65 protein-coding genes, 2 tRNA genes and 1 pseudogene (1 of these 68 only partly in view) are annotated in these 54,521 nt (G+C 64.2%); 36 read left to right on the top strand and 32 right to left on the bottom strand.

Going from position 1 to position 54,521, the window contains the following annotated elements:
• The 3 genes from GPA10_RS22625 to GPA10_RS22615 all read left to right on the top strand — a co-directional run.
• Positions 1-1,046, top strand: partial view of a GuaB1 family IMP dehydrogenase-related protein gene (locus tag GPA10_RS22625; protein WP_343041222.1) — the 3' portion only. 397 nt of this gene lie to the left of the window's left edge; the window shows 1,046 of its 1,443 coding nt (coding positions 398-1,443); the start codon falls outside the window, past its left edge; it ends in the stop codon at positions 1,044-1,046.
• Between the two features lie 334 nt (positions 1,047-1,380).
• Positions 1,381-2,871: an amino acid permease gene (locus GPA10_RS22620; RefSeq protein ID WP_058851915.1), complete on the top strand. Its 1,491-nt coding sequence runs from the start codon at positions 1,381-1,383 to the stop codon at positions 2,869-2,871.
• 25 nt (positions 2,872-2,896) lie between these two features.
• The gene (locus tag GPA10_RS22615; RefSeq protein WP_030360443.1) at positions 2,897-3,352 is read left to right on the top strand and encodes an Lrp/AsnC family transcriptional regulator; all 456 of its coding nucleotides are present in this window, start codon (positions 2,897-2,899) and stop codon (positions 3,350-3,352) included.
• 75 nt (positions 3,353-3,427) lie between these two features.
• Here the strand turns inward: GPA10_RS22615 and GPA10_RS22610 are convergent, their stop codons facing one another.
• Positions 3,428-4,075 (bottom strand): Repetin, encoded by a 648-nt coding sequence (locus GPA10_RS22610; protein ID WP_157167094.1) that lies wholly within the window; start codon positions 4,073-4,075, stop codon positions 3,428-3,430.
• 359 nt (positions 4,076-4,434) lie between these two features.
• Between GPA10_RS22610 and GPA10_RS22605 the strand changes: the two genes are divergently transcribed.
• Together GPA10_RS22605 and GPA10_RS22600 are read left to right on the top strand one after the other, a co-directional pair.
• Positions 4,435-5,229 carry a carbon-nitrogen hydrolase family protein gene (locus tag GPA10_RS22605; protein ID WP_157167172.1) on the top strand — a complete coding sequence of 265 codons (795 nt, stop codon included), beginning with the start codon at positions 4,435-4,437 and terminating at the stop codon, positions 5,227-5,229.
• A gap of 80 nt (positions 5,230-5,309) precedes the next feature.
• On the top strand, positions 5,310-7,004 hold the full coding sequence (locus GPA10_RS22600; protein ID WP_157167093.1) for a flavin monoamine oxidase family protein: 1,695 nt from the start codon (positions 5,310-5,312) through the stop codon (positions 7,002-7,004).
• 11 nt (positions 7,005-7,015) lie between these two features.
• Here the strand turns inward: GPA10_RS22600 and GPA10_RS22595 are convergent, their stop codons facing one another.
• The 4 genes and pseudogenes from GPA10_RS22595 to GPA10_RS22580 form a co-directional block, all read right to left on the bottom strand.
• Positions 7,016-7,945, bottom strand: coding sequence for an LLM class F420-dependent oxidoreductase (locus GPA10_RS22595; RefSeq protein ID WP_157167092.1), 930 nt, complete (start codon positions 7,943-7,945; stop codon positions 7,016-7,018).
• Positions 7,946-8,079: 134 nt separating this feature from the next.
• Positions 8,080-8,796 (bottom strand): DUF5995 family protein, encoded by a 717-nt coding sequence (locus GPA10_RS22590; RefSeq protein WP_425505804.1) that lies wholly within the window; start codon positions 8,794-8,796, stop codon positions 8,080-8,082.
• Between the two features lie 178 nt (positions 8,797-8,974).
• A pseudogene (locus GPA10_RS22585) lies at positions 8,975-10,222 on the bottom strand (uracil-xanthine permease family protein); the annotation flags it as partial.
• Positions 10,198-10,572 carry a hypothetical protein gene (locus GPA10_RS22580; protein ID WP_157167091.1) on the bottom strand — a complete coding sequence of 125 codons (375 nt, stop codon included), beginning with the start codon at positions 10,570-10,572 and terminating at the stop codon, positions 10,198-10,200. The pseudogene GPA10_RS22585 and the gene GPA10_RS22580, both read right to left, overlap by 25 nt.
• Before the next feature lie 135 nt (positions 10,573-10,707).
• Between GPA10_RS22580 and GPA10_RS22575 the strand changes: the two genes are divergently transcribed.
• The 3 genes from GPA10_RS22575 to GPA10_RS22565 all read left to right on the top strand — a co-directional run bounded on the left by GPA10_RS22575 (position 10,708) and on the right by GPA10_RS22565 (position 14,055).
• A complete protein-coding gene (locus GPA10_RS22575) occupies positions 10,708-12,081 on the top strand; it encodes a uracil-xanthine permease family protein (RefSeq protein ID WP_157167090.1) in 1,374 nt (457 codons plus the stop codon).
• Positions 12,082-12,446: 365 nt separating this feature from the next.
• Complete coding sequence (locus GPA10_RS22570; protein ID WP_157167089.1) at positions 12,447-13,205, top strand: hypothetical protein; 759 nt, start codon at positions 12,447-12,449, stop codon at positions 13,203-13,205.
• Positions 13,206-13,269: 64 nt separating this feature from the next.
• The gene (locus GPA10_RS22565) at positions 13,270-14,055 is read left to right on the top strand and encodes a helix-turn-helix domain-containing protein (protein WP_157167088.1); all 786 of its coding nucleotides are present in this window, start codon (positions 13,270-13,272) and stop codon (positions 14,053-14,055) included.
• Positions 14,056-14,329: 274 nt separating this feature from the next.
• Here GPA10_RS22565 and GPA10_RS22560 read toward each other — a convergent pair whose 3' ends face one another.
• On the bottom strand, positions 14,330-14,671 hold the full coding sequence (locus tag GPA10_RS22560) for a hypothetical protein (protein ID WP_157167087.1): 342 nt from the start codon (positions 14,669-14,671) through the stop codon (positions 14,330-14,332).
• Between the two features lie 717 nt (positions 14,672-15,388).
• Positions 15,389-15,769 carry a hypothetical protein gene (locus GPA10_RS22555; protein WP_157167086.1) on the bottom strand — a complete coding sequence of 127 codons (381 nt, stop codon included), beginning with the start codon at positions 15,767-15,769 and terminating at the stop codon, positions 15,389-15,391.
• Positions 15,770-15,951: 182 nt separating this feature from the next.
• Between GPA10_RS22555 and GPA10_RS22550 the strand changes: the two genes are divergently transcribed.
• The 28 genes from GPA10_RS22550 to GPA10_RS22415 all read left to right on the top strand — a co-directional run bounded on the left by GPA10_RS22550 (position 15,952) and on the right by GPA10_RS22415 (position 32,010).
• A complete protein-coding gene (locus GPA10_RS22550; RefSeq protein WP_157167085.1) occupies positions 15,952-16,371 on the top strand; it encodes a hypothetical protein in 420 nt (139 codons plus the stop codon).
• Entirely contained in the window at positions 16,331-16,855 is a 525-nt protein-coding gene (locus GPA10_RS22545; protein WP_343041220.1) for a DUF6879 family protein, read from the top strand. The genes GPA10_RS22550 and GPA10_RS22545 overlap by 41 nt, the downstream gene beginning before the upstream one ends.
• A 7-nt stretch (positions 16,856-16,862) precedes the next feature.
• The gene (locus GPA10_RS22540; protein WP_343041219.1) at positions 16,863-17,723 is read left to right on the top strand and encodes a helix-turn-helix domain-containing protein; all 861 of its coding nucleotides are present in this window, start codon (positions 16,863-16,865) and stop codon (positions 17,721-17,723) included.
• 5 nt (positions 17,724-17,728) lie between these two features.
• On the top strand, positions 17,729-17,911 hold the full coding sequence (locus GPA10_RS22535) for a DUF397 domain-containing protein (RefSeq protein WP_157167083.1): 183 nt from the start codon (positions 17,729-17,731) through the stop codon (positions 17,909-17,911).
• Positions 17,912-19,248: 1,337 nt separating this feature from the next.
• Positions 19,249-19,929 (top strand): hypothetical protein, encoded by a 681-nt coding sequence (locus GPA10_RS22530; RefSeq protein WP_157167082.1) that lies wholly within the window; start codon positions 19,249-19,251, stop codon positions 19,927-19,929.
• 452 nt (positions 19,930-20,381) lie between these two features.
• The gene (locus tag GPA10_RS22525) at positions 20,382-20,531 is read left to right on the top strand and encodes a hypothetical protein (protein WP_157167081.1); all 150 of its coding nucleotides are present in this window, start codon (positions 20,382-20,384) and stop codon (positions 20,529-20,531) included.
• An 802-nt stretch (positions 20,532-21,333) separates the two neighbouring features.
• Positions 21,334-21,483, top strand: a complete 150-nt coding sequence (locus GPA10_RS22520; RefSeq protein ID WP_157167080.1) for a hypothetical protein — start codon at positions 21,334-21,336, stop codon at positions 21,481-21,483.
• Positions 21,483-21,722, top strand: a complete 240-nt coding sequence (locus GPA10_RS22515; protein ID WP_157167079.1) for a hypothetical protein — start codon at positions 21,483-21,485, stop codon at positions 21,720-21,722. Before GPA10_RS22520 ends, GPA10_RS22515 begins: the two co-directional genes overlap by 1 nt.
• The gene (locus GPA10_RS22510; protein ID WP_157167078.1) at positions 21,719-22,069 is read left to right on the top strand and encodes a hypothetical protein; all 351 of its coding nucleotides are present in this window, start codon (positions 21,719-21,721) and stop codon (positions 22,067-22,069) included. The genes GPA10_RS22515 and GPA10_RS22510 overlap by 4 nt, the downstream gene beginning before the upstream one ends.
• 9 nt (positions 22,070-22,078) lie before the next feature.
• Positions 22,079-22,378, top strand: a complete 300-nt coding sequence (locus GPA10_RS22505; RefSeq protein WP_157167077.1) for a hypothetical protein — start codon at positions 22,079-22,081, stop codon at positions 22,376-22,378.
• Between the two features lie 12 nt (positions 22,379-22,390).
• A complete protein-coding gene (locus tag GPA10_RS22500) occupies positions 22,391-22,624 on the top strand; it encodes a hypothetical protein (RefSeq protein ID WP_157167076.1) in 234 nt (77 codons plus the stop codon).
• 1 nt (position 22,625) lies between these two features.
• Complete coding sequence (locus GPA10_RS22495; RefSeq protein WP_157167075.1) at positions 22,626-23,126, top strand: hypothetical protein; 501 nt, start codon at positions 22,626-22,628, stop codon at positions 23,124-23,126.
• Between the two features lie 152 nt (positions 23,127-23,278).
• Complete coding sequence (locus GPA10_RS22490; protein ID WP_157167074.1) at positions 23,279-23,572, top strand: hypothetical protein; 294 nt, start codon at positions 23,279-23,281, stop codon at positions 23,570-23,572.
• Between the two features lie 129 nt (positions 23,573-23,701).
• Positions 23,702-24,205 carry a hypothetical protein gene (locus GPA10_RS22485; RefSeq protein WP_157167073.1) on the top strand — a complete coding sequence of 168 codons (504 nt, stop codon included), beginning with the start codon at positions 23,702-23,704 and terminating at the stop codon, positions 24,203-24,205.
• On the top strand, positions 24,202-24,609 hold the full coding sequence (locus GPA10_RS22480; RefSeq protein WP_157167072.1) for a hypothetical protein: 408 nt from the start codon (positions 24,202-24,204) through the stop codon (positions 24,607-24,609). The genes GPA10_RS22485 and GPA10_RS22480 overlap by 4 nt, the downstream gene beginning before the upstream one ends.
• Before the next feature lie 227 nt (positions 24,610-24,836).
• Positions 24,837-25,106 carry a hypothetical protein gene (locus GPA10_RS22475; RefSeq protein ID WP_157167071.1) on the top strand — a complete coding sequence of 90 codons (270 nt, stop codon included), beginning with the start codon at positions 24,837-24,839 and terminating at the stop codon, positions 25,104-25,106.
• A 1-nt stretch (position 25,107) separates the two neighbouring features.
• Complete coding sequence (locus GPA10_RS22470) at positions 25,108-25,542, top strand: hypothetical protein (protein WP_157167070.1); 435 nt, start codon at positions 25,108-25,110, stop codon at positions 25,540-25,542.
• Positions 25,539-25,916: an Lsr2 family DNA-binding protein gene (locus GPA10_RS22465; protein WP_157167069.1), complete on the top strand. Its 378-nt coding sequence runs from the start codon at positions 25,539-25,541 to the stop codon at positions 25,914-25,916. The genes GPA10_RS22470 and GPA10_RS22465 overlap by 4 nt, the downstream gene beginning before the upstream one ends.
• Positions 25,913-26,257: a hypothetical protein gene (locus GPA10_RS22460; protein WP_157167068.1), complete on the top strand. Its 345-nt coding sequence runs from the start codon at positions 25,913-25,915 to the stop codon at positions 26,255-26,257. Before GPA10_RS22465 ends, GPA10_RS22460 begins: the two co-directional genes overlap by 4 nt.
• Positions 26,254-26,511 (top strand): hypothetical protein, encoded by a 258-nt coding sequence (locus GPA10_RS22455; protein WP_157167067.1) that lies wholly within the window; start codon positions 26,254-26,256, stop codon positions 26,509-26,511. The genes GPA10_RS22460 and GPA10_RS22455 overlap by 4 nt, the downstream gene beginning before the upstream one ends.
• Before the next feature lie 419 nt (positions 26,512-26,930).
• Entirely contained in the window at positions 26,931-27,095 is a 165-nt protein-coding gene (locus tag GPA10_RS22450) for a hypothetical protein (protein WP_157167066.1), read from the top strand.
• Positions 27,096-27,117: 22 nt separating this feature from the next.
• Positions 27,118-28,431 carry a DUF3987 domain-containing protein gene (locus tag GPA10_RS22445; protein WP_157167065.1) on the top strand — a complete coding sequence of 438 codons (1,314 nt, stop codon included), beginning with the start codon at positions 27,118-27,120 and terminating at the stop codon, positions 28,429-28,431.
• A gap of 2 nt (positions 28,432-28,433) precedes the next feature.
• Positions 28,434-28,667, top strand: a complete 234-nt coding sequence (locus GPA10_RS22440; RefSeq protein WP_157167064.1) for a hypothetical protein — start codon at positions 28,434-28,436, stop codon at positions 28,665-28,667.
• Between the two features lie 12 nt (positions 28,668-28,679).
• Positions 28,680-30,284: a DUF6884 domain-containing protein gene (locus tag GPA10_RS22435; protein WP_157167063.1), complete on the top strand. Its 1,605-nt coding sequence runs from the start codon at positions 28,680-28,682 to the stop codon at positions 30,282-30,284.
• 138 nt (positions 30,285-30,422) lie between these two features.
• On the top strand, positions 30,423-30,614 hold the full coding sequence (locus GPA10_RS22430) for a hypothetical protein (RefSeq protein WP_157167062.1): 192 nt from the start codon (positions 30,423-30,425) through the stop codon (positions 30,612-30,614).
• A 7-nt stretch (positions 30,615-30,621) separates the two neighbouring features.
• Positions 30,622-31,374 (top strand): hypothetical protein, encoded by a 753-nt coding sequence (locus GPA10_RS22425; RefSeq protein ID WP_157167061.1) that lies wholly within the window; start codon positions 30,622-30,624, stop codon positions 31,372-31,374.
• A 67-nt stretch (positions 31,375-31,441) separates the two neighbouring features.
• Positions 31,442-31,789, top strand: a complete 348-nt coding sequence (locus tag GPA10_RS22420) for a histone-like nucleoid-structuring protein Lsr2 (protein WP_157167060.1) — start codon at positions 31,442-31,444, stop codon at positions 31,787-31,789.
• Positions 31,790-31,791: 2 nt separating this feature from the next.
• Positions 31,792-32,010, top strand: a complete 219-nt coding sequence (locus GPA10_RS22415; RefSeq protein ID WP_157167059.1) for a hypothetical protein — start codon at positions 31,792-31,794, stop codon at positions 32,008-32,010.
• Between the two features lie 99 nt (positions 32,011-32,109).
• Here GPA10_RS22415 and GPA10_RS22410 read toward each other — a convergent pair whose 3' ends face one another.
• The 25 genes from GPA10_RS22410 to GPA10_RS43420 all read right to left on the bottom strand — a co-directional run bounded on the left by GPA10_RS22410 (position 32,110) and on the right by GPA10_RS43420 (position 54,330).
• Positions 32,110-32,319, bottom strand: a complete 210-nt coding sequence (locus GPA10_RS22410; RefSeq protein WP_157167058.1) for a hypothetical protein — start codon at positions 32,317-32,319, stop codon at positions 32,110-32,112.
• 33 nt (positions 32,320-32,352) lie between these two features.
• Positions 32,353-33,228 carry a peptidoglycan-binding protein gene (locus GPA10_RS22405; protein WP_157167057.1) on the bottom strand — a complete coding sequence of 292 codons (876 nt, stop codon included), beginning with the start codon at positions 33,226-33,228 and terminating at the stop codon, positions 32,353-32,355.
• Positions 33,228-33,512, bottom strand: a complete 285-nt coding sequence (locus GPA10_RS22400; RefSeq protein WP_246259561.1) for a hypothetical protein — start codon at positions 33,510-33,512, stop codon at positions 33,228-33,230. Before GPA10_RS22400 ends, GPA10_RS22405 begins: the two co-directional genes overlap by 1 nt.
• A gap of 73 nt (positions 33,513-33,585) precedes the next feature.
• On the bottom strand, positions 33,586-35,157 hold the full coding sequence (locus tag GPA10_RS22395) for a C40 family peptidase (protein ID WP_157167056.1): 1,572 nt from the start codon (positions 35,155-35,157) through the stop codon (positions 33,586-33,588).
• Positions 35,157-35,897: a hypothetical protein gene (locus GPA10_RS22390; RefSeq protein ID WP_157167055.1), complete on the bottom strand. Its 741-nt coding sequence runs from the start codon at positions 35,895-35,897 to the stop codon at positions 35,157-35,159. The genes GPA10_RS22395 and GPA10_RS22390 overlap by 1 nt, the downstream gene beginning before the upstream one ends.
• A 14-nt stretch (positions 35,898-35,911) precedes the next feature.
• Entirely contained in the window at positions 35,912-36,988 is a 1,077-nt protein-coding gene (locus GPA10_RS22385) for a hypothetical protein (RefSeq protein ID WP_157167054.1), read from the bottom strand.
• 1 nt (position 36,989) lies between these two features.
• Positions 36,990-38,222: a siphovirus ReqiPepy6 Gp37-like family protein gene (locus GPA10_RS22380; RefSeq protein WP_157167053.1), complete on the bottom strand. Its 1,233-nt coding sequence runs from the start codon at positions 38,220-38,222 to the stop codon at positions 36,990-36,992.
• A 12-nt stretch (positions 38,223-38,234) separates the two neighbouring features.
• On the bottom strand, positions 38,235-39,218 hold the full coding sequence (locus GPA10_RS22375) for a phage tail family protein (RefSeq protein WP_157167052.1): 984 nt from the start codon (positions 39,216-39,218) through the stop codon (positions 38,235-38,237).
• Between the two features lie 17 nt (positions 39,219-39,235).
• A complete protein-coding gene (locus GPA10_RS42635) occupies positions 39,236-45,166 on the bottom strand; it encodes a transglycosylase SLT domain-containing protein (protein ID WP_246259559.1) in 5,931 nt (1,976 codons plus the stop codon).
• A 12-nt stretch (positions 45,167-45,178) separates the two neighbouring features.
• Positions 45,179-45,574 (bottom strand): hypothetical protein, encoded by a 396-nt coding sequence (locus GPA10_RS22365; RefSeq protein WP_157167051.1) that lies wholly within the window; start codon positions 45,572-45,574, stop codon positions 45,179-45,181.
• Between the two features lie 17 nt (positions 45,575-45,591).
• The gene (locus GPA10_RS22360) at positions 45,592-45,930 is read right to left on the bottom strand and encodes a hypothetical protein (RefSeq protein WP_246259556.1); all 339 of its coding nucleotides are present in this window, start codon (positions 45,928-45,930) and stop codon (positions 45,592-45,594) included.
• A 100-nt stretch (positions 45,931-46,030) separates the two neighbouring features.
• Complete coding sequence (locus GPA10_RS22355; protein WP_157167050.1) at positions 46,031-46,633, bottom strand: phage tail tube protein; 603 nt, start codon at positions 46,631-46,633, stop codon at positions 46,031-46,033.
• Positions 46,634-46,700: 67 nt separating this feature from the next.
• Entirely contained in the window at positions 46,701-47,090 is a 390-nt protein-coding gene (locus GPA10_RS22350; RefSeq protein ID WP_157167049.1) for a hypothetical protein, read from the bottom strand.
• Positions 47,087-47,476: a hypothetical protein gene (locus GPA10_RS22345; RefSeq protein ID WP_157167048.1), complete on the bottom strand. Its 390-nt coding sequence runs from the start codon at positions 47,474-47,476 to the stop codon at positions 47,087-47,089. Before GPA10_RS22345 ends, GPA10_RS22350 begins: the two co-directional genes overlap by 4 nt.
• Positions 47,476-47,805 carry a hypothetical protein gene (locus tag GPA10_RS22340; protein WP_157167047.1) on the bottom strand — a complete coding sequence of 110 codons (330 nt, stop codon included), beginning with the start codon at positions 47,803-47,805 and terminating at the stop codon, positions 47,476-47,478. Before GPA10_RS22340 ends, GPA10_RS22345 begins: the two co-directional genes overlap by 1 nt.
• A complete protein-coding gene (locus GPA10_RS22335; RefSeq protein WP_246259554.1) occupies positions 47,792-48,007 on the bottom strand; it encodes a hypothetical protein in 216 nt (71 codons plus the stop codon). The genes GPA10_RS22340 and GPA10_RS22335 overlap by 14 nt, the downstream gene beginning before the upstream one ends.
• A gap of 195 nt (positions 48,008-48,202) precedes the next feature.
• Complete coding sequence (locus GPA10_RS22330; protein WP_157167046.1) at positions 48,203-49,294, bottom strand: hypothetical protein; 1,092 nt, start codon at positions 49,292-49,294, stop codon at positions 48,203-48,205.
• A 111-nt stretch (positions 49,295-49,405) separates the two neighbouring features.
• Positions 49,406-49,936, bottom strand: a complete 531-nt coding sequence (locus tag GPA10_RS22325) for a hypothetical protein (protein WP_157167045.1) — start codon at positions 49,934-49,936, stop codon at positions 49,406-49,408.
• A 46-nt stretch (positions 49,937-49,982) separates the two neighbouring features.
• Positions 49,983-51,428, bottom strand: a complete 1,446-nt coding sequence (locus GPA10_RS22320; protein WP_157167044.1) for a phage portal protein — start codon at positions 51,426-51,428, stop codon at positions 49,983-49,985.
• Positions 51,429-51,442: 14 nt separating this feature from the next.
• A complete protein-coding gene (locus tag GPA10_RS22315; protein WP_246259552.1) occupies positions 51,443-52,456 on the bottom strand; it encodes a phage terminase family protein in 1,014 nt (337 codons plus the stop codon).
• Complete coding sequence (locus GPA10_RS22310; RefSeq protein ID WP_246259549.1) at positions 52,351-53,055, bottom strand: hypothetical protein; 705 nt, start codon at positions 53,053-53,055, stop codon at positions 52,351-52,353. Before GPA10_RS22310 ends, GPA10_RS22315 begins: the two co-directional genes overlap by 106 nt.
• Before the next feature lie 16 nt (positions 53,056-53,071).
• On the bottom strand, positions 53,072-53,494 hold the full coding sequence (locus GPA10_RS22305) for a phage terminase small subunit (RefSeq protein ID WP_246259547.1): 423 nt from the start codon (positions 53,492-53,494) through the stop codon (positions 53,072-53,074).
• Between the two features lie 262 nt (positions 53,495-53,756).
• A tRNA-OTHER gene (locus GPA10_RS22300) sits at positions 53,757-53,832 on the bottom strand.
• 55 nt (positions 53,833-53,887) lie between these two features.
• Positions 53,888-53,960 (bottom strand) — tRNA-Ser (locus GPA10_RS22295).
• Positions 53,961-54,006: 46 nt separating this feature from the next.
• Entirely contained in the window at positions 54,007-54,330 is a 324-nt protein-coding gene (locus tag GPA10_RS43420; protein WP_281364818.1) for an HNH endonuclease, read from the bottom strand.
• Positions 54,331-54,521: the final 191 nt, after the last annotated feature.

Raw genomic sequence — 54,521 nt, 5'->3', positions numbered from 1 at the left:
TCGGCGTGGTCACGGACGCCGACCTCACCGGTGTGGACCGCTTCACCCAGCTGTCCGAGGTGATGTCGAAGGACCTGGTGCTGCTCGACGCGGACATCGACCCGCGCGACGCGTTCAACAAGCTGGACGGCGCCAACCGCCGCTACGCCCCCGCCGTGGACAAGGACGGCCGCCTCGCCGGCATCCTCACCCGCACCGGCGCCCTGCGCGCCACGCTGTACACCCCGGCCGTCGACGCCCAGGGCAAGCTCCGTGTGGCCGCCGCCGTCGGCATCAACGGCGACGTCGCGGGCAAGGCCAAGCAGCTCCTCGCCGCGGGCGTCGACACGCTCGTCGTGGACACCGCGCACGGCCACCAGGAGTCGATGATCGCCGCGGTCAGGGCCGTGCGCGCGCTCGACCCGCAGGTGCCGGTCGTGGCGGGCAACATCGTGGCCGCCGAGGGCGTGCGCGACCTGATCGAGGCGGGCGCGGACATCATCAAGGTCGGCGTCGGCCCCGGCGCCATGTGCACCACGCGCATGATGACCGGTGTGGGCCGCCCGCAGTTCTCCGCGGTGCTCGAATGCGCCGCCGAGGCCGCGAAGTTCGGCAAGCACGTGTGGGCGGACGGCGGCGTCCGGCACCCCCGCGACGTCGCCATGGCCCTGGCCGCAGGCGCGTCGAATGTCATGATCGGCTCCTGGTTCGCGGGCACCTACGAGTCCCCGGGCGACCTCCAGCAGGACGCGAACGGCCGCCTGTACAAGGAGTCGTTCGGCATGGCGTCGGCCCGTGCCGTGCGCAACCGCACCAGCGAGGAGTCGGCCTACGACCGCGCCCGCAAGGCGCTGTTCGAGGAGGGCATCTCCACCTCCCGGATGTTCCTCGACCCGGCCCGTCCCGGCGTCGAGGACCTGATCGACTCGATCATCGCGGGCGTCCGCTCCTCCTGCACCTACGCGGGCGCCGCCTCGCTCGCGGAGTTCGCCGAGAAGGCCACCGTGGGCATCCAGAGCGCCGCCGGCTACGCCGAGGGCAAGCCTCTGCACGCCAGCTGGAGCTAGGCACCGAGCAGCTCCCCGCGCCCCCCTGAACGGCGGGCCGCACCCCCTTGCGGGGCGCGGCCCGCCGTTCGCGTTCCCCCTGCCGGAGCCTCCCGGACCCCGCAAGACGCAACGGACGAAACGGACGGCGCAACGATCACCCGCTCAGCGTCGACGTACGCAACGATCTTCCGCCGATGCGCAACGTTGCTGCATTACGGGCGGGAACCGGCCCTCATAGAGTCATGCGCTGTACGTGGCGTGGCGGGGACTGCCTGCTCGGTGGCTCCCGTTTCCTGCGTGGGCTGCCGTGGCTCCCTGCCACCTCTACCGGCAGCGATGAAGGAGCCAGCGCGTGCTCGATCAGGGCGCACCCCCGCAGACCCGCCCAAGCCCCCGGGCCCCGGGCGGCATCGGCAGTCGACTGATGCGGCGCAAGCCGGTGGAACGCCTGGTCGCGGAGGGCGGCCAGGGCGAGGGTGGCTCGCTTCGGCGCACCCTCGGCATGTGGCAGCTGACCATGATCAGCATCGGTGCGACGCTTGGAACCGGCATCTTCGTGGTGCTCGGCGAGAGCGTCCCCAAGGCCGGACCCGCCGTGACGGTGTCGTTCGTCATCGCCGGACTCACCGCGCTCTTCTCGGCCCTCTCGTACGCGGAGCTGGCCGGGTCCATACCGGTGGCCGGATCCTCGTACTCGTACGCATACGCAACCATGGGTGAACTTGTCGCCTGGGTGTGCGGCTGGTGCCTGGTCCTCGAGTACGGCGTGTCGGTCGCGGCTGTCGCCGTCGGTTGGGGCGAGTACCTGAACGAGCTGCTCGACGGCACCATCGGCGTCACCATCCCCGCGGTGCTCTCCTCCGCCCCCGGCGAGGGCGACGGCATCATCAACCTGCCGGGCCTGATCGTGGTGCTGCTCGCCATGGTCTTCCTGCTCGGCGGCGCCAAGGAGTCCGCCCGCGCCAACACGATCATGGTGATCGTGAAGATCGCGGCCCTCGTGCTGTTCTGCGCCGTCGGCTTCACCGGCTTCAAGTCCGGCAACTACTCCGACTTCATGCCGCTCGGCGTGGCCGGTGTCAGCGCCGCCGGAGCGAGCCTGTTCTTCTCCTACATCGGCTTCGACGCCGCCTCCACCGCCGGTGAGGAGGCCAAGAACCCGCAGCGCGACCTGCCCCGCGCGATCATGCTCTCGCTGATCATCGTCACCGCGCTGTACGTCCTGGTCGCCGCCGTCGCCGTCGGCGCGTGGAACTGGAAGGACTTCGAGGGCTCCACGGCATCCCTGACCGCGATCATGAACGATGTCGCCGGCGGCAGCGTCTGGGGCACCGTCCTCGCGGCCGGTGCCGTCGTCTCCATCGCCAGCGTCGTCCTGACCGTCCTCTACGGCCAGACCCGGGTCCTCTTCGCGATGTCCCGGGACGGCCTCGTGCCCAAGACCTTCGCCAAGGTCAGCGGCAAGACCCGCACGCCCCGCGTGAACACCGTCATCGTGTCGCTGTTCTGCGGCGCTCTCGCCTCCGTGATTCCGCTCGGCAAGCTCGTCGACGCCACCAGCATCGGCACCCTCTTCGCCTTCGGTCTGGTCAACATCGCCGTGATCGTGCTGCGCCGGACCCGGCCCGACATGCCGCGCACCTTCCGGGTGCCGCTCGGCTGGCTCTTCCCGGTGCTCGGCTTCGGCTTCTGCGCCTACAACATGTTCAACCTCGACTCCGTCACCTGGGTGGTCTTCGGTGTCTGGATGGCCGTCGGGCTCGTGTTCTACTTCCTGTACGGGATGCGCCGCTCCCGTCTGGAGACCGACCCGCCCGTCGCGGAGTTCTCCGCAGTGAAGTGACACGCAGAGAAGTGAACGACCCCCAGTGCGACTGAACGATCTCGACGAACGCATCGTGCACGCCCTCGCCGAGGACGCCCGCCGCTCCTACGCCGACATCGGCCAGCTCGTCGGCCTGTCCGCGCCCGCCGTGAAGCGCCGCGTGGACAGGCTGCGGGCCACCGGAGCCATCACCGGGTTCACCGTCCGCGTCGACCCGGCCGCGCTCGGCTGGGAGACCGAGGGGTTCATCGAGATCTACTGTCGCCGCAATACCTCGCCGGAGGCGATTCAGCGGGGTCTTGAGCGGTACCCCGAGATCGCGTCCGCCTCCACCGTCACCGGGGAGGCGGACGCGATCGTCCAGGTTTTCGCCGCTGACATGCGGCATTTCGAGCGGGTTCTTGAGCGGATCGCCGGGGAGCCGTTCGTCGAGCGGACCAAGTCCGTCCTTGTGCTTTCGCCGCTCATGCGGAGGTTTTCCTCCGGGTCGCCCGCCTAGTTTCTTCTGCCGCGGGTGCGTGGGGGCTTGTCGCGCAGTTCCCCGCGCCCCTTACGGGACGGGGCTCACGCCTCCCTACGGGGCTTCGGGGTACGGGGGGTTCCACGGCGTCACCCGGAAGTCGCCCGTGCCCTTCCTGACCTTCTCGAAGGGGGCCGCGCTGTTGCACTTGGTGAGCTTCTTGGTGCCGTCGGGGCCGCCCGTCGCGCCCCAGCTGTAGCCGAGGCGGTCGTTCCCGCCCTGGTCGTTGACGCTGAAGCCGACGCGGCTGCCCCGTATCTCCTTGATGTTGGTCTTGGTGATGACACCGGTCGCCGACGCCACCTTGCCGCCCGTCAGGAGGCAGTCGATGCGGCCCTTCGCCCAGCCGCCCTTGCCGCCCGGCTTGTCCAGGTGCACGAACGAGAAGGTGCCCGTCGCCTTGGCGGGGTCGGCGTTGTGCCGCGCGGCCAGGTGCGCGTCGAAGGTGAAGGTGACGTCCTCGGTCGTCTTGCGGAACAGCTTCGCCGAGCCGGTCAGCGCGGCCGCCTCGCGGTGCTCGTTCCAGTGCTGGGTCCGGTGCTGGGTCTGCTGCCGCCCGGTCCGCTCCTCGGCGTGGTGCCCGCTGCCGGGGCGCGTCACGTCCTCGCCGGAGGCCGCGGCGACGCCCGCCGCGGCGGCGGTGATCAGCAGCGCGGTGCCCACGGCGACGGCGCGGACGGGGGTGAAGGCGAAGCGGCTCATGGCGAGCCCTCCCTGCGTTTCGGCTGTTCGCCCGGCGTTTCCGGGTGGGATCACCTTCCCGTGGGCGGGGGGTCCCGGGCGTCCGGCTGAGGGCTGCACCCTGCTTCCGCCGCGCGGGGGAGCCCCGGCCGCCAGGTATGCGCCCCCGGGCTGAGCCCCCGTACGACCGGGCTGCCGGGCCGCACGCAACGAATCGCCGCCCACCCCGCCCCACGCGCAACAGATCGCCCCCAGTGGTGCAACTGTCGTGCCTTGCCGGGCCGCAGCCGCGGAACGTAACGTCTTTGCGAACCCCTGACGCCACCGCGTTCACCGACGCGCGTCTCCCTTCGCACGCCCCGAGGTCCGCCATGCCGCCGCTGCGCACAGCCCTGCTCCAGAGCTCTGGCCATCCGGGTTCCGTCGCCGCCAATCTCAAGGTGCTCCAGGACGCCGCCGAGCGCGCCGCCGCCGCGGGCGCCCGGCTCCTGGTGACCTCGGAGATGTTCCTGACCGGCTACGCCATCGGCGTCGACGTGCCGCGCCTGGCCGAGGCGGCCGACGGCGATGCGGCGGACGCGGTCGCCGACATCGCCGCACGGCACGGCGTGGCCGTCGCCTACGGCTACCCCGAGCGCGCGGGCGAGCGGGTCTTCAACGCCGTGCAGCTCATCGGCGCGGACGGCACCCGGCTCGCGAACTACCGCAAGACCCACCTCTTCGGCTGCTTCGAACGCGACCACTTCACACCCGGCGACCACGCCGTCGTCCAGGCCGACCTCGACGGCCTCTGGATCGGCCTGATGATCTGCTACGACGTGGAGTTCCCCGAGAACGTCCGGGCGCACGCCCTCGCCGGCACCGATCTGCTGCTCGTCCCGACGGCGCAGATGCACCCGTTCCAGTTCGTCGCCGAGTCCGTCGTGCCGGTGCGCGCCTTCGAGAACCAGCTCTATGTCGCGTACGTCAACCGCGTCGGCCCCGAGGGCGACTTCGAGTTCGTCGGCCTCTCCACGCTGGCCGGACCCGACGGCATCGCCAGGGCGCGGGCCGGACGCGGCGAGGAGCTGGTGTTCGCCGACGCCGACCCCGCCTTCCTGGCCGCCTCGCGCGCCGGCAACCCGTATCTGAGCGACCGCCGCCCCGCTCTGTACGGCCCGCTCGCCGAGAGCTGACGCCCGCCCCGGCGCGGCTCCGCCGCCCGGGATCTCGCCCCGCACCACCTTCTCCGTACCGCGCAAGGAGTCCGTACCCCATGACGTCCACGGTGCCCACCGCCGTCCAGCACACCGACGCCCAGCCGCCCATCACCATGTTCGGGCCGGACTTCCCCTACGCGTACGACGACTTCCTCGCGCACCCGGCGGGCCTCGGCCAGATACCGGCGACCGAGCACGGCACCGAGGTCGCCGTCATCGGCGGCGGCCTGTCCGGCATCGTGGCCGCGTACGAGCTGATGAAGATGGGCCTCAAGCCCGTTGTCTACGAGGCCGACCGGATCGGCGGGCGGCTGCGCACCGTCGGCTTCGACGGCTGCGACCCGTCGCTGACGGCGGAGATGGGCGCGATGCGGTTCCCGCCGTCGTCGACGGCGCTCCAGCACTACATCGACCTGGTGGGCCTGGAGACCCAGCCCTTCCCCAACCCCCTCGCCGAGTCGACGCCGTCCACGGTCGTCGACCTCAAGGGCGAGTCGCACTACGCGGAGACCGTCGCCGACCTGCCGCAGGTCTACCGCGACGTGGCGAAGGCGTGGAACGACTGCCTGGAGGAGGGCGCGGACTTCTCCGACATGAACCGCGCGCTGCGCGAGCGGGACGTACCCAGGATCCGCGAGATCTGGGCGAAGCTCGTCGAGAAGCTCGACAACCAGACCTTCTACGGCTTCCTGTGCGACTCCGAGGCCTTCAAGTCCTTCCGGCACCGGGAGATCTTCGGCCAGGTCGGCTTCGGCACCGGCGGCTGGGACACCGACTTCCCGAACTCCATCCTGGAGATCCTGCGCGTCGTCTACACCGAGGCCGACGACCACCACCGCGGCATCGTCGGCGGCTCCCAGCAGCTCCCGCTGCGCCTGTGGGACCGCGAGCCGCAGAAGATCGTGCACTGGCCGCAGGGCACGTCCCTGAGCACGCTGCACGAGGGCGGCGAGCCGAAGCCCGCCGTGACCCGGCTGCACCGCACCGCGGGCAACCGCGTCACGGTCACCGACGCCTCCGGCGACATCCGCACCTACCGGGCCGCGATCTTCACGGCGCAGTCCTGGCTGCTGCTCTCCAAGATCGAGTGCGACGACTCGCTGTTCCCCATCGACCACTGGACGGCGATGGAGCGCACCCACTACATGGAGAGCTCGAAGCTCTTCGTGCCGGTGGACCGGCCGTTCTGGCTGGACAAGGACGAGCGGACCGGCCGTGACGTGATGTCGATGACGCTCACCGACCGCATGACGCGCGGCACCTACCTGCTCGACGACGGCCCCGACAAGCCCGCCGTCATCTGCCTCTCCTACACCTGGTGCGACGACAGCCTGAAGTGGCTGCCGCTGTCGGCGAACGAGCGCATGGAGGTCATGCTCAAGTCGCTCGGTGAGATCTACCCGAACGTCGACATCAGGAAGCACATCATCGGCAACCCGGTGACCGTGTCCTGGGAGAACGAGCCCTGGTTCATGGGCGCCTTCAAGGCGAACCTGCCGGGCCACTACCGCTACCAGCGGCGCCTGTTCACCCACTTCATGCAGGACCGCCTGCCCGAGGACAAGCGCGGCATCTTCCTCGCGGGCGACGACATCTCCTGGACGGCCGGCTGGGCCGAGGGCGCCGTGACGACCGCGCTGAACGCCGTGTGGGGCGTCATGCACCACCTCGGCGGCAGCACGGACGCGACGAACCCCGGCCCCGGCGACCTGTACGACGAGATCGAGCCGGTGGAGCTGCCGGAGGACTGAGTCCCAGACCCTCAGACCCCGGCCGCGCGCGCCGCCGTGTACACCTCGGCGGCGACGTCCTTCAGCTCCTCGGCGTCGCGCACGCTCATCTGGAGGTCGACCAGGATCTCCTCCAGGCCGACCTCGGCGTGCGCCACCAGGTCCTCGACGATCTGCTCGACGCTGCCCTGGAGCGGGGCGCGGTCCTGGCCCTCGTAGGCCTTGGCCGTATAGCGGGCGTTCGCCCTCAGCACGCTCCGCAAGGGGGCGGTCCGGCCGCGCTCGGCGGCCAGTCCGCGCAGGTCCGCCCACTGCTCGGCCAGCTTCCGCGCGCCCGTCGCGCCGGGCATCCAGCCGTCGGCGCGGTCCACGAGGCGGCGGGCGGCGCGCGGGCTGTTGGCGGGCAGCAGGACCGGGATCCGCCGGGCGGGCTTCGGCCCGACCTCGGACGGGACGATGGTCGTCCACTCGCCCTCGTACGCGACCGGGTCCGGGTCCCACACGGCCGCGAGGACGTCCAGGATCTCGTCGAGCACCTTGCCGCGCTGCTCGAAGGGCGCGACGGACGACGCCGCGTACTCGTCGCGGGACCAGCCCGTGCCGAGTCCGGCGACGACGCGGCCGCCGCTCGCCGCGTCCAGGGTGGCCAGTGACCGCGCGAGCTGGAACGGCAGGTGCAGCGGGGCCACCAGCACGCTGGTGCCGAGCCGGGCCCGCTCGGTGGCCGCCGCGGCCAGCGTCAGCGTGACCAGCGGGTCCGCGACCGAGCGGTAGTGGTCGGGCCAGGGGCGGCCCGGGATGCCGAACAGGCCGTGCGTCGCCGGTTCGGGGAACAGGGTGCGCTCGAACACCCACAGGCTGTCGAAGCCGGTGCGCTCGGCGAAGCGGGCCACATCGGGGACGTCACGTCCCACGTCGGTCCACTTCAGCTGCGGCAGGCACAGGCCGAGTCGGGTCGCCATGGCGGTGCTCCTTCGTGTCCGGTGCGTCCTGGGTCTCCAGCTGCGTTCCCGGGCCCCGGCCGAGCGCCGGGCCCCCTGCGCCAACGCGCCGCACTGGTGAGGGAGTTCCGGGCGGTGCTCCCGTGCCGCGGGATTCAGTCACGCAGCGGGGTGAGCAGCATCCGTCCCGCGAGGCCCACCGCGTCGTCCAGGCGCTCCCGCAGGCCCTCCGCCACACAGGGGTGGTTCCGCAGGGCCCACAGGGCGCGCGCCGCCGACCAGGCGCCGTCGCGGGCGCGGTCGAGGCTCCAGGAGCCGAGCAGATGAGTGAGGGGGTCGGCGATCTGGAAGAGGTCGGGGCCCGGCATCAGCTCCTCGCGGATGCGTTCCTCCAGGGAGACCAGGATGTCGCCGACGCGGTCGAACTCGTCCTCCAGGTCGCCCGGTTCGCAGCCGAGTTCGTGGCTGGTGTCCACGACGGCGAGCGCCAGATCGTGACCGATGTGCGCGTTGATGCCGGCGAGCGCGAACTGCAGTGGGCGCACGCCCGGGTGGCGGCGGAGCTGGAACAGGGGCCGCCAGCACGCGGGCGGCGGCCGGTCGTCCGCCGCGGCGTCCACGGCCGCCAGATAGCGCTCCGCGAAGCGGACGTCGAGGGTGACGGCGGCGCGCACGTCCGGGAACCGGCCCTCGGTGACGTTCCGGCCGACCTCCTCGGTGACTGCCAGATACACGCGGTTGAACACGGCGACGCCGTCCGGGCGGGGCCAGGCGGCGTCGAGAGCGAGCATCCGTGCGACGACGCCCTGGACGCCGTCCGGCGGGCGGCCGGTGCCGCCGTCCCCGGGCGCCGGACGGGTGTGCTCGGCCATGCGCTGCGACTGGAGCATGGGGGCAGGGTGGCAGTCATCGCGGGGCGCGTGCGCGCGCCGGGCGCGGGCTTAACCGGAACGAGGGAACGGGCCGTCCCGCTCCGTGCGGACGGGGCGTCCCGCTCCGTGCGGTCGGGGCGTCCCGCTCCGTGCGGTCGGGCCGTCCCGCTCAATGCGGCTATTTCGTGGCTTCCTGCTCGTCGTACGAGGACGTGCCTGAGTCGAGGAGCGGTTCCTGGCTCTTGAGGTGGGCGGGGGCGAACGCCCGCAGCACGTGGTAGCCGGTGATCACGACGATCGTGCCGAGCGCGATGCCGCTGAGCGAGAAGTTGTCGGTGAACTTCAGCGAGACGTTGCCGACGCCGATGATGATGCCCGCGGCGGCCGGGACCAGGTTCAGCGGATTGCGCAGATCCACCTTCGCGTTGATCCAGATCTGCGCGCCGAGCAGGCCGATCATGCCGTACAGGATGACGGTGATGCCGCCGAGCACGCCTCCGGGGATCGCGGCGACGACCGCGCCGAACTTGGGGCACAGGCCGAAGAGCAGGGCGAACGCGGCGGCCGCCCAGTACGCGGCGGTGGAGTAGACCCGGGTCGCCGCCATCACGCCGATGTTCTCGGAGTACGTGGTGTTGGGCGGGCCGCCGACCGCGGTCGAGAGCACGGAGGCGGCGCCGTCGGCGGAGATCGCCGTGCCGAGCCTGTCGTCGAGGTTGTCGCCGGTCATCTCGCCGACCGCCTTGACGTGGCCCGCGTTCTCCGCGACCAGCGCGATCACGACCGGCAGCGCCACGAGGATCGCCGACCACTCGAAGCTCGGCCCGTGGAAGGACGGCAGCCCGATCCAGTCCGCGTGCCCCACCCCGGACAGGTCGAGGCGCCAGTGGTCGGTGACCTGGCCGGAGCCGTCCGCCGAGTGGATCCTGCCGAAGACCGTGTCGAGCAGCCAGGAGAACGCGTACCCGAAGATCAGGCCGAGGAAGATCGCCACCCGGGACCAGAAGCCGCGCAGGCACACCACGGCCAATCCGGTGAACAGCATGACGCACAGCGCCGTCCACTGGTCCTGCGGCCAGTAGGTGGACGCCGTGACCGGCGCCAGGTTGAAGCCGATCAGCATCACCACCGCGCCCGTGACGATCGGGGGCATCGCCGCGTGGATGATGCGCGCCCCGAACCGCTGCACCGCGAGCCCCACCAGGAACAGCGCCGCGCCGACCACGAGCACCGCGCCCGTCACCGTCGCGCTGGAGCCGCCCTGCGCGCGGATCACGGCGGCCACGCCCACGAAGGACAGCGAACAGCCGAGGTAGCTGGGCACCCGGCCGCGCGTGGCGAGCAGGAAGATGACGGTCGCGACGCCCGACATCATGATCGCGAGATTCGGGTCAAGACCCATCAGAACGGGCGCGACGAATGTGGCTCAGAGAGTACATCACTAGCCGCAGTGGGGGGCGCAGGTACCCACTCACCTGCGGAAACGTCCCCGATCCGCTCTTCTTCGGCGTTGCTTAGGGAGTGAAGCAGAGCCATCGAAGAGGTGCTGCCATCCTCCGCCAGTAACCGGACCACGTGCTCGAACTCCCTTGGCGTGAAGCGTGCTGCAACCTCTGCTGCGGCCTCCGCGGTCTGCTCCACGGCAGCTTCAGCGGCACGCCAAGCGGCTATGTTCGCAAGCGTGTTGGCAAGGAATTTCGTCGCCGCATCGGCTTCCGGGATCGGGCGGGCGTTACGACGAGACTGACCAACGGTGCGGTGCTCCCCAAGCTCCATGTCGACAGGTTAGCGACCATGATCAACAGGCGGAAGGCACTCCGATACCTCTCCTGATTCGGTCGGTCAACTGCCGAGATGTTCAAATCGGCTCGTCCTCGCGCCGCGCGGGGCGAGCAAGACTGGAGAGTGATCATGGCGGGCTTCGGGTGGAAGCTGCATGGAGACGGCAAGACCCTGATGCCGGGGGAGATCGTCAAGCCTGACGAACGGCTGTCCTGGACGAGGACGATCGGACTCGGAGCACAGCATGTCGTCTCAATGATCGGCGCATGTTTCGTTGCCCCCGTGCTTATGGGCTTGAACCCCAACCTCGCACTTATGGCGTCGGGTGTGGCGACGGTCCTGTTCCTGCTGATGACCCGGGGGAGAGTCCCGAGCTATCTCGGCTCCTCACTCTCCTTTGTCGGTGTATCCGCAGTCATCGGAAGTCGGGGTGGAGACGTAGGAACCCTGACAGGCGCACTGCTCGTCGTCGGACTAGCCCTGACGGCCTGTGGCGTGGCCGTGCAACTCCTTGGGGCTCAAGTGATCCATGCGGTATTGCCTCCGCCGGTCACCGGGGCCGTGGTGATGTTGATTGGCTTCAACCTCGCGCCGGTCACCGCCTCGACCTACTGGCCACAGGATCAGTGGACAGCTCTTGCGGTGATGCTATTCACCGGCCTGGCGTTGGTTGTGCTGCGGGGCTTCTGGTCGCGTATCGCCATCTTCCTGGGTTTGCTCTTCGGTTACGTGCTGTCGTGGGTGCTCGACCGAACCGCAGGGGTGATTCATTCGGTCGACGGCTCGGGGAAGGTGACTGACCATTGGCGTATCGACTTCTCGGGCGTTGAGCAAGCCGACTGGATCGGCCTGCCGTCCTTCCACGGGCCGAGCTTCGAGTGGTCGGCGATCCTTGTCGCCCTGCCCGTCCTGGTGGCCCTGATCGCAGAGAACGCGGGCCACGTCAAGGCGGTCGGAGAAATGACCGGTGACTCCTTGGACGACAAGATGGGATCTGCTATCTCGGCGGATGGTCTGGCGACCGTCCTCTCAACATCAGTAGGGGGGCCGGCCACCACCACCTACGCCGAGAACATCGGCGTGATGGCGGCGACCCGGGTCTACTCCACCGCCGCGTACTGGGCGGCCTCCGCGTTCGCCCTGCTCTTCGGCCTGTGCCCCAAGTTCGGCGCGGTCGTCGCCGCGATCCCCGGAGGCGTGCTCGGCGGCATCACCGTCATCCTGTACGGCATGATCGGCCTGCTTGGCGCACAGATCTGGGTACGGAACAAGGTGGACTTCGCTCAGCCGCTCAACCTGGTGCCTATCGCGGCCGGGGTCATCGTTGGCATTGGTGGCGTCAGTCTCAAGATCAGCGACAACTTCGAGCTGAGCGGCATCGCTCTGGGCACGCTCGTTGTCCTTACCGGCTACCACGCCCTTCGTTGGCTCTCCAACGCTGCAAGCCGCAGGGGAGCCCCCCTCCTCGACGGAGGCACCACGACCTACGACGACGCCAAGTAGGTCACGGAGCGCTGCGACGGGTCGGCGATCCCGGGGCCTGTTACGAAAAACTTGACTCTGCGACGGGCGATGGTGGTACGGTCCGTCGCAGATTCAAGAAATGCACACGAAGAAGCCCCCGCGGAGGTTGCAGCCTCCCGAGGGCTGGTGACACCGAAGAGAGATGGTCTTCAGTGCGTGTCCAGCGTAACAAGCACAGATCTAGTTATGTCCAGATCCCCAACGCGATAGCCAGGCACGCGGGCCTCTCTTTGGAGGCCCGCGGGCTCTTGGTCTATCTGCTCTCGTGCCCGGACAACACCAGGGTCACAGTCGAGAGTCTGGCCGGACGTGTCCCGAACGGCCGTCGCAGGATCTCCCATGCGATGAACGAGCTGGTAGCCGCTGGCTACGTGAAGCGGGCACGTCTCCAGGACCCCGAGACAGGGCGTTGGGTCACCATCACCACCGTCACTGACGTCCCGGAGTCTCCGGGCTCCCCGACCGACCGGTTGCCGACGGTCGGTCTGCCGACTGGCCTGGATGACGGCGGCTCTCCCCAAGGGAAAAAGACAGACAGCAAAGACACCACCACCCCCACCCAGCCCGCGCCTGACGAAGCACAACAGGTCGGAGCGATGGGGGAAGGGGAGAGCACTTTCCTGCGCCAGCTCGCCCGTGAGATGACCCATGAGGCACGCCGCATCCTCGGACGGGTGAGTCTGCACGCCTCTCTGCCGCTCGCAGCCTCTGATGTCGAGCGCCTGGCGCCCGCGCTGGTGCCGTGGCTGCGGGATGATCACAGCGAGCGGGACATCCTTCAGTGCCTCACTGCGAACCTCCCCGCGAAGATCGTTTCAGTGCCCGGCCTGGTCTCTCACCGGCTGACGAATTTCACCCCTGAACGGACTTCCCCGCCTACTCCGCCAAGAGCCTCGGTGAGGGCTACTTGTGAGACCTGCCGGGCCCCGTTCCCGGCCGGACACTGCGGGGGCGTCTGCCGCTCATGCCAGGACCAGGAGGCAGGCACGACAGCTTTCTCCCCCGATACCGGGGCCTTCCTGATGGCCACGATTCGTCAGCGTCGAGACGCCGGGACCGTCAAGGGCACGTCTCACCGCGGCTTCGCCTCCATCTCGGCCTGAAATTCCACCCACCCAGATTCGAGGGCACACCTATGTCTGCAACCCCCCCTGGTACATCAAAGCTGTGCTGAGAGGGGCGATACCTGCGGCCTGCCTCGCTGCGCTGTACCTCTCCATCCCCGGAGAGATCGCGCTAGCGACAGCGGTCGGATGGTCCGAGCACTACGCGCCGGCCATGCCGGTCTGCCTCTCCGTCTATGCTCTCGCAGCCGGAGCGATCGCAACCTACCGGCGGAAGATGAAGCTGCCCGGACAGGTGACGGCCTTGGTGGGCGCCCTCGCGGCTCTCACGCTCGCCATGGGCGCCCAGTCGATCTCTCACCTGATCGAGCAGAGCTACATGGAAGGCTCGGACCTTCTCACTGTGGCAGTCTCGTGCGTCCCTCCCATCGTGATCGCTCACCTCATCCACATGGCGGAGACTCCGTCCGAGACGCGGTCTGTCACTGCGGAGCTGGCGGAGCTGAGAGAGGTCTCTCAAATCCTCATGGCTGAGGTGGTGGTCTCCGAGACCCTGAGACTCTCCGCCCGCGTCCATGGGGCCGTGGGAGAGTTGAGAGACGCCATCTCGATCGCCGAGGAGCTGACCGGAGAGGCGGAGCGGCTGAACGTGGAACTGGGGAAGTTCCTCGACGAGGAGGAGCGCAAGTTGCGAGAGGAGCGAAGCAGGGCCGAACAGCGGCGCTCGTCACTCGCTCGGTCTATCGAGGAGGCTCGCGCCTCCCTCGGCGCAGAGGCAACCGTAGGGGACATTTGTCGCGCCCTCGGGATCTCGCAGGCGACCTACTACCGTCACAAGCCGAAGCAGGTGGAACAGCCTGAGGGGGTGCTGGCACATTCCTTCGGCTAGGTCATGAAGGTGCCCGGTCAAAGGGGTCCGGACAGAGGAAGCGTCCGGGCCCCCATCTCGGTCGCTGTGGAACCCTTTGGGCTCAGTCAGTGTGGGTGTCCTTGGGGCTGCTCGTGTGGGTCGAAGTCTCCTCCCGGCTCGCCGGGGCCGAAGAAGGGCTCTTGCGCGGGCAGATAGATTTCTGGGTTACACGCTGCACAACCCGCGCACGGGGTGGGTGGACTTTGCTCGGCTGGGCAGGTCAACGCGCGTCGTCTCCTGCGGTTTCAGACATCTAGCGCAGGCCCAGAGGGCAGGCATGCTCCGGCCTCCAGAAGTTCGGGCACGCGATCAGATGGATCGCGAAGAACGTTGTCCCGCCCTTCCCCCACCAACCGTTCACGACATCGCGGTTGCCCTTGATGGTCCCCAGTGCTGCGGCGAGCATTCCCTCGATCGTCTCGGGTCTCTTTGCGTGGTCGCCATCGAAGTGTCCGGCGTGCTGCTTGACCTGGTTGCCGTACCAATGGACCGCGAGGTCTGGGTCATGGAACGTCTCAACCACGAACCGCGGGTTCTTCAAGAGCCAGTTGGCGGGTTCGTTCGGCGCCACAGGTGCATCGCGAAAAGCGCTCACTGGCCGCCTCCCCGGGTCCGGGTTGGGGCCTGGGTCGTAGGGCCGTCTCTGCGAGTCGTTGTTGTACTCGGCACCTGGCCCGATCCACACATACGCGTGATGATGAACAGACATTTCGATCCCTCTAGCAGGAAGGGGCGGCCACGTCGGTGGCCGCCCCCGGGCGCTCAGTGATGCAGGGCCATCGGGTTACTCTCGCCCGCATCCGTCGCCGTCGCCGCAGCCACCGGCGTCTCCGCCCTGGCTGTCGCTGTCGTCCTCGTCGCCGAGGACGGTAGCCTTCCTCTTGAGTGCGTCCTTGAGCGTCATGGCTCGCCCTTCTCTCAGGGGAATCGCCCGAGGGGGTGCAACCCCCGGGCGTGCTGCACTTGCTCACCCGCCCTCTGGTCCGGCTCGTGACGTCCATGGCCAGAGGGCGGGGTCTGTTGCCTCTCCCAACGTCTTGAAGCCGGGGGAGGGGTGCTGCCCCGCCTCACCGAGTTCCGGGGGGGTCGGGGGACCTCTCGGAACTTCCGATGAGGCGGGTGTCCTAGGCGGTGGAACGCCTGTCCCACTGAGTTACGTACTCGCGTACGTAACTGCGGATGAACTGAAGGCACAGCTCGCAAGCGAGCACTGGAGCAGACGAGCCGGCGCTCTCCACAGGGCCGATGAACGTCACCAGGACTGCGTCCGTACGGCACCACAAGCAGAATCCGATCTGAGATCGCTGCCGCATCATGGCGCGGACGATCCCTGCTGCCGCGCGTAGAGCGCAAGGAGCGCCCTGGCGAAGACAGCAGTGTCATGCATGTAGCCGAAGGCGTCGTGCGCGTGGCTCCGGCCGGTGGGCCGCTTGTCCAGGGACAGGTGACTGGCCACCAGGCCCAAGAGACGCGCTACTGCTTCGTCCTCGCCATCAACCTGGCAGCGGTCCCCCAGTAGGGCCAGATGCCCGGTCAGTGCGCGAGTCCTGCTCCGAATCTCGTCCCACGTGGTCGTACTGAGGCTCATGTCCAGTGTCTCGCTGACGATATGGGTGATCGCTCCGACGTCGATGGGCGGGTCAGCGGCCCCAGGCTTCGTCACCGTCACACTCTTGTTAGTCACGGTCGTCACCACGCCTCTCCCTCGGTGCCGCCTGGGCGGTTTGGGTTCGGTGAGCAACGTAGCCACCGCGACCATCAACCCCCAAGCAGATTGCGCCTGTTTGCGCGAGATCGGTTGACCGGCGCCGAACATCGCACCGAACATCGGTGTGCGAAGCAAACTGACGCAAACTCGAAGACAGGAGAACAGCCATGCGGTTACGGTTCCTTGGCAAGGACTCCAAGCAAGGTGACTGTCCGACGCTCTATGCGACAGATCGAGGGACCTACCTCGTACAGGGGTGGAAGATCTTCGCAAACGACCTGCTGATGCAGCTCACCATCGCCGAGGGTGAGACGGTCGTGGAGGTCCCCACCGAACTGTTCAAACATCTGGAGAAGGACGGTCTTCCCTCAGGCGAGTTCAGGCGCTTGGGGGACCCGCTCATGGTCCTCACCCCCGAAGGCACGTATGTAGTGCAGGGGCGCGAGGTCACCGACCCCGAGGCCCTGGAGCAGATGACCATTCCGGACTATGAGACCGTGGTTGAGGTCCCCAGGGCCGCGATCACAGCCCTACTGGAGGAACCGCGTGCAGTTGATCTCCAGCGCCGAGCGCAACCAGCTCTTTGAGCGCTTCGAGCACGATGCCTTCCATCTGGAGCTGAGAGACGACTACTCAGTGCCGGACGAGGAAGGACCGTTCGAGGACTGGCTCAACGGGCGTGCATCCGACGACTCGTTCATGTTGCCGTGGACGCAACTCATGAAGCGGGTCACGGGGGCAGGGAAGACCGTCCGGCGGGTGAGAGTCGTGACCGAACCTCACAGCCCCTACATCCAGTGGGAGTACGCCACCACAGATGTGAACGAAGAGGCCGGCGAGGCGATTCGGTGGTTGCCGCGGCAGCGGCTCCCCGAGGATCTGCGTTTCCCCGTGGACGGCAACGACTGGTGGCTCTTCGACGACAGCCTCTTGGCTGTAGGGCACTTCGACGGCGCAGGGCGTGTCCTGGGCTCCGAGATCGTCAAGGCCCCCGACGTCATCACTGAGTGCATCCGAGTACGAGATCAGCTCTGGTCCATCGCTTCACCCACCGTCGAGTACAAGCCCTGACACTTCCGTGAGTGGTCAGGCGCTAGAGACAAGAGAGGCCCTGGGGGCTCGGCTGCGTGGATTCCGCAAGGACGCGGGATTCAGCAGTGGCCGAGCCTTCGCCGCTGCTATTGGCTGGCAGGAGTCGAAGGTCTCTCGCATCGAGAACGGCAAGCAGAACGCGAGCGAAGAGGACATTCGCAGCTGGTGCCAGACGACGGGACGAGATGCCGACCTCCCGGACTTGGTGGCCATGGTCCGCCACATCGAGGAGATGTGGGTGGAGTGGCGCCGGATTCTGAAGCAGGGGGCGGAAGGCCGTCAGAAGTCTGGACTCCACGTCTACAGGAAGGCGCAGTTCTTTCGGATTTGGGACCCTGCAGTCATTTGGGGCACTTTCCAGACAGCTGAATATGCCGAGGCGGTGTTTCAGCAAGTTGTTCGCCTCTACGAGATTCCCGACGATGCCGAAGCCGCCACCGCCAAGCGCCTCGAACGTCAGCAGTATCTCTACCGAGGTAACCGCAAGTTCGATGTGATTCTTGGGGAACAGGCGCTCTACTCCAATTTCGGAGGACCTGAAGTGATGAAGGGGCAGCTGGACCGGCTTATGACTTTGATCCGGCTGGCCCGTGTGAACGCAGGGATCGTTCCTCGCTCTGCGCCTTTACAAGTTTGGCAGGGTAATTCTTTCTCGATGTTCGACGACAAGCTGGTACTCGTTGAGACCTACTCGGCCGAACTTACCGTGACGCAGCCCGGAGAGATCGAGACATATGCCAAGACCTTCGCCTTGCTGAAACAGTCAGCCGTTTACGGAGGTGAGGTTCGAGATATGATCTGGGCTGCCTTCCAACACTTTGATCGAATGCCCCAACAAGAAAGGTGATCGATATGGCTGAACCCAACTGGCGCACCAGCACTTACACCAAGTCTGATAGCTGCGTTGAAGTGGCTGATAACGACTGCACGAAGATCCTGGTGCGTGATTCGAAGCACCGAGGATACGGCCGAATGAGCCTCAGCCCAGCTTCCTGGAGCTCCTTTATCGAGGCAACCAAGCGGGCCCCCATGTAGGGGGGGGCGCTGCTCCGACTCCTGAAAAACTGTGAGGGCGGTTGGGCGTATACCCAACCGCCTACACCTAGACGTCGATGTCACTATGCGGCTTCTGGGACGGAAACCCCCCAATGTGAGACCTGAGTCTCACATTGGGGGGTTAATTCTTTCCTTCTGAGGGTGCTCGGCCGGCTCGCTGGGCGTGACGGTACGTGTTCGGGTGGGGTGAATGCGTGCTGCCCAAAAAATTCATACCCGTACACGCTCGGAGGAAGGTACCCCCGGTGGGTCCACTTCTATTGAAATAAAGCATTACCCCCTATGTGTGCGCATTACCTCTGCGTTATCAGCCCGAAATTCGAATATCAATGAGGCGATTAGGTCCGCTAACTAACTCCTCGTAAACGCACATTACTTTCTGCATTTATTCCTGCCGTCACGCTCTGCGCTTACGTGTTGCGCACAGTTATTGCATTTATGCAGAATGGTCGCATAATCCACACCGAGAGTTGCAACTGGGTAACTCAGAGTCTTTCCAGTGTGACCTGGACCACGCCTAAATGGGGTCAAAATGGGGCAGTGGAAACGGGCATAAGCCCTTTATGAGGCGCTATCAAAACTTGAAACTGCGACGCCTGATATTCTTTGGGTGTCGGAAAGGGAAAGGCGCAAACTCCCCCGGCGCCACCCGCGAAGCGGGGTAGGCGCGGAGGTAGAGGGCCGCACTATCCGAACGCAAAACAAACAGGGCCGCCATGGCTCTAATAAGCATGCCCTATGCCTATATGGGTCGGGCCTCTGCAATAACCCTTTACGTAGGGGTGTCGCTTTTCGGAAGTGCACCCCATGCCCACCCCGCACGGGTGGTACGTAAGCCAGGCTTGGCCTATGTCATGCCGCGTGTATCCAGCGTGGGTGTGATGTAGGTGACCGGCGCCTAGCGACGGCTCGACCGTCGTTGCACCCTCCCTTGCAAGGGGGGTGCAGTTGACAACTCTATAGCGCGTGATCTCTCTAACCCTGAACGGGTGTTGAGGTGTAGGCCGTGTGGATTTCGGCCGAATAACTGGGCGGGTGGAAATACCGTTTGGATACCTCTGTGAACACGTAGGGCCGAAACTCTAAGGCCGGAGAGTGAAGCGCGCTAGTAACTAGAGTACATATGCTCCGTTTAAGCACTGGGTAGTACGCACGGTGTGTACGCGCGGAGCCTGCTCGCTCGGTATGTGGCCCGCACGGTAGGGCGGGCCACTACTGAATTATTTCCTACCCGTTGCAGTGCGGGTTATCACTGTAGAGCGGCGGTCCGGTCAAACGGCCGTCGCTCGCCTCTTATGCAATATTCAATTCCCCGCATGATCAAGGAGGTTGCCATGTCTGGTGAGTGGCAATTCAAGCCTGTGCCCGTCGCAGGCAAGAACGCGCGTAAGCGTGCAGCTAAGGCGGAGTCTCCCAAGAAGGAGGCGCGACCGTACCCTTCAGCTCCCGTCAGTGCTCGCCCCAGCAGCCGCGTAGCCGTCACGATGCTGCGCGGGCACGGCGACCCCGGCATTCCTCGCCTGCCGTTCCGGCGCATCGGTGCCGAGCCTGAGGTGGGGCGCAAGCTCTCCAAGGCGGAGCAGGCCAACCACCTGCCCTTCCTGCCGGAATTCGCGGCCGAGGGTCGCCCCTACCCGCGTACCGCGCGGGATCGGGACGGCAACGTGGTTCCCCGTGTCCGCAAAGACAATGGCATGACCAAGCAGCTCCAGGGGCGAGGCATTGGGGTCCGGGCAGACGGTAAACCTGCTTGGACGAAGCGGCAGGAAGCAGGGGCCAGGGCGGAGTCTCAGGCGGCCTCTGCGGCCCGTGCGGAGTTGCTGCGGCTGCGGGAGTCCACGCGGCAGGTCGACGAAGCCCGCGCCGAGGCGAAGCGTGCGTTGCAGAACGCCGTGGCGCGCAAGCGTGAGGCCCTGGGCCGCGGGGACCTGGCGGCGACTGAGGCCGCCCAGGAGGACGTGCGCACGTACCGGAAGCTGGCCCGGTTCAAGGCGTAGCCATGCCCAAAAACTTGAAACTGCGACGCTCGGCATGCATTATGAAAATGTCGACGACGCATCACCTGCAACCGGAGGTAGTGCAATGAAGCTGCGTCGTGGCTGGCTTGTCGTCGGGTCGGACGGAACCACCTGGGTGGGTGATTGTGAAAGGTGGGCCGACCTGTGCCGTGAGGCGGGAAATGTGGATGAGGTTCGGCCTATGAGAATTCTGGGCGGTGCTCGATGGGGGTGTGGCTGCGGACCCCAGTGCCCCACGAGGTATTGGGAGTAGGTCTAGGCACTCTCAGGGCCCCTTTGTGCCCCCGCGGGGGCGCGTTGGAGCCCGGTAAGCGTCTGGTGAAACCGGTGGTAAGAGGAGGGGTGCAATGCCCCAGAGTGGTGCAGCCGTGCAAGTGCGTAGCCATCTCGCGAGCAGGACTACGCTCGAACTCTGCGATTTCATAGCGCACATGCGTGCGTCCTCTCGTCCGCGCACGTGGGTAGAGCAAGCACTGTCGGACGAACTCTTCGAGCGCGACGAGGTCGCGTGGGTCGAGTGGCAGATAGGAGGGAACCTGTTCGGCCCGGAGAGGCCGCACAAGTACTTCAGCGTGATCTGATCCGCACACGTAGAGGGCCTGGATAGAGGAAGTGTCCAGGCTCTTTCTCATGCCCGCACGAGAGGTGATGCAGTGCCGATTTTCTTTCTGCCCTCGACTCGTGATGAGGACGAGTTGGCCACCTACATGATGCGAGACAGGAGAGAGCCCTGCTGGCTCTGCCAACGCGCCAGCCGCGCCACCGTGGGCGCATACATGTGCTGGGAGTGCCAGGAGATGCGACCGATCTGGGAAGCACACTTGGCTGCAATCGCTGAGGTCGAGGGGAAGCGGCTCGCGCTCGACTATGTCGGTCCATGCATGACCTGTACCCGCCGGCTAGCGGCAGGTGACTGGGAGTGCGCCACCTGCCGTAGCGAATGGAAGGGCTAAGCATGACCCATGAGTTGAAGGACGGGTGGAACTTCTTCCCGTGTGGGTGCAAAGTCCTCGTTGATCTCAAAAGCGAGATGGTGTGCATCGACGGGCCGAATAACAAGGAATGTAGCGAGATGCAGCGGCTCCACGAGGCCCGTGTGGGGCTTGTCATGCAGAGACCGACGGATTGGGATGCCGTTTGGCTCAACAGTCGCAGGCAGGCAGAACACCTCCAGTTCCCTGCGGACGTGCTCGCGCGAGCTTACCCCGGTAAGCGCCCACCAATCCATCGTGACTGACCGTAGGCAGTGAGCGTGATGCAGGCCGGTAATTCGCCAGCCTGCGTCGCGGCCTCTGTGCGGACAACTGCCCCTACATGACGGAGGAAAGATTCATGCCCAGAATCAGGCATTTCCGGAGCAGTAACAACTTCCACGCTGTTCACATGCTGCATGCCTCGCAGGTCTCCAAACGGGCGAAGCGGGCGAGCGGTTGGACGGTCGTGGACGACACCTTGGGCCGCCTCCAGCCGAGCAGGTTCATCCCGCGGCGCCGTGCCGTCCGCCTGTTCCAGCACTCCAGCAAGGGGCTCTGATGTCCAGCAAGTTCCAGAGCGATGAAGCGGAAGAGCTGTACCACCTCCAGCCCGACCAAGAGGCGGGAGACAGCTCCGAGGGACCGGCCTGGTTCGGCCTATACCAGCTCGAAGCCGCGATCCTCACCGAGGACTCGCGCGGGGTCGTCTGGATGCGTAAGTACAGCAACTCGGCCGAGCTGAATGAGGCATGGGAGCTGATCATCCAGAACACCTATCCCGTTGAAGAGGCGACGTGATGCCTCGTAAGGAGAATCCGGAAAGCAAGCCCTACGCCTACCCGCTCGCCATCCGTGGCGGGAATTACGGGTTCAACTCGCTCCACGTCTGGGAGAGCAAGGAAGGGGGCGAACAGTACAAGCTCGATTGGTTTGAGCGAGAGCGCTCGGTCATTCGTGTCTCTCGGATGACCGACCCCGGAAGCTACTGGTTCAACAACTGGGGCAACTCCCGGCACGGTACGCCTTCCACGTGGGAGGAAATTGACGTCATCGACTTCGGAGACACGGAACTGCGGCTCATGTTCAACATCATGGAAGCCTATGCCGTGAAGAAGTTCGGTGTAGTCGACGTGCGCCCTCTCTAAGGAGAGAACATGCAAAATCAGGAAGCCTTCAAGCTGCTCGAAGAGCGCTTCTCCATGATGGTAAGGACATTCAATTGCGTGGACGTGAGCTTCGCTGACTCGGATGACCACTACTTCACGGTCAAGGATCGGCTCGACCTTGGGCGCATAGCTTTGGAGAGGGCTCCGGAATTTCGGGTTACAGACCTCCCCCGCTCGTTGGGGGACATCTACCGGGCTATTCGTCTGAATCTGACGCCTGAGGAGATGAAGCGCTGGAACGAGACCCGCGAGGCGCTTCAGGTGCTGCACGACAAGTACAGGCTCTGAAAGGAGAATTCCATGAGTGATGTAAGAACCTACACCGAGGAACAAGTGACGAAGGCCGCGAATGCGGCAGCCGACATCATCCTTGAGGAAATCGAACTGGACCAGGATGGGGAAGATCTTCTCCACCTCCTGGTCAACGCGGCTGTGACCGTGCTCGTCACGGATATGCAGGCCGATTTCTCGGACGTGATAGCCGAGAACTACGGACTGACCGTAGACGAGTTCAAGAGCGAGCGGGGGTTCTGATATGAGCGACCAGGACCAGGGCCCCGAATGGGACGACTCGGTTGGCTACCCACAGCTCGGCCGTCCCGGCACACCCACCTACCGCGGCTACGTGGTCCAGGTGCAGGGGACCGACGACGGACACCCCGAGAAGTGGTTCACCTACACGTACGAGCGAGCCAACCAGAAGCACGTGTGGGTTGGCGAGGGCAGCAACGTGGACGAGGCGAAGGCCGTGCTGGAGAGACACGTCTCGGCGCCCCTGGACGAGCTGGCCGGCCCTACCTGGGTCCAGGAGAGCGACAGTGATTGGCGACTGGTCAAACCCAACGGGAAGTCGCTCGGAGTCATCCGCTCGGAGTGGGACTCGGGATGGGAGGACGGGCAGTGGGTCTTCGCCGGTGAGCAGCACGCCGCCACCTACTTCTACGCGTACGAGACCGTGAGCGAGGGACTGCTGACCTACATCGACAGGTACCTGTCCCTCGAAGAGGCGAAGAAGGCAGTTGAGGACGCTCGGTAGTCGAGCACGTTCTACGAAAGGCCCGGACAGAGGAAGCGTCCGGGCCTTTGCCATGGGCACTCGCCCAATCCACCACTACGACTGGAGAGTTTGCCGTGCGAATCCCTTTCATATCCCGGCGCCGCATTGTCCACCGCATCGATGAGCTGGACATGAACCTCGCTGCGCAGACGGAAACAGCGCTGCTCGTCAAGCAGTTGAGCAACCAGGTTGAGTATCTGACTGAAAAGGTCGACGCCATCGGCCGGTCAACCAGTCGCCGCGAGCGAATCATTGTCGCGGCTGAGGAGTTCGGGAACGTCTTCGATGACTCATTGCTCGCACAGGCCATCTCTGACGACCTTTCCGACCATCACCTTGATTCGTTGATGCATCTCCTGGCAGCCACGGGGCACCGCCGTGCGGCAGATACGTGGGAGTCGTTCAATCGCCCGGATACGAACTGACCTTCTTACGGTTCTTGTTTGGTGGCGGCCGGGAGAATTTCCGGCCGTTCGCCACGGGAGACTGAAAGAAGGGGTATCCCGATGCTTCACACCTGCCCCCCTCCCTGAGTCCTGAAAGGAAACAAGAGGATGTCTCGCAAGTATCCCAAGAAGATCCGGAAAGAATTCAAGCGTAAGCTCGCTGCTGCGGAAGAATTCGTCGAGGTGTGGATGAATACCGGCCTCTCATCATCTCTCATCACCGATTACTCCTGCACGCTCACTTGTGCGGAGGCCGATACGTACGCGGGGATCTTCAAGGAGTTTGGCCACCCCGATACGGCGGCGACGATTCTTGCCGACCACGGCGAGGATTGCGACTCTCCGCACTTTCACGAGCCCCGGGGAGTTTGGACGTTCGAGATTGAGGCGAACGGTCGTGCCGTGGATCATCTCGACAACCCGACCTGGACAGTCGTCGCGGACGGTGAGAACGGCGCGCGCGCAGAGTGTCGGGCCCTTGAGTTCCTTCGTAAGGAACTCAGAAAGGAATACACCCACGACTTCTGGTTCTGGGTTCAGGAGGCGGAGAGCGGTGTTCCCGGGTCTACCGCTATCTACTCGTGGTTGGACGCAAGGGCGGGTATCTCATGACCTGGCGCTACGACGTATTTGAGTGCAACAACGAGACCGCCGACCACAACGAGTGTGAGGTGATGACGGGGCCCCCCATTCTGGTCAATGCCCCTTGGAGGGACGCTTATCGCAAGGCCGAGAGCTTGTCTCATGGCGTGGTGGAAAGGCGCTACACGGGAGACTTGCCTTACAAGAAGACGCCGCATGTGGTTTTCGAGCACATCGAGGGCGGGGGTACCTGCTGGCTCTGCGGCAGAGGCCGGGGGCCGCTGTGCAAGACGAGCGAGGGCGGCAAGTTCCTCTGCGAGCCGTGCCGGCGCGAGATGCGCCAGTACCACGAGCTACAAGCGCGTTCTATTGGAACCGATCCGAGCCGCTATTCGTACGTGCCGATCATCGACACCGTGGAATTCGAAGACTGAGAGGCCCCTGAATGTACGTCGCGCACATTGGCCCCGCGTGGCATCGGCACTTCGGTGACTACGTGGAGGCAGTCACGTATGCGGCCTCCTACGGGCTGCCAGCTGCGTTCGTAGAGTTGCAGCTCTATAAGTGCAGACATACTCAGGCTCGCTAGTTGTTTTACCGAGAGGCCCGGATCACTCGCTGATCCGGGCCTTTTCCATGGCCGCTAACGAAAGGAGAAGCCATGCACCTTGCCTATGTCGAGTGGGCCCCCGACTTCGAGGGAAAGCACACCGACACGTTCACGACAGACCACAGCCACAAGACATGCCGTGAGAAGCACCCCGAGACCGAGGCGACGTTTGAGTGCGACGTGGATTTGCCTCCGATAATCAAGCACGTTCTGACCGGTGAGACGGAAGAGCGTGCACGAGCCGAGGCGAACATCTGGGCTCTCTCTTGGGTTCCCTACGGGGTCGCATTCAAGATCCACTATGTTGGAGAGGTGCGCTGAATTGCCTTATCCCAAGGATTACAGCGGAAACTGCATGACCAATTGCGGCGATCCCGCAACGTGTTGGGTCGACTTCGAGCGGTATGGGGACAAGCGTTTCGTTTCCTGGCCCCACTGTGACGAGTGCGCCAAAGCGTGGTTGCAGGACGAAGGCGTAACCACTCGGCCTCTCAAGCGGGCCGAACCGGCGGTGCCGGAGATGAAGTTTGAATTCGTGGCTTTCCCGGAGCCGCGACGTTGGAAGTCGGACGGGGGTCGGCTCTCCTGGGTGGCGTACGGCAACGTCGTGGTGACGTGCTCGGAGCACGGGGAGATCTTCAAGGCTCTGTCCACGACCGACCCGGACAGAAAGTATCCGCAGTACAACAGCCAGGCCTGCCTCTGGCGAGACAACCACCTTCGCCAGGATCACGGGATCGATCCGGACGCCCGATGATTCAGGTACCCAAGATTGAGGGAGAGCTCGACCTCGAAGACGTAGCGGCCTGGTGCCTCAGACAGAAGTGGCTCGGCATCACGGAGCAATCTCCGATGTACCGAAACCGAGACTTCTTTCCACAGCTTCTTGAGCTGTACCGCACGGAGCGGGCCCGTGAGTTGAGGCAAGAAGCCGAAGAGGCGGCCCGACGCACGGAGTTAGAGCGCCGGGCCGCCGAATCTCGTGCCGCACAGCAGCGAGCATACGAGCACCAGAGGCTCATGCGGGACATGCGCGAATGGGGTCGTGAGAACGGATTCTTCGTCGGCACGCGGGGCCGTATCCCGCGGAAGGTCATCAACGCCTACAACGAGGCGAAAGGAATTTCATGAAGCACACGCACATGGCTATTGGCATGATCCCCGAGGACCTGGTGAACCTCTCCGTGCTCATGCAATTCACCCCGGGCCAGCGCCCGTACACCCTGACACTCATAGACAAGGACGGCGGCTCGTTCGAGGACGCTGTGTTCCACGGAGACACCGGCGAGGCCTTCGGCTACGAGCCGAGGCCTTTGGATCTGGACATGCGGGTGTTTCACGGACTGTCCCACCGTCAGCCCCTTGTGGCCCGGCTCGCCCAGTCGCTCGCCGGCTTCGGCTACTTCCAGTGGTTCAACCCCGTGGCCATGTCCAGCGAGGCTCGTGCGCGGTACGAGGCGGCTGCCCAGTGAGCGCCATGAAGCGCCACCTCGACAGCCTCATGGCCCCCCACCTCGCCGAGCTGGGGGCGAGGGCTGCCGCTGCGGCCCGGCTCGACACCTTCGAGGAGCGGCTGGCCGCCCTGACTGCGGTGTTCGAGGAGTGCGGGCACAGGGCGAACGCCTTTCCCTGCCCGGCGGCCGTGGCCGAGCAGTTTGTTCAGTTGGCCGTCATCGATTTCCAGCTTGCCCGTATGGAGTGGGAGACGGAGGTTCACAGTGGCTGACTCTGAGGCGAAGCGGATACGGGACCTTGTCGCTAGGACCTACAGCGCGTGCTCGGGATACGACCCCCAGGGGGACCGTGCACATGTCCTACGTGCCCTGCTCTGGGAGATCGACCACCCATCTCTTGCGGAGCAGACGCCTGACGTGTGGTCCGCGTGGCTCGATCAGGTCGAGCCACGGTGGCCACAGGACAACGCCTTCATCCACCCGGAATGGGTCGAGGAAGTCAGGCGGCGGGGGATGGAGTCCGCAGCACTCATCCAGAAAGCCGTGACTCCTCCGGGACCTAACACCGCGACTCAGCACAGCAGTTGACACAAAGAGCAACACGCGGGGCCGGGCGCAGCCCGGCCCCTTCTGCACTCCATAACTTGATTCTGCGACATCGAAATGTACGATGCGCGAGAGAGGATCACCGATGGCCCGTCTGGTGGTTGAGACCGTGACCTGCGATGCCTGCGCGAAGAAGGGCAAGAAGGTCACCGGCACGGTCACGCTGACGATCATGGATGACGAGTACGACCTGTGCGACGAACACGGGAAGAGGTTCAGGGACCAGCTTGCTGCCGCACTGTCCGCCTGAGCGGGAAAGGAGAGACCACCTCATGGCCACGTTTGATCAGATGTCCTATGGACCTCTTGGCGAAGCTGTGGAGGGGGCAATGCCGACAAGTGAGGCCGATCCCATCGGTGTGTGGGCCGCCAGCCTCTCCCTCTACTCGGCAGCCATCAGCCGCAGAGTCCGGCTCGCCAACAAGCGTCCAGTCGTTGTCTGGACCGTACTCGCCGGACGTAGCGCCATCGGCCGCAAGGGCTACGCGCTCAACACCGCTACGGCGCTGCTGTCGGGCGTCTGCGGGGGATTCATCCATGCCCGCAAGCGCGCCGGCGTGGCGTCCGGCCCCTCTCTGGTCGACATGCTTGCAGGCCTGGAACTGGACACGGCGGGGGCCCGTGACGGCATGGACGGCCGCTGCGTGCTCCTGGAAGAGGAATGGGCCTCGGTACTCAAGGATCAGAAGAAGTGCAGCAAGTTCAGCACGTTCTTCCGCTCCGCTTGGGATGGCAAGCCGATATCCAACCGGACGAAGAAGGAGGGCCTGGTAACTGTCGCTCAGCCGCTTCTCGGATTCCATGCCCACATCACCCCCGGGGAGTGGGGGAAGTATGTGAGCGCGAGTGAGGCCCTGGGAGGCTCCTACAACAGGCTTCTCCCTGTTCTCGTTGAGCGGTCCAAGATGCTCCCGTACGACAACCGTCCGCAGATCCCCGACGTGACACTGCTCAGGGAATCGTTCGAGTGGGCCAACGGCGAGGACGAGCGTGTGATGCGCTTCAGTGAAGAGGCCGGGGAACGCTTCGACGAGATCCGCGCTCTCGTCGAGGACCGTATGGCCGAGCTCCCGGAGCTGCTGGCCTCGTACATGGAGCGGTCCGCGGAGCAAGTGCATCGTGTGGCCGCTGTGCTCAGCGCCACCGAGATGACGGAAACGATCGGAGTGGACGCGGTCGAGGCTGCATGGGCCTTCGTGTCCTTCTCGATGGACAGCGTGGAGAAGCTGGTCAAGGAGGCCGCCAACAACGGGGTGGCGGCCAAGCCGATGCGCACCCCTGAGGACCTGATCCGGGACGTGCTGACGCGGTGCGGCGGCATCGCTTCGGGAGCGGACCTTTTGAGGCCTCTGTGGGGAAAGCTGAACGCAGCGGCCATCAAGGCCGCCGTGGGGGACATGGACGACGTCGAGACGTGGACCGAGAAGACTGGGCGTGTCGGGGCCCCTAAGACCATGTACCGGCTTCTCCGGCCCGAGGCCCCGGCCGAGCCAAGGGAAGCGACGGTGATCGAGATGCGAGCCAGGCCGGAGCCCGAGCCGGCCACCCCTCCCATGCCCGCCAACATATTCGCAGGACTGATCTAGCCATGCGCGACAAACGCAGTTCCATCCTCATCAGCCCCACCAAACGGAGGGAGAAGATCAGCCGCCAGCCATCCCAGTCGAAGGCCTTCGAGCTTGCTCAGGAATGGGCGAAGAAGATCAAGGAATACGGCATGACCGACCGCTTCGGGATGGAGCTGGTAGGAGTCGGCCCCGCCTCCTGGGACGTGTACCTCGTGGACCGATCCATTCCCGAAGCCAAACTCAACCGCAAGTAACCAAGGAGACACATGGGTCGCACGAAGAACCTCCTCGTTCCCGGACAGCTTCGCAGACATGTCCTCAAGAACGTGAAGCCGCGGAGCAAGGGGGAGAGAGACCTCCTGGAGGCCTGCCAGGACGGCGCCAGGGAGCTGGAAGCCCAGGGTAAGAACACCCTGAACAGCATTGCGCTCGACCTGACCAACGACGCTCTCGGGGCAGCCATCGCCATCGCACGGAGTTGGCTCAGCAGCGACAACGGCAACAACGTGATGGCGGGGAAGTCGCTCCTCAAGTTCGAACTGGAGTACGAGCCGGATGACCCCCGCGAGAAGCGCTACGCGATCAAGATGCCCAAGTCTCTAGCGGGTGTCTTCACCGATGACTACAGCAACTGGGACGTCAAGAAGCACGCGAGGCTGCCCAAGGCCCTCAAGAGCGATCTCCAGGAGATGAGTTGGACGGCCACCGGCGCGTCTGGGCGCGTACTCCCCGAGACACTGAAATGGCTCCTGGACCGGGTGCAGCAGCAGACGGACCACCCCACCCCCGCCGTGCACCGAGCAGCACGTAAGTTCCAGAACACCTACACGGAGGTGCACGAGCAGGCGCAAAGACTCATCGTCGGCTACCTCGGAACAGATGAGGGCGAGGGCCAGACCGAGCCCGAGGCGGACGAGATCCTGACCCCGGGGGGCTTCATGGAGGCCATCCACGGTCGCGGGCCTGAGCTGGTTCAGGACGAGCCCAAGCGCCTGGTGGTGATCGCCTGCGGGGGCAAGAAGTCGAGCGCTCCGGGCAAGATCCCCGCAGAGACGCGGTACATCGGCAACTACTTCCGGGCCTGCCTGATGGCTGCCGAAGTCATGGACGGTCCCACGATGATCCTCAGCGCGAAATACGGGCTCATCCCTCTCACCGAGGAGATCGAGAACTACAGCATCAAGCTGGGCGACAAGGGCAGTATCAGGCTCGGGACCGTGCGGGACCAGGCCGCAGACCTGGATCTTCTCGGCGCTGCGGTGACCGTCCTCGGTGGAGAGAAGTACGTAACAGGCGTTCGCCAGATATGGCCGGACGCCAAGGCCCCGCTGAAAGGCAACATAGGGCAGCAGCTCCAGCAGCTCGCCGGCATGTACGAGGGCGAGGTCCTGGAGGACGACGAGAGTGAGGATCAGGGCCCCGAGGCGGCCGGTCCCGATCACCACTACATCGGATGCTTGCGAGACGTGCCCCACCTCCCCAGCAGGGGCCGGCCTCACCAGGTCAGCATCTGGTTCGCGGGCAAGGCTGGGCGGGGGAGGGGCGAGCCGGGCAGGTGGAGGAAGGTCCACGTCACCTACACCGGCGCCAGTGAATACGACCTCACCGACGTGGAGACAGGCAAGTCTCTGCTGATGTGCAAGGCGTCGACTCGAATTCACTGGAGCCACCTGCCCGAGACCCCGGAGAGGGCAGGGCGTAGCGGCGGGCCCCAGGCGCCCGAGCCCACGTGCGTCGAGGAGACATCCAAGCAGGCCGGAGACTATCCGGTGCCCGAGAACTTCCTCGACCTGGCGGAGGAGGGAGACACACCGCAGGCCCGCGCGTACTGGCGGCGCCGCTGCGAGCAGTACCGCCGCACGGGCGAGTAGACGAGCATCCATACACGAAGCGGCCCCGGACAGAGGAAGTGTCCAGGGCCGCTTCGCTGTCAGATTACAGGAGAGACAATGATCGTTCGCCCCGAGCACGTGAACACATGCATAGCCCTTTCCCAGGGAGAAGACCCGGTGATCGTGCGCATCGTCTGCGTGGACTCCTGGCACGTGACCTACCAGTCCACCGACGACATCTGGGACTCAGCGGAAGCGGACATCTTCCGCACCCTCAGCGAGGCAACGTCCAACTGGCGGCCCGCCACTGAGGCAGAGACCGCCGAGTGGCACGCCCGCTTCCGGCCGGGCCCGCAGAACTGGAACTGAGGCGACGATGACTCTGCATGTCATTCAGTTCAGCGGTGGAATCGGGAGCTTCTGCGCCGCTCTCCGCGTGGCAGAGCTGCACGGCACCAACGACATGGTCCTACTGATCGCCGATACCCTGGTCGAGGACGAGGACTTGTGGCGCTTCGCGGACGACACCAGCCGATACCTGGGGGTCCCGCTCACGCGGGTCTGCGATGGGCGCACACCTTGGGAGGTGTTTCACCACGTCCGGTTCCTGGGGAACAGCAGGTTCGCGGCGTGCACGCAGTACCTGAAACAGATCCCGTGCCGTGAGTGGATGGAGTCATACGCCGATCCAGCCGACACCGTGGCATACATCGGGATCGAGAACACCAAGAGGGACAAGGCTCGAATTCCCGCCATCGAACGGAACTGGGCGCCCTGGAGAGTGGAGTTCCCTCTCTGCGCCAAAGGTGAGCCTTGGCTGTCCAAGGACGAGCTGCTCGACGAAGCACGTGCGGTAGGGATCGAGCCTCCCCGCATGTACGAGCTGGGCTACTCCCACAACAACTGCGGGGGTTGCTGCGTCAAGGCGGGCGCCGGACAGTGGGCGCACACCCTAGAAGTGTTCCCCGAACGCTTCGCACGCGCAGAGGCTGAGGAGGCCGCGCTTCGCGAGAGACTGGGAGATGTCTCCATTCTGAGGCAGACACGTCAGAAGACCACTTACAATCTCCCACTCTCAGAGTTGCGGAAGCAGGTCAGCGCACAGGACCAGCAGGCCTTGACCATCTAACCTCGCTCTGTACGGAAACCAACACCCGCGCTAATCTGGCTCACCCACTGACGAAGGAATCAATCCCATGGCACAACGCGTGATCACTCTCCTCTTGGACGACCTCGAAGGCGGTGACGCCGACGAGACAGTGACGTTCGCTCTGGACGGGAAGACGTACGAGATCGACCTCACCGAGGCCAACGCGGGCAAGCTGCGTGACGGCCTGGCGCCTTATGTTCGCGCAGGGCGCAGGGCGGGCGGTAAGTCGTCTGGAGGTCGAACTAATCGGGCCTCCGCCAGGCCGGAGCGTGCGGCTGGCGATCCGACGCCCGAGGATCTGCGCAAGTGGGCATCCGACAACGGGTTCGAGGTCAACGCCCGTGGACGTGTCCCGGCCGCGATCAAGGAAGCGTACGCAAAGGCCAACGGCTAGCGATGAACACCCCTACGCACAATGCTTTCCGCCTGCTGCACCACGTTATGGCAGGTGAGGCGAAGAGGGTTGCTGAAAAAGCCAGCACCGCAGACTTTGAGGCGTGGGCCAGGAACGAACTGGATGCCATGTGGTCGCTGCAAGGGGTCGATGTGCTGACCTTGTGCCCGCCGTTTCAAGTGGACTGGGCAGACGTCCACCGGCGATTTCAGGAAGCCTGACGGCCGCCAAGATCACCCCCCGCTCTCAGTCGTGGGGGAACAAAAAAATCCCCCTGCCCGAGATGGGCAGGGGGATTTTTTTGTTACGGCCTGCCCCCTTTAGTTGGGGGCCTTCGGGGGTGTGGCAAGTGCTGCCTCGGTCTTGGCGTCCTCGTGCTTGGCTGCTGCGACACCGGTACTGAGGAGGGCTGCCGCGGACGCAGCCAGGGCCTCCCACGGCACGTCAGGCCAGATGATCGGGACGGAAATGAGGATGGCGGAGAGGAGGGAGTGGGCGCGGACGCTGTTCTTGGAGATGAAGTCAGTCATGGGGATTCCTCACGTTCGATTGGTGATCGAGGGTCAGGCGAAGAGGCGGCGCCAAGTTGTCGGCCCGGGGTAGCCGTCGGCGTCGCTGCCGGACCATCCCTGTGCCCGCTGGAAGGCTTCGACGGCCTTCCGGTCGGACTCGGACCACTTTGGGCCAGGGCCGACGGAATAGAAGCGTCCGTACCCCTTCTCGATGAGCCGCTTGCCGAGCAAGGTCACGAACTTGTTGCTGGCGCCAGGGCCGAAATATGTCTTACCGGGGAAAGGTCCGGGCTTCGGGGTCCCGGGGCCAGGCTTCGAGGGCTTGCCCTTGGCGATAGTTGCCTTGATGTCCTTTCGGACCTGGCCCATATCCATCATCTCGCCCGGCCGGTAGCCGGGGTCCCACTTGCCGGGAGAGCCCCACTCGCCATGGCCGATGACGCTGCCCGCGCTCCAGTCGTGGTAGTCACAGATTGCGGCTGCCAGGAGGCGCAGGGTCGAGTATTGTGCATCGGACATGCGGTGACTTCCCGAATACCAGATCTCAACGCCGTAGAAGTGTGCGTTGCCGTCGGTGTTGGATTCGTTGTCCGCTGGAATGCGTCCCTCGTTGATGACGGCCTTGAGTACATCATCGTCGCCGAGGCCCGCGTGGTTGGCTCGACCCCATCCGACGAGGTGGATGGTGCCGTCCTGGTCAAGGCCGAAGTGGCAGAGTGGGCCGGGAAGGCCCGGAATGCCGTTGTAGAGAAGTGCGCGCTGATCCTTTGAGTCGCTTCCCGTGTGATGCACCATCAGGCCATGCACCGGGCCCCAGTTGCCCTTGTGGTTGCGGTTGTGGGTTCTCCAGTTCTTGTACTCCTTGTAGGGGATGCCGAACTTCTTGAGCTGCTTGACGATCTCGTTAGCAGTCATAGGGGTTGCCATTAAGCCTCCGGTGTGTCGTCCGTCAGTCGTACGACTGCGAGACGGGCAGGGTCGAGTGAGGTGAGGATCTGGATCAGCCGGGCGTTCTCAGCTTCAATTCGGGCTAGGCGGGCTTTGATTTCGGCGAGGTCGCCGGCAAGTCGGTCGGCCCGCTCTTTCTGAGCCTCGGCTTCCTCGCGCCAGACCTTTGCTGTATTGGTTCGGAATGCCGCCAGCACGACGACGGTCGCTGCGACGAACGTTGCTGCGGGCCCCGAGTACGAGAAGAATTCAGATGCTGGCATGGGGGCTCCTTGGGGAGCACAGAAAAGGCCCCGGGCGAATCCCGGGGCCTTGATGTGATGCTCTATAGGTGTGTTAGAAGCGGCGAACAGTCCGCAAGCGCTTGGCGTAGTTGGACCCGCCGTTGAGCGTTGAAGGGCCGCCAAGATCAGAGATCGTGGGTCCGTTCACGGTTTTTCGAGAGCTGATGAACCGCGCGCTGCCGTAGGAGTCGACGCCCACGTAGATGCCGCAGTGATCGATCTGGCCCTCTACTTCCTCGGTGGCGTCTGCGTCGAAGAAGACGACATCGCCCACCTGAAGGGAATCGAGGGAGGCCGGAGGAGCATCAGTGCCCGCTGCCACGATCACACCCGGCCCGTACGGCGACATGTTCCGGGTAGCGCGCGGAATGTTCAGGCCGTCGTAGTCGCGGCTGTAGGACATGGGCAGGCCCATGCAGCGGCCGTAGACCATGCGGACGAAGCCGCTGCAGTCCATCGCTCCTGAGGTCGTGATGCTGCCGTGAGGAAACGGCCTCGCCTCCCCGTTGGGGTAGGTCCAGCTCGTTCCGACATAGTCGGTCCAGTCCGACGTCTCATACCGGGTGCCGTCACTCTTCAACGGACCGTAGTCCGACTGCCCGAAGATCCTTTTCCCTTCGAGTAGAGGGTCACCGACTGCCGGTGCGTCGGTGATGAAACACCACGCGTACGCCAGGGCATCGGGTGTCCGGTCCACGAGCCAGGCTCGTACCTGCGTGGCCAAGGCCTCGTTCCAGGTGCCGTCAAACGGCTCGTCGAGGACTCTGACCCATGTCGCGTGCGTCACCGCGGGAGCGTTCACCCACGCGCCTGAGATCAGGCGCAGGTCATCGAACCGCGCGTTCAGCGGGATCGAGGTGTTGCCGCTGTTGACTAAAGCCCGCACACCGACGCGTCCCGTCGTGAACGTCGTGTCGGTCGCGGTGTGAGTCCACGTGACCGGTTCGGGCGTGCCGTCCTTCCAGGCGCGGCACCGCAGCGTAGAGCCGGACTTCTGCGCGCGGATGTTCCACCAGTCGCCTGGAAGGAATCCGGACCCGAGGGGCGTAGCCGCACCCAGCACTGTGACGGTGCCCGCGGCCTCCTTTTCCAGGGCGAGCTGAACGCCCCCGCTCACCGAGGAGAACAGCAGCCGGGCCCGGTAGGAGTTGCTGGTGCCCTGGTACCCGAACGACAGGGCGCACCCCACGCCGGCGCCCGTGGGCGCCTTGTCGATGGTGGTCCGCACGATCACGTCGACGTCCCCGATGTTGTTGTCCCGCAGGGTCACGTGGCGGCTCTGGTTGACTGTGTCGAGCAGGATGGTGCCCACTCCACCAGTCACTGAGTAGGCGGACTCAGGCCCGTTGGCACTGACCCAGGAACCGCCTCCCGGAGAGACGCCCCACCCGCTTGCAGGCGTTCGGGCAAAGTCATCGAGGAAGGGCCTCTTGGACTCGATGAACCGCCGCTGCGGTCCGCGCACTGTGACCGTCTTGGCTCCGGCCGTGAGGGTGGCTGCGACTCCCCGGGAATCGGAAACCTCAAGTCGCTCGGGCGTGCCCGCAATGATGCGGCGGGTGAAGAGTTCGGGTGTCGAGTAGTACAGGGCTTCGTCACCCTGTACGGAAATAAAGCCTGCCATCAAGCCCCCTGGAGGAAGATTTCGAACGAGACGTACGCGGGAGCCCCGCTGACGCTGCGGACGGTCACGGCGAGGCTGTCGCCAGCCACCGCGACCCCGTTTTGCACTGAGGGGGCGGCGACCCACACGGCCTCGGTCGACAGGGACAGGTCGGTGGGAAGCAGATCCATCCCGTTGCGGACGGCGTTGATGGTGGCTCCCGACCCGCCAGAGCGGTATGCCGCCACCCCGACTACCTGTGCGCCCTTCTGCAGTGCGCAGATCACGTATGTCACCGCCCCGGCGGGGGAGGTGACGACAGCGCCCCTGGAGAAGCGGGAGGCCTGGCCGGGGAGACTCAGCCCGTCGGCGGAGACCATTCCTCGGACCGTCAGGGGGCCGGTGATCTCGCCCCCGGTGGTTCGGTCGAGATAGCGGTCACCGACGTTGTGGGCCTCAGCGTCTGCCATGTGCGCCTTGAGCCGATCTCCGATGTCGACGGGGACCAGGGCGACGCGGCCGGCGCCGAAGTCGACGTACAGGCGCTCAGCCCCCTCGGGGCCGTAGAAGGCCTCAACCATCCCATCTGCGTTGGCCGCGAGAGCTTGGAGCGGGATACCAGTGGGGTCCAAGAGGTCCGTCACCTGTAGGGCGTCGGGGCCGGGGCCGTCCCAGACCGCGCCGGCTGCGCCCGGGACGCGGGCGCCTGTGACTGTCTCGGCAACATCGGCGGCGCTGCCGCCGAAGAGAGCGCGTGCCATAGGGCACCTCCTGATTAGTCGCCGAACGTGTCGGTGTCGTAGACGCCAGAGATGGTGAGCGTCGACTGAGGCGGAATCATTTTCAGGCCGTCGAGGCCTTCAGAGACGGTGGATGAGTTCGGGCGGTAGAGGTAGGCAACGTTCTGCCCCGCTGAGCCCTTGTTGATGACTGCCGTGATGTCCAGGTTGTTGGGCAGACCGCCTCCATATGTGGGGTTCGACATGAAGCCCTTGAGTACCTGGCCCGTGGAGAATGCGGCAGCGCGGGGGAGCGTCACGCCGAGAGTCGAGGTCCCCCCTACTCCCTGATCCTCGTAGTCACACACCAGGCGCAGGGAGAGGTGAACAAGGCCCGGGGCGATCCAGCGCCAATGCCCGTACCGGGCGGTAGACGGAAGGTCGGACTTGGCGTTGACGAGTTTCGGGGTGTACCTGAGGGCCCGGCCCAAGTTCCTTGTCGGGGCGTATCCGTCTCGGCTGACGAAGTACTCGGTTTGCACGCCGGACAGGTTGGCGTCCATGTCGTAAACGAAGGTCCCGGGCTCGAACGCCTCACCTGCGCCCGCCGCGTTCCAGGGCACAGCCACGTGTTCAGCCATGTCGAACGGGGAGATGCGGACGATGTCGAGCGCAGCCCCGTTCGGAGGGGCGGTGATCTTGTACAGGGGCATCTCCCAGAGCCCGCCGTAGTTCCTGGTGAGGCTGGGCGCCTTCGGGGCGGTGGCTGGCTGCCCGGCCAGCACGGCCACGTTGACCGAGCCGGCAGTCAGGTCGGCGCGGAGAACGAGGAGGTCAATGCGCCCAAGCGGGCCCGTATTCGCTGTGATGGGAAGAGTCTTGGCTGCCGTGAGCTGGTAGTAGAAGCCGCCTACGACTGCCCGCCCCGGGTTGACCGTGATCGCCGTGGTCGAGCCTGCTGTGACGAAGAACGGCAGAGTTGCGGAATCAACCGCGGCGCGGCTGGTGAGCCGGTGGTCCACCCTGTCCTTGGCAAAAAGGCGGGCGAGATACTGCCATTGCTGCTGTGACATCATCTGCTGGCCGCCGCTGGGGCTGTCAGCGGTAAACGGATAGCTGATCTCATCGGCCAAATTACATCCTCGTCTCTAGCTCGCGCAGTTTCTCACGCATCTTGAAAACCTCTTTGTACAGGTTGAGCGGATTGCCGGACCCCTGCTCGCCGATGACAGGCGAGATGGTCTCGGCCTCGCCTCCTTGATCAACGGTTATGGAGACCTCTCGGACGATGTCTACGTATTCGGTGCCGTCGGTGGAGACGGTCACGAGGTCGCCCACGAAGTAGTCCCGTCCGAACTTGATCGCTTCGGTGTCGACGGGGTAGAGCTGGAAGTTGCCGTTCTTGGCGCCCGTGGTGAGCGCCTCCGCGGCAGCGTCCAACACTGCCTGCTTGGCCGTCTTGAACTGCTCGTCCGTAACCGACAGGTCCGCCTTCACGGCTTCACCTGTAGTGGGATCTGCTTTTATCGGCAAGTCGCGGCGGTCCAGGAATGATTCCACCTGGATGCCCCACTCGGCCTCTGATTCTGCGTCGATCTGTTGATGCAGATAGCGCCCCTTGCCGACACCTTGGCAGGCCACGATGACCCGGGTGACAGTCGGGGCTGTGAGCGACCAAGTGAATTCGCGGAGGTTGCCAAGTTCCTTAGCGAATCGCACGTCTCTGGAACGGTCTCGCGGAGTGAACAGGTTTAGATCAATCGCCTTTTCGCTGGGGTCGTAAAGGAAGCGATAGCCGATCGTGGTTGTATCGATCCAGGATTCGAGCTTAGTTCCGATGACATCCCACTGGAGTTGGTCAGAGACGGTCTTCCCCATGGACACGTCGTTCCCGAAGCGCACGCCGGACACGCGGCGGTTGGGCAGAGCGCCAGGCCCCAGAGCTCTGTTCAGCTCGTCCCAGACGAGGTGACCGGCAGGCCCGGAAACAGCACGACCGTTATCGTCCGCCTGCCATTGCTGAGTGGCTGGCCTCGTGGGGTCCGGGAAAGCGAGGCGGTTGTACGCCAATTTGTTGTCGCACTTCCCGCCGAAGTACAGGCTGCCAGCCGAAGTGTGCTGGCTGCTCGTCCAGTAGTGCTGGAAGGTCTCAATCTGCCCTGTGAGAATCGGCAGTTCCACGCCATCCTGATAGATGGCAACTCCGCCGCCCCGCTGTAGAAGATCAGCCTGTGGAGTCCCCGCCGCGACATGCACTTGCCATGAACCCTGTTGGCAGTACCTCACGACGATGTCCATCTGAATCCACGTGTCGATGATCCCGATCCGCTCCAGGGCGGCGTCACGCACCTCCACCCGGTAACTCATGACCACCTCATGTCAGTACGTCTCATATCGAGGATGGAGTCTGAGCCCCACCGTGGGCGTCCCGCTCCCGGCGACAAGGTTCGTTTTCACGGTCGACTCACCGGGCGGGACTGACCAGAGAGAAGGATTGGGGGAAAGGAGATGGAAATAATTCCTGCCCCGGTCGTCCTTGAGGGTCTTGGCCCCCGGCCTACAGTCGACGGTGAGCGTCCTCCCGGCAGCCAAAACGTCCGTCTCAGTGGACGGCTCCGGCAGCTCCCAAGTCGTCCCGTCAGGGCCAGTGAATTTCAAGCTGCGTACAGGGCCGGTGATCGTCCAGAGAGGCCATGCCTCGATGTCTCCGGGATTCTCTACTGTGATGATGTTCTGCGCTGGTGTGCCCTTACTCAACTGCACGGGAAAGAAAGGATTATGCAGGAAAGCGCGAGAGGCGCCGAAAGTCCAGGTGGCCCCGACCTCTGTATCTCCGTAGAAATACGGGTCGGCCGCGGTGAGCTGGATTCCGTAAGAGATCCACGTGAATCCGGCGTTGCCTACGGATTCGTTGCCTTCCATGCCGCCTGCGTAGTAGCACCGCAGGCGCCGGGCAACCCCGTCTTGCTCCATGAACGTCAAGACGCAGTAACCGCGCCTGGGATTCAGGGCGTTGCCTAGCTTCCGCTTGAAGGCTCGCACCGTCTTGCGGTCGATGCCGTAGACGAACACCGGCAAGAGGATCGGTCTTGCTGCCGCCCGCGCTCCGCGCACGATGGACCCGTCCAAGTTGGGTGAGTCGTCCATGTAGAGCTGGTAAGGGGGCAGGTCCAGGCCCGTGGCCCCGGGCTGCAGAATGATGGCCGGCCAGGCGCCGCAACTGAAGCCGGTGAGGGGGATCTCTTCCCCCTCACCGTTGGCGCCCCTGATCGACACATACGTGCGCTGCCACATCTCGGGAACGGGGAAATCCGGCTTGCCAGGCCCTCCGTCATCCGGGTCCGTACTTACAGGAATCGGCATTCAGCACTCCTTGTCGATTACATCCCGGCCATCACCTCTGCGTACTGCATCGCTCGGAGGACAGACTGAGTGGTGTTCTCGGACTTGGCCTCATGGACGTGGATCTCATAGCGAGGACCGCCCGCCATGCTGGCTGTCTCCCGTGCGGTATAGACGCGCTCACCGCCCTTGAAATCGACCAGCTCGGGACCCCTCTCACCTACGAGGGCGATACCGCGGGCCGCGCTCCTGGTGCCGGTCGCGTACCCCTTGATCCGGCTGACCCTGGTAGAGGTCGTGGTCTTCCCGCCCACGGTCCGTTTGGTGACTGTGGTGCTGGTGCCCTTGGCCGGGTCGTTCGTGGTCGTGGTGACTGTGACGACCCGCCGCCCCTTGCCGTCTGTCGAGTAGGTCGTTGTCGTCCTGGTCGTCTTCTTCTTCGTGCCGGTGCTCCCTCCGCCCTTGACCGCCTGGCCATCGCCAGTGAGCCAGGTGAGCAGGGACGCCAGGGAGGAGCTCACCGGGGTCTTCGACGTGACCTTGAGCTTCTTCCGCAAGGTGCTCACGATCGTGGCGGCAATCTTCTCGATGCTCTTGATGAGCTTCTTGTCCTTCGCGCCGAGCCCATCGACGAGGGACTGAGCAGCTTCCTTGCCAGCGGCGTAGTAGGACTTGGCCACCGACTTCCCGAGGGACGTCGAGGCGCTGCCGATCGCCTTGTACGCGCTGGTGAACTCCCGGACCTGCACCTTGGTGGCTGTCAGCAGTTCCTTCGCCATCGCGCCGCCCTCGACCGGGCCAGCATCGGCAATCTCGGCGATGATGTCGTCGGAGAATCCCCGATCGCCCAACTTCGCGATATTCGACGTGAAAGACTTGATGTCCGCCAAGCGGCTCTTCAGCCCGGATATCGCAGAGGAAACAGAGACACCCTCCGAGTTGAACAGCGACGTGAGGGAACGCTCCTGCGTGGCCTTGTCCGAGATGGACTTGGCCATCTCGGATTCCTTGCTCTTGACCTCGTTGAGCTTGGCGTTCGCATCCTTCAACTTGGTCGCGAGCTTTGTGCGGTCCTTGACCAGCTCCTGAAGTGCCTTGTTCTCCTTGTCGAGCCACTTGTTGAGGGAATTGGCCGTACCCGAACCGATGCGGTTGGAGGTGAAAGCTTGCTTCACGATGGCGTACAGCTTGGTTACTGCCGAGTTGAGCTGCGAAACGCCCTTCTCGGCTTCCGCCGCAATTCCGGAGGTACGGCCGCCCTTGTTGGTGCCCGCAGCGTAGCCGCGTCGTACCGAGCCCGCGGACATGACGCTGTCCTCGTGGGTCAGGACGGTTTCCCCGCCGCTGAAGTCGACGAGTTCCGGGCCTTCTTCACCGACCCACGCCCACCCGGGGGTTGCCCCCCTGGAGCCGGTGCCGGTCGCGTATCCCTTGATGCCGGACAGAGCCTTACGCCAGTTGCGGCCGTACCGATGGGTCGCGTAGTTGAGGCCTGCATAGATGCTGGCGAGCGGGTCTGTGATGCCCCGGGAACGGTACGGGCCAGCGTATGCCGCGAACGTCTGCGGAATGGTCTGCAAAAGGCCTTGGGATGGGTAGCCGGCCTGCGCGTTGGAGTCCCACAGGTTGATGGCTCTGGGGTTTCCTCCCGACTCCACCCCGATCCGATGCAGCACCAGATTGAGGTCAGACATGGGCAGGCCGAGTTGGGCCAGGACCAGCCGGACCTGTGGGGCCCACCGGGTCACCGAGTTACCCGCCCCCGGTGAGCTGATCTGCGATGCGACAACGCCGTCCACCTCAGGCTTCGAGGAAGTAAGCCCGTCCCCGCTGAAGTCGAAAAGGCCCTCCAGGTTGGGGAGGCTTTCCTTCGCCGTAGAGTAGACGTCCGAGACGACCTGGCCGGCGTATCCCAAAGGTGCCTGCCAGACCTCACGAAGGGACTGCACCATGTCGACGAGGCCGTTGTACTGTCCCTTGGTCAGCTCCCAGACACCTTCGATCGCCCCGGTCACGAACTCGGTCGGGTCGCTGAAGAAGCCCTTCACGCCCTCGTACAGGCTCGATGCAGAGTCCCAGATGCCGCCGAGGGCGTTCTTGACGATCTTTCCCAGGGTCTTCGCGGAAAAGAGGTCCTTGAGGTAAGTGCCGCCGCGCTCAAGGATGTTCCCCTCACCCTTCCACACGTCATTCCAGAAATATTCACCGGTGATCGGGGCGAGGGTGCCCCCGATAGCACCGATGATCTGCCCCCAGCCACTGGGGATCTTCGCCTTCTTGAGCATGTCCCACGACCCCTCGGTCATGAAGTCGAACATGCCCTTGAACTTTTTGGCGAAGTCGGAGCCGACGAAGTGAGAGCCATCCGTGCCGGAACCGATGATGCCCTTCTGAACATCGCCGCCAAGCGCCGGAGTTGTTCCGTCCATCACCATCGTTGCGATGGCTCCGCGGGCGTCATTGCCCACGTTAAAGCTTCTGGATGCCTCCACCAGCGGCTCAAGCCCGAGCTTTCCGAGCACGCCTCCGTCAGCGAAATGCATCGCCTGGCGGACACCGGCCACACCCCGGGAGCGGGCAATGGAGTTGAGGCGAGTCACCTCGTCCGCGCCCACAGCGGCCGTCCACTCAGGCCGCATAACCGATTCGCCCCCGGAGAGGTGCAGCTCCTCTCCGGCTGTGGGGCTGGTGAAGACATGGACATCCCGCCCGGGGGTGTATCCCGGGAGGACACCGCCGAGGGCCAGCGCAGTGCTGGACCCCTTGTTTTTCCCCTTCTTTCCCTTTCCGCCGCCTTGGCCCGGAGCGTGCGAGGAGATGTTATTAAGCCGACTGTTGAGCGTTGCCGCCTTGCCACCGGCCTCGCCAAGCGCGTCCTTCAACTTGTTGATCTGCTTTGTGACGGACGTCGTCTTCAGTTCGTTGAGCTGACCCACCCGGCTGTTCAGGGACGACTTCCCGCCGCCGATCTTCGAGCGGGCCTCGTCGGCAGCGTCCTTGACGTTGTTGAGCTGGCCCCGGACCGCGCCCAGCGGGCGGTCATTGAGGTGGGCGGCCTGCCTCGCAGCAGCCTTGAGGGCTGAGTCCAGGGCCTTGCTTTTGCCCTTGGCATCCGACAGTTCGCCGTCGAGGTCTCCAAGGCCGCGGTCGTTCAGCTTCGACACGGCAGTGTCGGCGCGCTTGACCTGGCTCCGCAGTGAGCTGGTCCGCTCTGCGACGTCGGAGAACTCTGCCTCAAGGGCGCCGAGTTTGAGGCCCTTGAGGTTGGTCGTCGCGGTGTCGGCGGCGCGGATGGCCTTGGCAGCCCGCTCGGCCGCAGCCTTCACGCTGGAGTCGGCGCCGGCCAGCTCCTCCGCCAGCTCGTTGAAGTTCTCGTTCTTGAAGTTGCGAATCTTGGCCCGCAGGCCGTCAATCTCGGCCTCAAGCTCGTTGATCCGCTGCTTCGCCTTGTCGGTGTCGACCTCGATCTCTTCGACCTGCGAGTTCTGGCCGCGGATGCCGTCCCAGGCCCGTCGTCCTGCGCTACGGCTGTCACCGCCGTTGGCATTGGTACGGCGCTGCTGGTAGCGCTCCCGGAACGACGTGTCCGCCTGGCCCTGCTCACGCACCTCCCGGGCCTGGCGCCTGCCCTCGGCCACCACCTCCCGGGCCTGGCGTCTACCTTCGGCGCGTTCACGGGGGTCTGACCGGCGCCGGGCCTCCTGGCGGATTTCGCGGGCTCGCCGCTGAGCGTCCTCGCGGATGCTCCTGGCTTCCCTGTCGGCGTCCGTGCGGGTACCGAAACCCGTCGCCTGCCCGATGATCTTGGATGCGCCCCTACCGGCCTTGAACAAGCCCTTGCCCAGGCCCACCACGGGGGCGAAAACCTTGGTCAGCAGGCCGAGGGTCTTGATCAGGGCTCCCATGGCGATGCTCGCAACGCCCACGAGTGCCGCCCACTTACTCACCTCGACCACGGCGTCGGTGATGCCCGGGTGCTCCTTCAGGACCTTGACGGCGCCCTTGACCCAGCCGCCGAGCGTGGTCAGGTTCTCGAAAAGCTCGGCTATGACCTTGCTGCTTGGCCCCTTGAGGCCGCTGCCGATGTCGGACAGAGTGTTGAGTAGACCACCCTTGTATTCGTAGTGGTCAACGATCCGGTTGCCGTCCTTGTCGAGCTTGTAGTCTCCGCCCTTATCCTTTTTGTAGATCGGGGTACGCGTGCCCATGAGGGCTGCGCCGGCGCGGGCGTACCGGTACTCGCCGGTCTTGCGGTCCTGCTGAATGAACATGTCACTGAGGCCATACTTGGTCTGCTCAAACATGTTCGCCAAGCGCGCGGAAATAGTTGCTGTGCCGAGGCGCTTGGCGGGGGCGTCGTCCGTCCCGGTGCCGATCTGCCTTCCCTTGAACAGGATGGCGTCCACGATGCTCTCGCCAGGAATGCCGCCGGTACTCTTGGCATCCTGCATCCACGCCATCATCTGAGACGCGGCAGTGGACTTGGTGGGCGACTTCCAGTTGGCGCCCTTCCTCTTCTTCATCCGCTCGTTCCTGGCCACCTCAGCGGCCGTGAACTCGCGGTCCTTGAAGCCCAGGAGGGAGGCAAGCTCCTGGATGGTCAGGCCAGCGTTCTGGGCGAGGCTCTTCACATTCCGGAGGCTCGACCGATCCGCTTCCTGGATAGTGGCCACAGCCTGATAGGCCCTCTTCACCATCTCCGGGTCGGTAATACCGGAATAGGCGGCGAGGTCACCAATCGACATCACCAGATCCGTGGAGCGCTTTGTGGCCTTCTTCGAGCTGAAACCGTGCGACTGAGCGGCGCGAGTGTACAGCGTCCCGTACTGGAACATATCCTCGACTGTGTACGGCGTCTGAGTGCCGTAATCCTTGAGAGTGTTGAGCTGCCGGGAAGCATCCTTGGGTGTGACACCCATCTTTTCGAGCGCACTCTGAGACTGCATGATCGAGTCAGCAGCCTTAACGCCGAGGTACGACATCGCAGATGCCGCGGCGAGCAGCGGTGTCACCATGCTGCGGTTGACCGTCCGGCCAAATTCGCTGACAGACGCCCCGAACGAATTGAGATTCTGGCCCATGCGGTACGTAGACCTGGTCCAGCTCTTTTCCGTCTTCTTGGCGTTGTCCTGGAGAGCCTGAATCGCCCGGCCGTTTTCCTTGATGGTCGTCTGCGCAGACCGCTTGGCGGCCTGCGCGGCAGCAAGGGCGGCCTGAGTCTGCGCAATACTCTGAGCCTTCAAGCCGTTCATCGTCGCCAGCACTTCGGCCTTGCGGGTGTTGTACGCACTCGTATGGGCGGCCTGCGCCGTACGCGCCGCCTTCACGGCCTCCGCGGCCTCAAGCTGTGCTTGCCGGATGACCAGAGCAGACAGAGACTTGACCTGAGCCCTGCGAGCCTGGTCCAGCTTGAGCGCTTCGGCAGCCACCTTGCGCTCCTCGACCGCGCTCGCCGCCGCCCACTGTTTGGCCTCATTGATCCGGGTCAAGTACATGGTCTTGCCGGAAGCCTTCATAGCCTCAACAGACTTGAGGTACGAGGCAGCGGTTTCCCTGCCGTACGACACCTCAAGGTTGCGCGCGTTGAGCGCAATGCGTTCCTGCGCCCGAGCGGCCTTCTCTCGTGCCACGGTCTTCGCCTGCTCAGCCTTCGCGAACGCCTCGCTGGTCGTCGATACGGCCCGCATGTACGCCGCGGTCTCCGATTTGGCGTACTCCTCGCGCTTTGCCGCAGCTGCCTGTTCCAGCTTCAGCCGCTTCGCGGCTTCCTCGCCATAACGGGCTGTGAGATACGTTTGCAGCTTCTCTTGCAGCTTGGCCGTCTGCTGAGCGAGCTTCTGCTGACTCCCACTGAAGGCAGCAATCTCCTTCTCAGCGATCTCAAGCTGAGCCTTGAGCTGAGCCTGGTTCATCTCAGGGGTTATCAGGATGTAGGCGTTACCGACCTTGATGCTTCCGGCAGCGGCCATCGGCCCTCCCCCTTAGATGTTGTTCATGCGATTGAAGAAATCCACCACCTCATCTGTTGAGGCATACGACGCCGGCTCGGTCGCAAGGGCTTCGTGGGCTCGCCCTGGACGAGGAAGAGGAGCGGGAGCATCGATTTCTTCCGAGCCCTCGCCCGAATTGGCCTGGTAATACATCCAGTTGGAGAGTTCGACTGCATCGGAGATCCGCGCAAGTATGTAGTCGCTCTCAGACCATTCGGCACTCTCGTCAATGGCGGCAGCCAGGGTTGAGCGACCCGGCTGGTTGAGCAGTGATTCGATCAGGACATTGATTCGACGCAGCGAGAGCTGTCCACGCCACAAGTCAAGAAAGTCGATCCCAAAGAACTGGAGCAGATCCGCCTCCAACTCAGAGGGGAACTTCCTCACGACGTAGACAGCTCGCGTTAGTTTCCCGTTGCCTCGTTGATCTTCTCGTTGAACTCCTGGAAGTCACGGATCGTCGGCTTAGCCTTCCGGTACTCCTGCCACTGATCCTCACCCAGAACGATTCGGACGGCTTCGAAATCGCTCTCCGCGAAAACCACGTCCACCGGGTAATCGAGCGGAGACGGCAGGTGATACGTCGTGCCGTTGTGGTGCACAGTTACCGCTGCGCCTGTGACCTCAGCCTGAGCGGCGTCGAGTTCGGCATCAGCGTCGGGCAACTCGGATTCGACGACTACGACCTCATCGGCCGGCGCAGCAGGCTTGCGGGCAGTGGTCTTCTTGGCAGAAGCAGGCATGGGGACTCCAAGGGGATGAGGGCAGCAAAAAGGGCCTCGCTATGAGGCCCTGGTCAGGTGAAGGAGGCCGGGGGCAAGTCTTTCCCGGCAGGAGAAGGAATCAACTGCCCGACGCGGGCGGTATGGAGGTAGTCATATTCTGATTCGTCAGGACGTAGCCGAGACCGCCGTTACTGTCCAGCGCATCAATGGTGAGCTGGTACTCCTGGTTGGCGTTCCGGACGAGGGTGATTGCGCCGCGCTCCTGGATCATAGACCGCGGAATAACCACGCGGCTGAGTGTGTCTCCCTGGCCCCAGTCCACCACGAGGGATATCTCCTGCAGAGCGGGCGTGCTGGACAGGTCCAGGCGCCACGTATTCGCGGTACCACCGCCCTCGGGTGTGACTGCCACCCAGTTGGCTCCGAAGAAGAGCTCGGTTGTGTTGATATTGGTCTCGGCAAAAGTTGCCTGCACGGTGAACGTGGCGGCAGAGACGTTGAACAGAACTGGCACGGCTGACTGCCAGACATTGACAGGATCGGCAGTCACCGTAGGGGTAATCACGACGCCCGCGTCTGATACGTAGCCGAGGGACTTGTAGCCGTCCGGGGGAGTCTTGCCGTCACCGACTGTGGTGGGCAGCTTGGCGCCCACGGCCGGAGTGACGTAGACGGCTCCCTTGGGGGCGAATCGAATCTTCGAAGGGTCGTTGTTGGCCATGTGGGCTCCTCTGGGGAAATAAAGAAAGGCCCCGAAGGGGCCGTCAGGGTGGGGGACTGGGGGCGCGTCAGTCGTCGGTCACGAGGTACACCGAGACTTCGCCCGTGTAGGCGGCCTCAAGTGACTGCATGTCGGGGTGCCACTTGGGTGCGTCTTCCTCGCGGACATCGAGCACCAGGAGCCCGCCGAGGCTCTGCCCGGGGAGCTGCTCAAGCAGGTACTCGCGCACGGTGTAGGCCAGGTCGCCGGCCTCGGCCGGGCTCGCGCCGTACACGTCGTAGACCACGTACATGCGATCGGCTCGGTCCCGTGTGCTGCGGTAGCCCCCGGAGTGCATGAGGTAGACGGTCGTCTCTCCGACGCTGCGGCCAACGAGGGTGCCGGTGACCGCACTTTGCGGAATCTCGGGGATCGACCTGAGGTAGGCGACCAGGAGGGGGATCGGGTCGGCTCTCACTCGGCTCGACCCTTCTGCAGGGCCGTCCGCAGGTAGAGGCGCCCAGCGTGACGGCGTCCGGCCGGGTCGCGGTAGCCGCGCTCCTGGAGCATCGCGTGCCGGGCCTTCTCGTTCTCCTCGACGACCACGTAGCCCACCCACTCATCCCCGACTCGTTCCACATAGGGGTGGATGTTCTTCTTGATCGAGTACGCGTCAGTCTTGACGTGCGGGCCGCGGGGAGCGGCCTTGACCATGTCACCAGCCATCTCGGAGACCTGAGCGACGAGGAGAGCCCGCACCGAGTTGGAGAGCAGCACCTTGCTCTCGAAGCCCATGTCGGTCTCGAAGGTGAAGTCCTTGGTCCCGTAGCGGATGTACTGCTTTCCGCGCTTCGGAGTAGCCATCACTTCGTCACTCCTCGGACGTGGATCATCGTGTACTGCCGGGAGCCCAATTTCCATTTCCAGGGCTCACCCTCGGGTGTCCAGAGTTTGTCTTGAAACGCAACCTGGTCGGATGAGTCCACGGCAATGTTGCCGGGAAGGTAGATGGTTGCCTTGTTAGTGGTGGTCTCTCGAACGGGCGTTTCCGCCTTGTGGGACCTGAGATAGGGGACGCCGGCGCCCAACCCGGACCAGACAACGGTATAAGTGTCCCAGTCGCGGTGATGACCGTAGGCATCCGCTATCAACGGGCTGCGACGAATCTCGATGTAGTCGCTAAACAGCGCCATCCTGATCCCCCTTGGGAATGGACAGGGAGATCGTGGACAGGCGCTTCCGGTACTTCGACAGCATCGACTTAGCGGCCCGAGAAAGACCAGAGTCGTACGCCGACTGCGCGTACTGGACCTGGAGGTCGCCGGTTTTCTCCATGACGGTGCCCGGGGAGACGGAGAGCCAGCGGATTACCTCGGAGCAGACAGCGGCCTTCACGGCTCCTGGCACAGCCGCCCATTCAGGCTGTCGGAAGTCTGTCCCGCAGTAGTCGCACACGAGAGCGCTTGCGTCTTCCAGCAAGGCGACTGCTCGTGTGGCCTCTGCTTCATCGGCGAAGGGTCTGCCGAGACGAGACACTACGTCTTCACTAGTCGCCAGTGACATATGCCCCTCTGTCGCAGATTCAAGAGTTTAGGCAGCAGAAAGGGCCTTCTCTGTGATGGAGACCTTGAGTCCGCGGACGAATCTCTCGCCGATGACTGTGCCCCGGACCGCGTATGCCGGGTCCTCCTTGATGGTCGCCAGGCCATACATCGTGTCCAGTCCAATCGTGTCCATCTTCTTGCCGTAGTCGTAATCGACCAGCATCCGTGTTGCGATGCCATTGACGTTTTGGACGGAGCCAGTGACCGCACCCATAGGCAGGGACGGGGTCGCGGAGACCAGTAGCATCGCCGACTTGTGAAAGAGATACATCTCAAGACCGAAGGAATTGTGCACCACGATGTCGAAGCCGTAGATGCGGCCGACAGTCGCGCGACGCAAGGCATTCGTATCGCCGGAATAATCGACGGCAACAAACTCCGGGTCCTTCAAGAGGATCGACTCCACCTCGGGACCGGCGATCAGGTAACGCTCGGAGGTCGGGACCAGGGCGAGGTTCATGTTCATGCGTGCGTCGACGAGAGCGGCACGTAGGGCGAGAGCGCGGGCCGACATGTTCGCAGCGGTGCCGTCCGCCAGAGGAATCGTTACTTCAACATCACCGCCAACTGCCTTCTTCTGTGCAGCGGTGAGGTTCGCACGGCTGATGTTGGCCTTGATGAAGGCCGCAACCGTGTCATCGAAGTACTCCGCGTAACCCCGGGTGAGCTTGCTGAGGACCTGGGACCCGAAAGTCTTGAGGTCGAACGCCACCTGCTCCATCCCGAGCGCGGTCGACGACTGGGCGAGGGTCGTGAGCTGTACCGGAAAGCGGGTCTCGGTGACGAACCCAAGCGGCGGCCGGCGATCAGCGTCGGGCAGCGGCCGGTCAGTTGCCGCGGCGAACACGTTGGTGTCGCCGGTGATCGGGTTCTTGATCGGCGCGGAGATGCCCGACTCCTGAACCGGAATGCCTCGCGACTCGCGATTGACATTGATCACGTCGCCGACGCCACCGGTGAAATTCAGCTCGCTGTATCGAGCCGGAATGCCACCAAGAGTGAGCTGACGGTCCAAGATACCGAGCGCGGCAATAGTGACCTGTCGGGGGTCCAAGTTAAAGTGATGCTGAGTAGCCATGCAGCCTCCAGAGGGCATGAAAAAAGCCCCCCGGGAGGGGCTTCTTCGCGCGCTGTGAGGCTGTGCTAAAGAACCCCTCTACAAGAGGGCTGAGCGTTAAAGGGGAGAGGCTTAGAGGAAAGACCCGCCTGCGATGAAGTCGGCCAGTTCAGTGGGGTCGGTGCTGGCAAAGTCACCGTTGCCGCCCTTGTTGTGGCCGGCTCCTTCGAGGTGAGGGAACCCCGAGCCGGAATTCTGCTTAGGCAGAGAATCAATGAACGACTTGACCGCATCCGAGTTCGGGCGGGAGTCGTCCCCCGTGAATCGGTTGAGATCCAGGAACTCAAGGCTCGGCAGCTCGGCGCCGGCAGAGACGGCCTGAAGTCGAAGCTCAGCCGTCACCAGCTCCGTAGAAACCTCACCGAGGGCGGACGTCCGGCCCTCGCTCTTGGCGGCCTCAATGGCGGACTGCTGAGCGTCCTTGAACTGCTGAAGCTCCGTGCGGGTGCTGTTGTAGTTCGCCTCGTTCTGTCGAGAGATTGCCTTCCAACGGTCACGATCTGCGGTGACCTCTTCCAGAGTCGGGTCGTTGTTAGGAGCCGGAGGATTACCCTCGTTGCCCTGCTGGCCGTTCTGGTTGTCGTCGTTCTGCTGAGTCGTCATACGCGATTCCATTTCGGATAGGACCTATCGCCATTTCGGCAGGTCGTTACTTGGCCTCGTTGATCTTGCGGGCAGCGTTGCCGCTGTTGCCCTGCGGAGGCTTATTGGGGTTGGGCTTCTGTTCCTGCGGCTGCCCAGGTACCTGTACCTGGGGCTGAGGCCCGAGCTGCTGTATCTCGGCCTGTGCCTTTGCGTCCTCCTTCCGCATTTCGCGGAAGTCGGAAATCTGGGCGGCGCTGAAGCCAGCCTCAAACCACAAGAACTCAAGGGGCACATCAAGCTGCTTGAGCTTGAGAAGTGCATCAATGTGTTGGGCTTCTGTCCTGTATTCGGGGTCCTTCCAACGCGTCTCCGTGTCGAAGGCATTGCGTCGCTTGTCGTTCTTGACCGCGAAACAGAGTCGGATGACTCTCTCCCATGCCTCACCGAAATGAAGCATGCGTTCCTTGACCTTGGCCACAAGTCCGGCTTCCGCTGAGATAATGGCCTCGCCACTTGGGGTGTTGGACGAGTTCACCAGGAAGTAATGGCTGGGGACTCTGGATACAGTCGCAAGGTGCTGTACCAGGAGATCTACCAGAGAGACATAGTTCGCCAGATTGGCGGCTTCAAAGGAGCCGAACTTAGCGCTCGGGTCTTCGGCTTGGAGTAGCTTGTCTGCCCCGACGTCGTAGGGCTCGACCGGGTTACCGTTCGCGTCCTCTACGATTTCCAGGCCGGTCACGTAGCGCTGGGGGAAGGCCGCGAACTCGGAAGCCGTCAGAGCGTCCATCACGGTCTTGTTGATGGCGTCCTGAATCGGGATGCAGTTGACGAGTTCAGAGACCGGCTCACGCCCGAGACGAGAGCGGTTCTCGAAGGGAACGACCGGGACCAGGCCCAAGGGGTTCTTCTGCTTGGTGCCGTTCTCCCAATCCGTCTCGCCGTAGGCGACCTCGTAGACGTACTCCTCAGTCCACAAGGTGACCTGCTGCCGGCCCCACGCATCCATCTCGAAGCGGGCCGCGGCCTCCAGCTCCCACAGAGAGCCGGCCTTGTACGAGACGGCTATGCGGTCCCCGGGGACCGGGGTAATCGTGGGCTCGCCCTTGGCGTCCGCCCAGACAACCACGTAGCTGCGGCCAGTGATCAGGGCCTCAAGGTGGACCGCGGTTGAGTAGGCATCCATCCCGTTGCGCTGCCAGAACTGGCGGGCGTCGGTGCCGTCGTCCTCGCCAGGGATACGGAATGAATCGACGTGGAGACGTTCATTCGTTGAGTCCACGATCGTGCCGCAAAAATTGTCCCGCCACTGATCGAACACGTCCCGGAAGGCGCTCTTGTAGCGGGCCTGAGAGAAAGCGAACTTCTGCTGATCGCCCTCGTAGTACCGGCTGTACTCCTGCGACGGGTGAAGTGGGCCAGGAACCTTGCCGTACAGGTACATCAGCCACTCTTGCGGCTTCGACGGCTTACCTATGAAGGCAGTATGCGAGCCGGGGGGGACAATCATAGGCGGGCTCCTTGCTAGAAGCCCACTACACGGCTCCTACGTATTTTCATTCGTCCATCCGCGATCGCATCTGCTCTGGCTTCCAATCCGAGTACGGCGCACACGGCAAGGTCGATCTTGCGTTTAGATCGGGGGCTGTCTTTCTGAATGAGAACTCCTTGCGGAACTTCCCGAGTTACAGCGTTGAGGACGTGGCGGGTAAGGCGGTGATCTCCGTCATGCTTGAGATCGCGAACCATGACGGCCGTGCGAAAACGCTCGACGGCCTGAACCATCCGAGTAGGCTTGCTCGTCCAGTACTCGAATACGGTGTCGTCGCCGTGTTCCATGGCCCATCGGCCGATAGCTTCCTGCCAATACGGCGGGTCCGCATACATCCATGCGACGCGGTACGTATTGAAGGCGTTATGAACTGCGGCCTCGACCGCGAGAACGTCGACTTCCCATTCGTCAGGAGCGTGCTCCGGGCGTTCCCATACTCCGATCACGAACAGCTTTGCGTCTCGCAAACGGACTCCGCAGATTCCTGTTGCGTCTCCGCGGATCGACCCATCGAAGCCAATTGCGATCTGGTCGCCGGGCTTGATGGGGTCCTGGTCGTCGGCGCACGCGTCCCACTCGACCTTGGACATCCACCCATCGGAAGACTCCGCGATCCGGTTGCAGTAGAACCGGAGATAGGTGGAATCGGGGGTGGTGCGGTCGTAGAGGATGGTTCGAGTCAGGCCGTTAATGTCGGCCCAGGTAGCATCTCCGTACGCCTCAATGAGGGCGGCGCGAACCTTCTCCTCATCCCTCAATTCATCTGGCTCGATGACGCCTTCGAGGCAGTCATACAGCCACAGACCCATCTCGACCATTGCCGACTCGTGGATCTGCTGAGCAACCGAATCTTCATTCGGATTGTAGGCGTTGGTTGTGGTTACCCACCTCGCACCAGCGGCAGTGAGCTTTTCGACATTACGCTTGAGGGTTTGGAAGAATTCCGGACCGCCATTCGAACCGACCCAGTGATGGACTTCATCCATGAGTACGAATTACGCATCATCCGGGCCCCAGCAGACGAATCCACTGGGGCCCGGACAAAGGTCGGGCGGTTCCCCTCGTTGGTTCGCCCAGACGTCGACTTAGGCTTGATCGATCCAGGCTTGCCAGACTTGAACTGGATGACAGCCTTACCGATGTCGAGGCCGTATTCCTTTTCTGCGGGCGACTCGGACAGACAGCCTCGAATGAACTCCATGGTCTGTTCGGTCTGCTCATACGCCGTGGCGCCAACCTGCACGGTGGGCAGGGCAACAGGCTTCGCTACCGGTAGGCCAAAGGCGTTGTAGTGACTGAATCGGCAGGGGCCGATGAACTCAACGATTGCGAGCGTGGCAAGGAGAGGCGTTTTCCCCCAGCCTTTTCCGCGGCGCAGAGTGGCCGCCGCGTACTTCCACGTTCCATCGGGGTTGATGGCATAGAACCAAAGGACGAAGCGGAGCTGTTCCTTCGTGAACTTCCATGACTCGCCGGCGCGGTCGCCGTCCGGCTGTACGATGTACTTGCTGCACCACCGAATGACCTCGTACCCCAAAGTTTCCTTGGGGGAGGGAACGCCCTCAGGTAAATTACCTGTCTGCAAGGGCACTCACCTCTATTCAGTCGTTCAGGAGCCGGTACAGCTCTTCATCTAGGTCTGTGGTGACAGGCTCCGGAGACGAGTCGTCCTCGGGGTCCTGGTCCTCGCCCTTGAGGGACATCCGGAGTCGAGCGCGGTCCTCGACCGTGCCGCCCCACTTGGCGGTTCTCTGCCGAATCTCACCGGCGAGCTTGTTGTCTCCCTGGTAGAAGCCATCCACCAGACGCGTAGTGATTTCCAGCTCAGCCCAGTCGGTCTCAACCCAGCTCTGTGTCTGGGGAGCTGTGGACCAGGTCTTCCAGAACCTCTTGGCACCAGCAGTCTGGATGCCGAGCCCACGGGGGAGTTCCCGGCCTGGCTGGGCGCTGGCTTCTAGCTCTTGGGCGTGCTCGTGGCTGTTGCGGCGGACCGCGTTCGGTTTCGGCTGCGGTCCTCGGGTCACGGAAGCCTCACCGCATCGAGGTCGATCCCGTAGAGGTCGCCCAGCTCCTCAAGCTCGAAGAGCGCATCCTGACGCCATGAGCGCTTGGACGCCTTGCTCGCGCGGCGTCTGGGCGCCTCGGGTGCGCAGAAGTCGTAAGGGCAGTCAACGCACCTGCCGTTGCAGGTGGGCATGGGGGACCTCCGAAGGTCAGAGCGTAAAGAGAGGGGGGGAGGCCGCCCGCGGGGGAGGGTGGGGGCGCCTGAAGTAGAGGAATGGTGGTTGGTGTGTCCGGCCGGATTTGAGCCGGCGTTGCCTCCCGGAAGAGGAGGAGTCCTAAGCCGCTGGACGACGAACACCGTGCCTCTGTCCCCTGATCAGGGAGAGTTTCAGCACCTACGGGAGCTACCCGTATGGCGGGTGCGGGAGGGCTCGAACCTCCCGAGCGGCCCTCATGGCCGCCGCCCTTCCAACGAGCGACGCACCCCAGCTCTTGCGCCTGGACCTGGGCCAGCTGGGCTCGACAGCTCGCGTCACGGCCGGTCCTCTGTATACGTCTTGTATTTGTGGCATGCCCTACACAAGGTCCAGAGGTTGTCTGGCTCCCAGGAGCCGCCGCGGGATACCGGGACGATGTGGTCCACCTCAAGGTCCTCCCGGGCGCCACATCGCTGGCAGGTGAAGCGATCACGAACAAGCGTTCGGCTCCTTCGTCTGGACCAATCCCTTGGTCGGTCCGCGTTTCGAGCACTTGTTCTATTCCAGCCCCTACGCGCTTGGTGATCCTGACATCTACCGTCAGTAACCGCCGGAGCGACGCAGCCCGAGTTCAGGCATATGGATTTAGCCCTTGGCATATGCCTTCCTTGCGTCTCTGGGCCCCGGCCGGCTGCTGTTCTGGCGGCCGGGGCCAACCCTCTGGGCACCTGGTCAGAAGCGCGTTGCCTGCGCTGACACACCCGTCGGGGAACTTGAAAGTTCGTCTATCGAGGGAGCGGGTTCCATTGCTCCGTATCCGTAGAGATACGGGGAGTGATGCATGTACGCT

Source organism: Streptomyces typhae (assembly GCF_009755605.1).
Taxonomy (GTDB): Bacteria; Actinomycetota; Actinomycetes; order Streptomycetales; family Streptomycetaceae; genus Streptomyces; species Streptomyces typhae.
The sequence above is the reverse complement of the archived record's forward strand: the minus strand, read 5'-3'. Positions and strand labels throughout refer to the sequence as shown.

Bases quoted from the DNA above. Each gene is read 5' to 3' on its own strand.
- GPA10_RS22405 (WP_157167057.1), bottom strand. From the start codon at position 33,228: ATGGCAACCCCTATGACTGCTAACGAGATCGTCAAGCAGCTCAAGAAG.
- GPA10_RS22595 (WP_157167092.1), bottom strand. From the start codon at position 7,945: ATGGCGACCCGACTCGGCCTGTGCCTGCCGCAGCTGAAGTGGACCGAC.
- GPA10_RS22515 (WP_157167079.1), top strand. From the start codon at position 21,483: ATGTCCAGCAAGTTCCAGAGCGATGAAGCGGAAGAGCTGTACCACCTC.
- GPA10_RS22410 (WP_157167058.1), bottom strand. From the start codon at position 32,319: ATGACTGACTTCATCTCCAAGAACAGCGTCCGCGCCCACTCCCTCCTC.
- GPA10_RS22340 (WP_157167047.1), bottom strand. From the start codon at position 47,805: ATGGCGCTGTTTAGCGACTACATCGAGATTCGTCGCAGCCCGTTGATA.
- GPA10_RS22440 (WP_157167064.1), top strand. From the start codon at position 28,434: ATGCGCGACAAACGCAGTTCCATCCTCATCAGCCCCACCAAACGGAGG.
- GPA10_RS22485 (WP_157167073.1), top strand. From the start codon at position 23,702: ATGTCTCGCAAGTATCCCAAGAAGATCCGGAAAGAATTCAAGCGTAAG.
- GPA10_RS22505 (WP_157167077.1), top strand. From the start codon at position 22,079: ATGCAAAATCAGGAAGCCTTCAAGCTGCTCGAAGAGCGCTTCTCCATG.
- GPA10_RS22425 (WP_157167061.1), top strand. From the start codon at position 30,622: ATGACTCTGCATGTCATTCAGTTCAGCGGTGGAATCGGGAGCTTCTGC.
- GPA10_RS22490 (WP_157167074.1), top strand. From the start codon at position 23,279: ATGAACCTCGCTGCGCAGACGGAAACAGCGCTGCTCGTCAAGCAGTTG.
- GPA10_RS22600 (WP_157167093.1), top strand. From the start codon at position 5,310: ATGACGTCCACGGTGCCCACCGCCGTCCAGCACACCGACGCCCAGCCG.
- GPA10_RS22610 (WP_157167094.1), bottom strand. From the start codon at position 4,075: ATGAGCCGCTTCGCCTTCACCCCCGTCCGCGCCGTCGCCGTGGGCACC.
- GPA10_RS22360 (WP_246259556.1), bottom strand. From the start codon at position 45,930: ATGCCTGCTTCTGCCAAGAAGACCACTGCCCGCAAGCCTGCTGCGCCG.
- GPA10_RS42635 (WP_246259559.1), bottom strand. From the start codon at position 45,166: ATGGCCGCTGCCGGAAGCATCAAGGTCGGTAACGCCTACATCCTGATA.
- GPA10_RS22580 (WP_157167091.1), bottom strand. From the start codon at position 10,572: ATGGAGCTTGGGGAGCACCGCACCGTTGGTCAGTCTCGTCGTAACGCC.
- GPA10_RS22320 (WP_157167044.1), bottom strand. From the start codon at position 51,428: ATGATTGTCCCCCCCGGCTCGCATACTGCCTTCATAGGTAAGCCGTCG.
- GPA10_RS22380 (WP_157167053.1), bottom strand. From the start codon at position 38,222: ATGAGTTACCGGGTGGAGGTGCGTGACGCCGCCCTGGAGCGGATCGGG.
- GPA10_RS22500 (WP_157167076.1), top strand. From the start codon at position 22,391: ATGAGTGATGTAAGAACCTACACCGAGGAACAAGTGACGAAGGCCGCG.
- GPA10_RS22520 (WP_157167080.1), top strand. From the start codon at position 21,334: ATGCTGCATGCCTCGCAGGTCTCCAAACGGGCGAAGCGGGCGAGCGGT.
- GPA10_RS22315 (WP_246259552.1), bottom strand. From the start codon at position 52,456: ATGGATGAAGTCCATCACTGGGTCGGTTCGAATGGCGGTCCGGAATTC.
- GPA10_RS22415 (WP_157167059.1), top strand. From the start codon at position 31,792: ATGAACACCCCTACGCACAATGCTTTCCGCCTGCTGCACCACGTTATG.
- GPA10_RS22495 (WP_157167075.1), top strand. From the start codon at position 22,626: ATGAGCGACCAGGACCAGGGCCCCGAATGGGACGACTCGGTTGGCTAC.
- GPA10_RS22480 (WP_157167072.1), top strand. From the start codon at position 24,202: ATGACCTGGCGCTACGACGTATTTGAGTGCAACAACGAGACCGCCGAC.
- GPA10_RS22460 (WP_157167068.1), top strand. From the start codon at position 25,913: ATGAAGCACACGCACATGGCTATTGGCATGATCCCCGAGGACCTGGTG.
- GPA10_RS22395 (WP_157167056.1), bottom strand. From the start codon at position 35,157: ATGGCAGGCTTTATTTCCGTACAGGGTGACGAAGCCCTGTACTACTCG.
- GPA10_RS22390 (WP_157167055.1), bottom strand. From the start codon at position 35,897: ATGGCACGCGCTCTCTTCGGCGGCAGCGCCGCCGATGTTGCCGAGACA.
- GPA10_RS22445 (WP_157167065.1), top strand. From the start codon at position 27,118: ATGGCCACGTTTGATCAGATGTCCTATGGACCTCTTGGCGAAGCTGTG.
- GPA10_RS22475 (WP_157167071.1), top strand. From the start codon at position 24,837: ATGCACCTTGCCTATGTCGAGTGGGCCCCCGACTTCGAGGGAAAGCAC.
- GPA10_RS22535 (WP_157167083.1), top strand. From the start codon at position 17,729: ATGGCTGAACCCAACTGGCGCACCAGCACTTACACCAAGTCTGATAGC.
- GPA10_RS22525 (WP_157167081.1), top strand. From the start codon at position 20,382: ATGCGTGCGTCCTCTCGTCCGCGCACGTGGGTAGAGCAAGCACTGTCG.
- GPA10_RS22590 (WP_425505804.1), bottom strand. From the start codon at position 8,796: ATGGCCGAGCACACCCGTCCGGCGCCCGGGGACGGCGGCACCGGCCGC.
- GPA10_RS22435 (WP_157167063.1), top strand. From the start codon at position 28,680: ATGGGTCGCACGAAGAACCTCCTCGTTCCCGGACAGCTTCGCAGACAT.
- GPA10_RS22345 (WP_157167048.1), bottom strand. From the start codon at position 47,476: ATGGCTACTCCGAAGCGCGGAAAGCAGTACATCCGCTACGGGACCAAG.
- GPA10_RS22530 (WP_157167082.1), top strand. From the start codon at position 19,249: ATGATCAAGGAGGTTGCCATGTCTGGTGAGTGGCAATTCAAGCCTGTG.
- GPA10_RS22375 (WP_157167052.1), bottom strand. From the start codon at position 39,218: ATGCCGATTCCTGTAAGTACGGACCCGGATGACGGAGGGCCTGGCAAG.
- GPA10_RS22325 (WP_157167045.1), bottom strand. From the start codon at position 49,936: ATGACGACTCAGCAGAACGACGACAACCAGAACGGCCAGCAGGGCAAC.
- GPA10_RS22550 (WP_157167085.1), top strand. From the start codon at position 15,952: ATGCGGTTACGGTTCCTTGGCAAGGACTCCAAGCAAGGTGACTGTCCG.
- GPA10_RS22400 (WP_246259561.1), bottom strand. From the start codon at position 33,512: ATGCCAGCATCTGAATTCTTCTCGTACTCGGGGCCCGCAGCAACGTTC.
- GPA10_RS43420 (WP_281364818.1), bottom strand. From the start codon at position 54,330: ATGCCAAGGGCTAAATCCATATGCCTGAACTCGGGCTGCGTCGCTCCG.
- GPA10_RS22355 (WP_157167050.1), bottom strand. From the start codon at position 46,633: ATGGCCAACAACGACCCTTCGAAGATTCGATTCGCCCCCAAGGGAGCC.
- GPA10_RS22570 (WP_157167089.1), top strand. From the start codon at position 12,447: ATGAACGAGCTGGTAGCCGCTGGCTACGTGAAGCGGGCACGTCTCCAG.
- GPA10_RS22575 (WP_157167090.1), top strand. From the start codon at position 10,708: ATGGCGGGCTTCGGGTGGAAGCTGCATGGAGACGGCAAGACCCTGATG.
- GPA10_RS22330 (WP_157167046.1), bottom strand. From the start codon at position 49,294: ATGGCTACTCAGCATCACTTTAACTTGGACCCCCGACAGGTCACTATT.
- GPA10_RS22420 (WP_157167060.1), top strand. From the start codon at position 31,442: ATGGCACAACGCGTGATCACTCTCCTCTTGGACGACCTCGAAGGCGGT.
- GPA10_RS22465 (WP_157167069.1), top strand. From the start codon at position 25,539: ATGATTCAGGTACCCAAGATTGAGGGAGAGCTCGACCTCGAAGACGTA.
- GPA10_RS22450 (WP_157167066.1), top strand. From the start codon at position 26,931: ATGGCCCGTCTGGTGGTTGAGACCGTGACCTGCGATGCCTGCGCGAAG.